Origin of the sequence: Streptomyces sp. NPDC058157, from assembly GCF_042884105.1 — a bacterium.
Lineage (GTDB): Bacteria > Actinomycetota > Actinomycetes > Streptomycetales > Streptomycetaceae > Streptomyces.
The window spans coordinates 1-53,559 of the sequence record NZ_JBHVUQ010000035.1; the positions used below are offsets into that span (position 1 = coordinate 1).

52 protein-coding genes are annotated in these 53,559 nt (G+C 73.1%); 28 read left to right on the top strand and 24 right to left on the bottom strand.

What is annotated here, in order from left to right; translation table 11 throughout:
- Nucleotides 1-43: 43 nt before the first annotated feature.
- A complete protein-coding gene (locus ACFVXK_RS11700) occupies nucleotides 44-1,063 on the bottom strand; it encodes a hemolysin family protein (RefSeq protein WP_389611335.1) in 1,020 nt (339 codons plus the stop codon).
- Entirely contained in the window at nucleotides 1,060-2,400 is a 1,341-nt protein-coding gene (locus ACFVXK_RS11705) for a hemolysin family protein (RefSeq protein WP_389611336.1), read from the bottom strand. The genes ACFVXK_RS11700 and ACFVXK_RS11705 overlap by 4 nt, the downstream gene beginning before the upstream one ends.
- Nucleotides 2,401-2,641: 241 nt before the next feature.
- Between ACFVXK_RS11705 and ACFVXK_RS11710 the strand changes: the two genes are divergently transcribed.
- On the top strand, nucleotides 2,642-3,073 hold the full coding sequence (locus ACFVXK_RS11710) for a GNAT family N-acetyltransferase (protein ID WP_389611337.1): 432 nt from the start codon (nucleotides 2,642-2,644) through the stop codon (nucleotides 3,071-3,073).
- Nucleotides 3,074-3,399: 326 nt separating this feature from the next.
- A complete protein-coding gene (locus ACFVXK_RS11715; RefSeq protein WP_389611338.1) occupies nucleotides 3,400-3,867 on the top strand; it encodes a ricin-type beta-trefoil lectin domain protein in 468 nt (155 codons plus the stop codon).
- On the opposite strand, the gene ACFVXK_RS11720 is transcribed toward ACFVXK_RS11715, so the two are convergent.
- The 4 genes from ACFVXK_RS11720 to bioB all read right to left on the bottom strand — a co-directional run bounded on the left by ACFVXK_RS11720 (nucleotide 3,848) and on the right by bioB (nucleotide 8,036).
- Nucleotides 3,848-4,558 carry a class I SAM-dependent methyltransferase gene (locus ACFVXK_RS11720; protein ID WP_389611339.1) on the bottom strand — a complete coding sequence of 237 codons (711 nt, stop codon included), beginning with the start codon at nucleotides 4,556-4,558 and terminating at the stop codon, nucleotides 3,848-3,850. The two genes, ACFVXK_RS11715 and ACFVXK_RS11720, sit on opposite strands and share 20 nt — an antisense overlap.
- Before the next feature lie 170 nt (nucleotides 4,559-4,728).
- Nucleotides 4,729-5,448 (bottom strand): dethiobiotin synthase, encoded by a 720-nt coding sequence (bioD, locus tag ACFVXK_RS11725; RefSeq protein WP_389611341.1) that lies wholly within the window; start codon nucleotides 5,446-5,448, stop codon nucleotides 4,729-4,731.
- Nucleotide 5,449: 1 nt separating this feature from the next.
- Nucleotides 5,450-6,784: an adenosylmethionine--8-amino-7-oxononanoate transaminase gene (locus ACFVXK_RS11730; RefSeq protein WP_389611342.1), complete on the bottom strand. Its 1,335-nt coding sequence runs from the start codon at nucleotides 6,782-6,784 to the stop codon at nucleotides 5,450-5,452.
- Entirely contained in the window at nucleotides 6,777-8,036 is a 1,260-nt protein-coding gene (gene bioB / locus ACFVXK_RS11735; protein ID WP_389611343.1) for a biotin synthase BioB, read from the bottom strand. The genes ACFVXK_RS11730 and bioB overlap by 8 nt, the downstream gene beginning before the upstream one ends.
- A gap of 180 nt (nucleotides 8,037-8,216) precedes the next feature.
- Between bioB and ACFVXK_RS11740 the strand changes: the two genes are divergently transcribed.
- Nucleotides 8,217-9,398: an 8-amino-7-oxononanoate synthase gene (locus ACFVXK_RS11740; RefSeq protein ID WP_389611344.1), complete on the top strand. Its 1,182-nt coding sequence runs from the start codon at nucleotides 8,217-8,219 to the stop codon at nucleotides 9,396-9,398.
- Between the two features lie 4 nt (nucleotides 9,399-9,402).
- Here the strand turns inward: ACFVXK_RS11740 and ACFVXK_RS11745 are convergent, their stop codons facing one another.
- Both ACFVXK_RS11745 and ACFVXK_RS11750 read right to left on the bottom strand, forming a co-directional pair.
- On the bottom strand, nucleotides 9,403-9,624 hold the full coding sequence (locus ACFVXK_RS11745; RefSeq protein ID WP_389611345.1) for a DUF397 domain-containing protein: 222 nt from the start codon (nucleotides 9,622-9,624) through the stop codon (nucleotides 9,403-9,405).
- A gap of 14 nt (nucleotides 9,625-9,638) precedes the next feature.
- Nucleotides 9,639-10,523: a helix-turn-helix domain-containing protein gene (locus ACFVXK_RS11750; RefSeq protein WP_389611346.1), complete on the bottom strand. Its 885-nt coding sequence runs from the start codon at nucleotides 10,521-10,523 to the stop codon at nucleotides 9,639-9,641.
- 197 nt (nucleotides 10,524-10,720) lie between these two features.
- Between ACFVXK_RS11750 and ACFVXK_RS11755 the strand changes: the two genes are divergently transcribed.
- From ACFVXK_RS11755 to ACFVXK_RS11790, 8 genes are all read left to right on the top strand, one after another.
- Nucleotides 10,721-11,173 (top strand): ATP-binding protein, encoded by a 453-nt coding sequence (locus tag ACFVXK_RS11755; protein WP_389611347.1) that lies wholly within the window; start codon nucleotides 10,721-10,723, stop codon nucleotides 11,171-11,173.
- 302 nt (nucleotides 11,174-11,475) lie between these two features.
- A complete protein-coding gene (locus tag ACFVXK_RS11760; protein ID WP_389611348.1) occupies nucleotides 11,476-11,778 on the top strand; it encodes an urease subunit gamma in 303 nt (100 codons plus the stop codon).
- A gap of 14 nt (nucleotides 11,779-11,792) precedes the next feature.
- Nucleotides 11,793-12,104, top strand: coding sequence for an urease subunit beta (locus ACFVXK_RS11765; protein WP_389611349.1), 312 nt, complete (start codon nucleotides 11,793-11,795; stop codon nucleotides 12,102-12,104).
- A complete protein-coding gene (locus tag ACFVXK_RS11770) occupies nucleotides 12,097-13,818 on the top strand; it encodes an urease subunit alpha (RefSeq protein ID WP_389611350.1) in 1,722 nt (573 codons plus the stop codon). Before ACFVXK_RS11765 ends, ACFVXK_RS11770 begins: the two co-directional genes overlap by 8 nt.
- 16 nt (nucleotides 13,819-13,834) lie before the next feature.
- Nucleotides 13,835-14,509 carry an urease accessory protein UreF gene (locus tag ACFVXK_RS11775; RefSeq protein ID WP_389611351.1) on the top strand — a complete coding sequence of 225 codons (675 nt, stop codon included), beginning with the start codon at nucleotides 13,835-13,837 and terminating at the stop codon, nucleotides 14,507-14,509.
- Nucleotides 14,510-14,551: 42 nt separating this feature from the next.
- Entirely contained in the window at nucleotides 14,552-15,238 is a 687-nt protein-coding gene (ureG, locus tag ACFVXK_RS11780; protein ID WP_389611352.1) for an urease accessory protein UreG, read from the top strand.
- Nucleotides 15,235-16,029 (top strand): urease accessory protein UreD, encoded by a 795-nt coding sequence (locus tag ACFVXK_RS11785; protein WP_389611353.1) that lies wholly within the window; start codon nucleotides 15,235-15,237, stop codon nucleotides 16,027-16,029. Before ureG ends, ACFVXK_RS11785 begins: the two co-directional genes overlap by 4 nt.
- 194 nt (nucleotides 16,030-16,223) lie before the next feature.
- Nucleotides 16,224-17,885: an alpha/beta hydrolase gene (locus tag ACFVXK_RS11790; protein WP_389611354.1), complete on the top strand. Its 1,662-nt coding sequence runs from the start codon at nucleotides 16,224-16,226 to the stop codon at nucleotides 17,883-17,885.
- A gap of 32 nt (nucleotides 17,886-17,917) precedes the next feature.
- On the opposite strand, the gene ACFVXK_RS11795 is transcribed toward ACFVXK_RS11790, so the two are convergent.
- From ACFVXK_RS11795 to ACFVXK_RS11820, 6 genes are all read right to left on the bottom strand, one after another.
- Nucleotides 17,918-18,628, bottom strand: a complete 711-nt coding sequence (locus tag ACFVXK_RS11795) for a lysophospholipid acyltransferase family protein (protein WP_389611355.1) — start codon at nucleotides 18,626-18,628, stop codon at nucleotides 17,918-17,920.
- Nucleotides 18,629-18,716: 88 nt separating this feature from the next.
- The gene (locus tag ACFVXK_RS11800; protein WP_167747570.1) at nucleotides 18,717-18,875 is read right to left on the bottom strand and encodes a hypothetical protein; all 159 of its coding nucleotides are present in this window, start codon (nucleotides 18,873-18,875) and stop codon (nucleotides 18,717-18,719) included.
- 32 nt (nucleotides 18,876-18,907) lie between these two features.
- Nucleotides 18,908-19,882 (bottom strand): cytochrome c oxidase assembly protein, encoded by a 975-nt coding sequence (locus ACFVXK_RS11805; RefSeq protein ID WP_389611356.1) that lies wholly within the window; start codon nucleotides 19,880-19,882, stop codon nucleotides 18,908-18,910.
- Nucleotides 19,883-19,980: 98 nt separating this feature from the next.
- Nucleotides 19,981-21,006: a 6-phosphofructokinase gene (locus ACFVXK_RS11810; protein ID WP_389611357.1), complete on the bottom strand. Its 1,026-nt coding sequence runs from the start codon at nucleotides 21,004-21,006 to the stop codon at nucleotides 19,981-19,983.
- Nucleotides 21,007-21,208: 202 nt separating this feature from the next.
- Complete coding sequence (locus ACFVXK_RS11815) at nucleotides 21,209-21,937, bottom strand: type 1 glutamine amidotransferase (protein WP_389611358.1); 729 nt, start codon at nucleotides 21,935-21,937, stop codon at nucleotides 21,209-21,211.
- Nucleotides 21,938-21,958: 21 nt separating this feature from the next.
- A complete protein-coding gene (locus tag ACFVXK_RS11820; protein WP_358896689.1) occupies nucleotides 21,959-23,197 on the bottom strand; it encodes a MurT ligase domain-containing protein in 1,239 nt (412 codons plus the stop codon).
- 122 nt (nucleotides 23,198-23,319) lie between these two features.
- Between ACFVXK_RS11820 and def the strand changes: the two genes are divergently transcribed.
- Nucleotides 23,320-23,874, top strand: coding sequence for a peptide deformylase (gene def, locus ACFVXK_RS11825; RefSeq protein WP_389611359.1), 555 nt, complete (start codon nucleotides 23,320-23,322; stop codon nucleotides 23,872-23,874).
- Nucleotides 23,875-23,899: 25 nt separating this feature from the next.
- Here def and ACFVXK_RS11830 read toward each other — a convergent pair whose 3' ends face one another.
- The gene (locus ACFVXK_RS11830) at nucleotides 23,900-24,550 is read right to left on the bottom strand and encodes a TetR family transcriptional regulator (protein WP_389611360.1); all 651 of its coding nucleotides are present in this window, start codon (nucleotides 24,548-24,550) and stop codon (nucleotides 23,900-23,902) included.
- Between the two features lie 209 nt (nucleotides 24,551-24,759).
- Here ACFVXK_RS11830 and ACFVXK_RS11835 point away from each other — a divergent pair, with 209 nt between their 5' ends.
- A complete protein-coding gene (locus ACFVXK_RS11835) occupies nucleotides 24,760-25,989 on the top strand; it encodes an acyl-CoA dehydrogenase family protein (protein WP_389611361.1) in 1,230 nt (409 codons plus the stop codon).
- Nucleotides 25,990-26,312: 323 nt separating this feature from the next.
- Entirely contained in the window at nucleotides 26,313-26,498 is a 186-nt protein-coding gene (locus tag ACFVXK_RS11840) for a DUF5999 family protein (RefSeq protein ID WP_042809879.1), read from the top strand.
- A 143-nt stretch (nucleotides 26,499-26,641) separates the two neighbouring features.
- On the opposite strand, the gene ACFVXK_RS11845 is transcribed toward ACFVXK_RS11840, so the two are convergent.
- Nucleotides 26,642-28,678 carry an ATP-binding protein gene (locus tag ACFVXK_RS11845; RefSeq protein WP_389611362.1) on the bottom strand — a complete coding sequence of 679 codons (2,037 nt, stop codon included), beginning with the start codon at nucleotides 28,676-28,678 and terminating at the stop codon, nucleotides 26,642-26,644.
- A 160-nt stretch (nucleotides 28,679-28,838) separates the two neighbouring features.
- Nucleotides 28,839-29,816: a fibronectin type III domain-containing protein gene (locus tag ACFVXK_RS11850; RefSeq protein WP_389611363.1), complete on the bottom strand. Its 978-nt coding sequence runs from the start codon at nucleotides 29,814-29,816 to the stop codon at nucleotides 28,839-28,841.
- A 189-nt stretch (nucleotides 29,817-30,005) separates the two neighbouring features.
- Here ACFVXK_RS11850 and ACFVXK_RS11855 point away from each other — a divergent pair, with 189 nt between their 5' ends.
- The 6 genes from ACFVXK_RS11855 to ACFVXK_RS11880 all read left to right on the top strand — a co-directional run bounded on the left by ACFVXK_RS11855 (nucleotide 30,006) and on the right by ACFVXK_RS11880 (nucleotide 37,118).
- On the top strand, nucleotides 30,006-31,592 hold the full coding sequence (locus ACFVXK_RS11855) for an ABC transporter substrate-binding protein (protein ID WP_389611364.1): 1,587 nt from the start codon (nucleotides 30,006-30,008) through the stop codon (nucleotides 31,590-31,592).
- Nucleotides 31,593-31,624: 32 nt separating this feature from the next.
- Complete coding sequence (locus ACFVXK_RS11860; RefSeq protein ID WP_389611381.1) at nucleotides 31,625-32,590, top strand: ABC transporter permease; 966 nt, start codon at nucleotides 31,625-31,627, stop codon at nucleotides 32,588-32,590.
- Entirely contained in the window at nucleotides 32,583-33,452 is an 870-nt protein-coding gene (locus ACFVXK_RS11865; protein ID WP_389611365.1) for an ABC transporter permease, read from the top strand. The genes ACFVXK_RS11860 and ACFVXK_RS11865 overlap by 8 nt, the downstream gene beginning before the upstream one ends.
- Nucleotides 33,453-33,880: 428 nt before the next feature.
- Nucleotides 33,881-34,765 carry an ABC transporter ATP-binding protein gene (locus ACFVXK_RS11870; RefSeq protein ID WP_389611382.1) on the top strand — a complete coding sequence of 295 codons (885 nt, stop codon included), beginning with the start codon at nucleotides 33,881-33,883 and terminating at the stop codon, nucleotides 34,763-34,765.
- The gene (locus ACFVXK_RS11875) at nucleotides 34,758-35,417 is read left to right on the top strand and encodes an ABC transporter ATP-binding protein (RefSeq protein WP_389611367.1); all 660 of its coding nucleotides are present in this window, start codon (nucleotides 34,758-34,760) and stop codon (nucleotides 35,415-35,417) included. Before ACFVXK_RS11870 ends, ACFVXK_RS11875 begins: the two co-directional genes overlap by 8 nt.
- Before the next feature lie 129 nt (nucleotides 35,418-35,546).
- Nucleotides 35,547-37,118 (top strand): hypothetical protein, encoded by a 1,572-nt coding sequence (locus tag ACFVXK_RS11880; RefSeq protein WP_389611383.1) that lies wholly within the window; start codon nucleotides 35,547-35,549, stop codon nucleotides 37,116-37,118.
- Nucleotides 37,119-37,174: 56 nt separating this feature from the next.
- On the opposite strand, the gene ACFVXK_RS11885 is transcribed toward ACFVXK_RS11880, so the two are convergent.
- A complete protein-coding gene (locus tag ACFVXK_RS11885; RefSeq protein WP_389611368.1) occupies nucleotides 37,175-38,110 on the bottom strand; it encodes an ion transporter in 936 nt (311 codons plus the stop codon).
- Nucleotides 38,111-38,284: 174 nt separating this feature from the next.
- On the opposite strand from ACFVXK_RS11885, the gene ACFVXK_RS11890 reads away from it, so the two are divergent.
- Both ACFVXK_RS11890 and ACFVXK_RS11895 read left to right on the top strand, forming a co-directional pair.
- Complete coding sequence (locus ACFVXK_RS11890; RefSeq protein WP_389611369.1) at nucleotides 38,285-39,487, top strand: sensor histidine kinase; 1,203 nt, start codon at nucleotides 38,285-38,287, stop codon at nucleotides 39,485-39,487.
- A 20-nt stretch (nucleotides 39,488-39,507) separates the two neighbouring features.
- Nucleotides 39,508-40,152 carry a response regulator gene (locus ACFVXK_RS11895; protein WP_389611384.1) on the top strand — a complete coding sequence of 215 codons (645 nt, stop codon included), beginning with the start codon at nucleotides 39,508-39,510 and terminating at the stop codon, nucleotides 40,150-40,152.
- Here the strand turns inward: ACFVXK_RS11895 and ACFVXK_RS11900 are convergent.
- On the bottom strand, nucleotides 40,149-40,748 hold the full coding sequence (locus tag ACFVXK_RS11900) for a DinB family protein (protein ID WP_389611370.1): 600 nt from the start codon (nucleotides 40,746-40,748) through the stop codon (nucleotides 40,149-40,151). The two genes, ACFVXK_RS11895 and ACFVXK_RS11900, sit on opposite strands and share 4 nt — an antisense overlap.
- 180 nt (nucleotides 40,749-40,928) lie before the next feature.
- Between ACFVXK_RS11900 and ACFVXK_RS11905 the strand changes: the two genes are divergently transcribed.
- The gene (locus tag ACFVXK_RS11905) at nucleotides 40,929-42,860 is read left to right on the top strand and encodes an amino acid transporter (RefSeq protein WP_389611371.1); all 1,932 of its coding nucleotides are present in this window, start codon (nucleotides 40,929-40,931) and stop codon (nucleotides 42,858-42,860) included.
- A gap of 83 nt (nucleotides 42,861-42,943) precedes the next feature.
- Here ACFVXK_RS11905 and ACFVXK_RS11910 read toward each other — a convergent pair whose 3' ends face one another.
- Nucleotides 42,944-43,348 (bottom strand): DUF5997 family protein, encoded by a 405-nt coding sequence (locus ACFVXK_RS11910; RefSeq protein WP_389611372.1) that lies wholly within the window; start codon nucleotides 43,346-43,348, stop codon nucleotides 42,944-42,946.
- A 57-nt stretch (nucleotides 43,349-43,405) separates the two neighbouring features.
- Between ACFVXK_RS11910 and ACFVXK_RS11915 the strand changes: the two genes are divergently transcribed.
- Nucleotides 43,406-44,182: a LysR substrate-binding domain-containing protein gene (locus ACFVXK_RS11915; protein ID WP_389611373.1), complete on the top strand. Its 777-nt coding sequence runs from the start codon at nucleotides 43,406-43,408 to the stop codon at nucleotides 44,180-44,182.
- A 29-nt stretch (nucleotides 44,183-44,211) separates the two neighbouring features.
- Here ACFVXK_RS11915 and ACFVXK_RS11920 read toward each other — a convergent pair whose 3' ends face one another.
- The gene (locus tag ACFVXK_RS11920; RefSeq protein WP_389611374.1) at nucleotides 44,212-44,808 is read right to left on the bottom strand and encodes a hypothetical protein; all 597 of its coding nucleotides are present in this window, start codon (nucleotides 44,806-44,808) and stop codon (nucleotides 44,212-44,214) included.
- A 233-nt stretch (nucleotides 44,809-45,041) separates the two neighbouring features.
- Here ACFVXK_RS11920 and ACFVXK_RS11925 point away from each other — a divergent pair, with 233 nt between their 5' ends.
- On the top strand, nucleotides 45,042-46,442 hold the full coding sequence (locus ACFVXK_RS11925; RefSeq protein WP_389611375.1) for an NADP-dependent succinic semialdehyde dehydrogenase: 1,401 nt from the start codon (nucleotides 45,042-45,044) through the stop codon (nucleotides 46,440-46,442).
- Nucleotides 46,443-46,469: 27 nt separating this feature from the next.
- Here the strand turns inward: ACFVXK_RS11925 and ACFVXK_RS11930 are convergent, their stop codons facing one another.
- The 3 genes from ACFVXK_RS11930 to ACFVXK_RS11940 form a co-directional block, all read right to left on the bottom strand.
- Entirely contained in the window at nucleotides 46,470-47,063 is a 594-nt protein-coding gene (locus ACFVXK_RS11930) for a TetR/AcrR family transcriptional regulator (RefSeq protein WP_389611376.1), read from the bottom strand.
- 73 nt (nucleotides 47,064-47,136) lie between these two features.
- Nucleotides 47,137-49,140, bottom strand: coding sequence for a discoidin domain-containing protein (locus ACFVXK_RS11935; protein WP_389611385.1), 2,004 nt, complete (start codon nucleotides 49,138-49,140; stop codon nucleotides 47,137-47,139).
- Between the two features lie 234 nt (nucleotides 49,141-49,374).
- A complete protein-coding gene (locus ACFVXK_RS11940) occupies nucleotides 49,375-49,575 on the bottom strand; it encodes a hypothetical protein (RefSeq protein WP_389611377.1) in 201 nt (66 codons plus the stop codon).
- Nucleotides 49,576-49,693: 118 nt separating this feature from the next.
- Between ACFVXK_RS11940 and ACFVXK_RS11945 the strand changes: the two genes are divergently transcribed.
- From ACFVXK_RS11945 to ACFVXK_RS11955, 3 genes are all read left to right on the top strand, one after another.
- A complete protein-coding gene (locus ACFVXK_RS11945; protein WP_389611378.1) occupies nucleotides 49,694-51,115 on the top strand; it encodes a hypothetical protein in 1,422 nt (473 codons plus the stop codon).
- Nucleotides 51,116-51,341: 226 nt separating this feature from the next.
- Nucleotides 51,342-52,190, top strand: coding sequence for an alpha/beta fold hydrolase (locus ACFVXK_RS11950; protein WP_389611379.1), 849 nt, complete (start codon nucleotides 51,342-51,344; stop codon nucleotides 52,188-52,190).
- A gap of 65 nt (nucleotides 52,191-52,255) precedes the next feature.
- Nucleotides 52,256-53,485 carry an MFS transporter gene (locus ACFVXK_RS11955; protein WP_389611380.1) on the top strand — a complete coding sequence of 410 codons (1,230 nt, stop codon included), beginning with the start codon at nucleotides 52,256-52,258 and terminating at the stop codon, nucleotides 53,483-53,485.
- Nucleotides 53,486-53,559 lie beyond the last annotated feature (74 nt).

The following is a 53,559-nucleotide window of genomic DNA, read 5'->3' on the forward strand; positions in this document are numbered from 1 at the left end:
ACGAGAACAAGGGCGAGAGCCCCAAGGAGAAGAAGCGGCTCAGCTACGCCGAGGCCGGCTTGCCGAACAGCTCGCGCAGTACGTCCTCCATCGTCACCAGCCCCGTCATGGCGCCGTCCGCCCCCAGGACCGCCGCCAGGTGGGTCCGGCTGGCCCGCATGGCGGTCAGCACGTCGTCCAGCGGCGTCTCGGCCCGCACCTGGGCGATCGGCCGCAGCGCGGACACCGGGAAGGGCTCGGCCCGCTCCACCACGTCCAGGGTGTCCTTGACGTGCAGGTAGCCGAGGATCCGCCGCTGCCCGTCGACCACCGGGAAGCGGGAGTAGCCCGACTCGGCCGACAGCCGTTCCAGCCCGGCGGCGGTGATGCCCTGCCGGGCCGTGACCACCCGGTCCACGGGCAGCACCACGTCGGCGACGGGGCGGCGCCCCAGTTCCAGGGCGTCGTGCAGCCGCTCGCTCGCCCGGCCGTCGATCAGCCCGGCGTCGCTGGAGTCCTTGACCATCCGGGCCAGTTCGTCGTCCGAGAAGGTGGCCGCGACCTCGTCCTTGGCGTCCACCCGCAGCAGCCGCAGCAGGGTGTTGGCGAAGGCGTTGATCGCGAAGATCACGGGCTTGAGCGCATGGGTCATCGCCACCAGGGGCGGGCCCAGCAGCAGGGCGGTGCGCACCGGCTCGGCCAGCGCCACGTTCTTGGGCACCATCTCGCCGAACAGCATGTGCAGGTAGGTGGCCAGGGCCAGCGCGATCACGAAGGAGATCGCGTGCGTCACCCCGGAAGGCACCCCGGCGGCGTCGAGCAGCGGGCTCAGCAGATGCGCGATGGCCGGCTCGGCCACCACGCCCAGCACCAGGGTGCACAGGGTGATGCCCAGCTGGGCCGCCGCCATCAGCGCCGACACGTGCTCCAGGCCCCAGACGACCGCGCGGGCCCGCCGGTCGCCCTGTTCGGCGTACGGCTCGATCTGGCTGCGCCGGACCGAGATCAGCGCGAACTCCGCGCCGACGAAGAAGGCGTTGACGACCAGGGTCGCCAGGCCGATCAGCAGCTGGATCGCGGTCATCGGTCCCCCTCCGGGCCCTCGTCGCCGGGCACCTCGGCCGGCGTGTGCAGCAGCACGCGCGCGGCGCGCCGGCCGCTCGCGTCGACCACGTCCAGCCGCCAGCCGTCCAGCTCCAGCCGGTCCCCGACGGCCGGGATCCGGCCCAGTTCGGCGGCTATCAGCCCGGCCAGGGTCTCGTACGGGCCCTCCGGGACGTGCAGCCCGATCCGCCGGAGCTGGTCGGTGCGCGCGGCGCCGTCGGCGGAGTACAGCGCCCGGCCGGCCTCGTCCGTGCCGGCCGGGGCCAGGTCGGAGGTCTCGTGCGGGTCGTGCTCGTCGCGGACCTCGCCGACGACCTCCTCGACGATGTCCTCCAGGGTGGCCACGCCCGCCGTGCCGCCGTACTCGTCGATCACGACGGCCATCGTCTGCCTGCCGGACAGCCGGTCCAGCAGCCGGTCGACGGTCAGCGACTCCGGTACCAGGAGGGGTTCGCGCAGCAGCTGCGAGACCGGGTGGCGGTGGCGCTCCTCGGCGGGCAGCGCCAGGACGTCCTTGATGTGGACCGTGCCGACGACGGTGTCGAGGCTGCCCCGGTAGACGGGGAAGCGCGACAGACCGGTCGCCATGGTCGCGTTGGCCACGTCCTCGGCGGTGGTCTGCACGTCGAGGGCCGTGACCTGCACGCGCGGGGTCATGACGTTCTCGGCGGTGAGGTCGGCCAGGTTCAGGGTCCGCACGAACAGCTCGGCCGTGTCCTTCTCCAGCGCGCCCGCCTTGGCGGAGTGCCGGGCCAGGGCCACCAGCTCCTCGGGGCTGCGCGCGGAGGCGAGCTCCTCGGCGGGCTCCATGCCCAGCCGCCGGACCAGGTGGTTGGCGGTGGTGTTGAGGTGGCTGATCAGCGGCTTGAACGCACGGCTGAACATCCGCTGCATGGTCGCCACCCGCTTGGCGACGGCCAGGGGGGAGGAGATCGCCCAGTTCTTGGGGACCAGCTCGCCGACGACCATCAGCACCACCGTCGACACGGCGGTGCCGAGCACCAGGGCGGTGGAGGAGGCGGCCGCGGCGGACAGGCCCATGGCCTTGAACGGGCCCGTGAGCAGGGCGGCGATCGACGGCTTGGAGATCATGCCGATGACCAGGCCGGTCACGGTGATGCCGAGCTGGGCGCCGGAGAGCTGGAAGGTCAGGCTGCGGACGGCGGCCAGGGCGCTGTCCGCGCCGCGCTCGCCGCGCTCGACGGCCCGTTCGAGCTCGCTGCGCTCGACGGTGGTCAGCGAGAACTCGGCGGCGACGAAGACTCCACAGGCAAGGCAGAGCAGCAGCGCCACGACGAGCAGGAGCACTTCGGTCATCGGTCGATCACCTCCGTCCCATGATCGGCCAGGGGGAGGGGTACCGCGCGATGTCGCGTGCGGGGGTGGCGGGTACTGGGAGGCTCGCCCATGGGCGGACGCTCACACCTTTCGGTCGGGAGGGCCCGGACGGGTGATCCGGGGCCAGGGCCGGGGAGGGGCCCTGAGCACATGGTAAAGGAAAGGCAAAGGGGTTGGCTCCTCCTTTTGGCCCGGCGTGGGCGGATGGTGGGATCGCCGTATGGATGATCTTCGTATCGGACCGGCGTCCGCCGCCGACCTGACCGCCGTACTGGACTTCTGGAAGACCGCCGCCAAGGGCGCGAGCATCAGCGACGACCTGGCCGGGATCGAACGGCTGCACGCCCGCGACCCCCGGGCCCTGCTGCTCGCCCGCAGCGGCGGGGAGCTCGTCGGCACCGTGATCGCGGGTTTCGACGGCTGGCGCTGCCACCTGTACCGCCTCGCGGTCCACCCGGCCCACCGTCGGCGGGGGATCGGCTCGGCGCTGCTGGCGGCCGCCGAGGCGCGGTTCGTGGAGCTGGGCGGGCGGCGGGCCGACGCGATGGTGCTCGACGGGAACGCGCAGGCGCACGGCGCGTGGGATTCCGCCGGCTACCACCCCGAAGAGATCTGGACCCGCTGGGTGAAGCCGTTGGTCGGCGGCGCATAAGGGTTTTTCGGCCAGGTATCGCAATGGCTAACCGTTTATTCCGTGAATATTGGCTCGATGTCGCTCATTTTCGTGCGTCCTTTTTATGGCGGCGGCCTGATGCCCGGACGGGGCGTGTTCGGGCAACTGGCCAGGTGAAGGCCATGGTCAGTGATCATCGGATCATCCGTGAACTCGGTGTTTCGAGTGATGGAAGCGGGGGATTTCGTCAACCGCCCGGTGGTCGCTGATATCAATTTCCCTGCGCTCGGATCCGCGCCGAACAACCCCTCATTCAGGTCGTGTGCCTGCCGCTCCGGCCTGCCTTCGAGAATGGAATCCGCGTCATGGGAATCTCCTTCCGCAAGACCGTCGCCCTCGCCGCCCTGGCCCTGACGGCCTCCCTGCTGCCGGTCGGCCAGGCGGGCGCGGCCCCGCAGGCCGCCGTCCCCGGCCGGTACTGCCTCGCCAACGCCTGGGGTACCCCGAACATCTCCTCCAAGCCCTGCGACTCCGCCGACCAGGGCCAGCACTGGGTCGTCTCCGGCAACCAGATCTCCCTCGCCGGCGCCCGTGCGTACTGTCTGGCCAACAGCTGGGGCACCGATCAGGTGAGCACGAAGCCCTGCGACCCGAAGGACCAGGGGCAGTACTGGAACGTCTCGGACCAGCGGATCGCCCTCGACTTCGCCCCGGCCTACTGCTTCGCCAACGCGTGGGGGACCCCCAACGTCTCCACGAAGCCGTGCGACCAAGCGGACAAGGGCCAGCACTGGGTGGTCTTCAACGACCAGATCAGCCTCGCCCAGGGCTGACCCGGGGGCGGTTCGCGCCCGCCGCACCGCGCCGGTCGTGGGAGCGGCGGGCCGAGCCGATGACGCAGTACGAGGTCGGGAGGGCCGGGCCGCGCTCCGGTAGCCGGAAGGAGCGGTGCGCGGTGATCCGGAACCCGGCCGCCTCGATCGCGGCGAGCGGGTCGCGGGCGGTGTGGCAGCCACCGAACAGGCGGGGCCACACCGTCCGGTCCAGCGCCCGCTGCACCGAGGCCATCCCGGGCCCGGGGGCGATGCCGTGCTCCAGGAACCGCAGCTCGGCGCCCGGGCGCAGGACCCGGTGCAGTTCGCTGAGGGCGCGCGGCAGGTTCCGTACGGTGCACAGCACCAGCGAGGAGACGGCCGCGTCGAAGGCCTCGCTCTTGACCGGGAGCGCCTCGGCCACGCCCGGCACCAGGTCCACCGGCACCTCGGCGCGCAGCGCGGCCGCCGCCGCGAGCCGGCGCAGGGTGCGTTCCGGTTCCACCGCGACGACCTCGGAGACCGCGCGCGGGTAGTGCGCGAAGTTCAGGCCGTTGCCGGCCCCGATCTCGATGACGCGGCCGGACACCCCCCGCAGGAGCTCCTCGCGCAGCGCCCCGATCCCGGCGCGGTTCTCCGCGGCGGTGCTGGCGCGGGCGTAGAACCGGGCGAAGCAGGGGTGATGGACCGGATCGGGCGGCTGGGCGGGCATGGGAGGCCTCCGGGCACGGGTCGGCGGCTGGCGGGGAACACGGGCGCACGCGTACCCCCCGCCTGTTCCCCGCCCCGCCGGGCCGTGAAACCGCCCCGCAAACGCCGGAAGGCCGGCGCCGGAGGTCCGCGGCGGGGCTCCGCCGCGAACCTCCGGCGCCGGGTCAGCCGTCAGGCCGGCCAGGCGGCCAGGAAGGACTCCGCCGACCACGTCCCGTGCAGGTCGGGGGCCAGCCAGCCGGGAGCGGCCGCGCGGAAGGCCGCCGGGTCCAGCGTGCCCGAGCCCTGCGGGACGGCGCCCAGCAGGGGCAGGCCGGAGACCTTCGGCAGGTCGGCCAGGTTGCACCGGGAAGCCAGGTCGGGGGAGTCGGGCCAGCTGCCCACCACCACCCCGAGCCCGTGCAGCCCCCGTGCGGTCAGCGCCTCCGCGGTCAGCGCCGTGTTGTTGAGGGTGCCCAGCCCCGCCGGGGCCACCACCAGCACCGGTGCCTCCAGCAGCCGTGCCACGTCGGCCAGGGTGTGGCCCTCCTCGTCGAAGCGGACCAGCAGCCCGCCCGCGCCCTCGACCAGCACCAGCTCGTGCGAACGGGCCAGCTCGGCGGCCGCCTCGGCGATCCGCGACGGGGCCAGCGTCGCCAGCCCGGAGCGCCGCGCGGCGGTGTCCGGGGCCAGCGGCTCGGGGTAGCGGGCCAGTTCCCGCGCGGTCACGGCCGGCCCGGCGAGGCGCACGGCCTCGGCCGCGTCCCCCGGCTCGTCCGGACCCACCCCGGTCTGCGCGGGCTTGAGCACCGCCACCGAGAGCCCGGCGGCCAGGGCGGCCGCCGCGACGGCGGAGGTGACCACGGTCTTGCCGATTTCCGTGCCCGTACCGGACACGACGATCACGGACATCTCAGCCCTCCCGGGCCGCGGCGACGGCCGCGCGGCAGATACGGGCGACGTCGGCGTCGCCGGTGACGAACGGGGGCATCGTGTAGATCAGGTCGCGGAACGGGCGCAGCCACACGCCCTCCCGCACCGAGGCCCGGGTGGCCGCCCAGACGTCGACCGGGTGGTCGAGCTGGATCACGCCGATCGCGCCCAGCACCCGTACGTCCTTCACCCCCGGCAGCCCCGAGGCCTCCGCCAGGCCCTCGCGCAGGCCCGCCTCGATCCGCTTGACCTCGCCCGCCCAGTCCTGGCCGAGCAGCAGGTCGACGGAGGCCAGGGCCACGGCGGTGGCGAGGGGGTTGCCCATGAAGGTCGGCCCGTGGGCGAGGACGGGGACCTCGCCCTGCGAGATGCCGTCGGCGACCCGCTCCGTGCACAGGGTGGCGGCGAGGGTGAGGTAGCCGCCGGTCAGGGACTTGCCCAGGCACATGACGTCCGGGGTGATGCCGGCGTGGTCGGCGGCGAACAGCGCGCCCGTGCGGCCGAAGCCCGTCGCGATCTCGTCCAGGACCAGCAGGACCCCGTACTCGTCGCACAGCTCGCGCAGCACCCGAAGGTAGCCCGGGTGGTGGAAGCGCATGCCGCCGGCGCCTTGGACCACCGGCTCCACGATCACCGCGGCCAGCTCGTCGGCGTGCGCGGCGACGAGCGAGCGCAGGTGGTCCGCGTACGCGGGGTCCACGGGGGAGTCGAAGTCCCCGGGCGGGGCGTCCGCGAAGACCTGCCGCGGCAGGTGGCCCTGCCACAGCTCGTGCATGCCGCCCTCGGGATCGCAGACGGCCATCGGCTGCCAGGTGTCCCCGTGGTAGCCGCCGCGCCAGGTCAGCAGCCGGGTCTTGCCGGTGCGGCCCAGCGAACGCCAGTACTGCAGGCACATCTTGACGGCGACCTCGACGGACACCGAGCCGGAGTCGGAGAGGAAGACGTGCTCCAGGCCGGGCGGGGTGATCTCCACCAGCCGGGCGGCCAGCCGGACGGCGGGCTCGTGGGTGAGCCCGCCGAACATCACGTGCGACATCCGGCCCAGCTGCGAGGTCGCGGCCTCGTTCAGCACGGGGTGGTTGTAGCCGTGGATCGCCGACCACCAGGAGGACATCCCGTCGACCAGCTCCTCCCGCCCCTGCGCGGGGGCGGCGAGCCGCAGCCGGACCCCCGAGGCGGAGGAGACCACGAGGTTCTCCTGCCGCCCGGGCATCGGGCCGTACGGGTGCCAGACGTGCTGGCGGTCCAGGGCGACCAGGTCCGCCGTGTCCGACGCGGGGTCGAGCGGGTCGTGCAGGGGGAACGGGTCACGCATTGGGGGCGATGTCCGTCCCCGCGCCGCGGCGGCGCACCGCCACCAGGTCCGGACGCACCTCGCCCGGCTCGGCCTGGGCCGGGGCCTCGGCCGGAACCGGGGCCCCGGCGTGCGCGTGTCCGGAGCAGCCGCCGCAGGCCGAACCACAGCCGGGGGCCTCCGCGTCCGCGGCCGAGCCGCAGCCCGAGCCCGCGGCCGAGCCGCACACACCGCCCGCACGGGCGGCGGCCGCCGCCTCGGCGGCGTCCGCGCGGTGCGCGGGCAGGGTGGTGGTGCCCGCGCCCTCCACCTCGAAGCCGGCGTCCGCGATCATGTCGAGGTCGGCCTGGCCCGCCTGGCCCTCACTGGTGAGGTAGTCGCCGAGGAAGATCGAGTTGGCGATGTTCAGCGCGAGCGGCTGCATCGAGCGCAGGTGCACCTCGCGGCCGCCGGCGATCCGGACCTCCACGTCGGGGCAGACGAAGCGGACCATCGCCAGGATCCGCAGGCAGCGCTGCGGGGTGAGGTTCCACTCCTTGGCCAGCGGGGTGCCCTCGAAGGGGATCAGGAAGTTGACCGGGACGGAGTCCGAGTCCAGCTCGCGCAGCGAGTAGACGACGTCGACCAGGTCCTCGTCGCTCTCGCCCATGCCGGCGATCAGGCCCGAGCACGCCGACAGGCCCGCCGCGTGCGCCTTCTGCACGGTGTCGACGCGGTCCGCGTAGGTGTGGGTCTTGGTGATCTGCCCGTACGTGGCCTCGGAGGTGTTGAGGTTGTGGTTGTAGGCATCCGCACCCGCGTCGCGCAGCTTCTCGGCCTGGCCGTCGGAGAGCAGACCCAGACAGGCGCACACCTCCACGCCCTCGTTCTGCTCCTTGATGGCGGCGATCGTCTCGCCGACGCGGGCCACGTCGCGGTCGGTCGGACCGCGCCCGCTCGCCACGAGGCAGACCCGCTTGGCGCCGCCGGCGACGCCCGCCGCGGCCGCCTGGGAGGCCTCGTCCGGCTTCAGCCACGTGTACTTGAGGATCTCGGCCTTCGATCCCAGGCGCTGGGAGCAGTACGAGCAGTCCTCGGGGCAGAGCCCCGACTTCAGGTTGACCAGGTAGTTCAGCTTGACGCGACGCCCGAACCACTGGCGGCGCACCTTGCCGGCAGCGGCCACCACGTCGAGCAGTTCGTCGTCGGAGGTCGCCAGTACGGCGAGCGCCTCTTCGCGGGTCGGCAGCTCGCGCCGCAGCCCCTTGTCCACCAGGGTGTTCAGCAGGTCCATGCGCCCGATCCTGTCCCACGCGACCACTCCCGGCCAAGGAGAGATCGGACAACATGGCCGGAAGGGAGTGTGTGGATCGCCACACCGGCCCCTCGGGTCACGTCCGGATAGGGTCGAGCAGATCTGTCGACTGCCGACAAAACGCGAGACACATCGCGAGACGCGACACGAGGACCGCCGATGACCCAGCCCAGCCCGCAGCCCGAGGACGTCTTCGCCTGGATCGACGGCGCGGAGCGGCGGCGCGAGGAGGCGGGACTGGTGCGGACCCTGCGCCCGCGCCCGTCCGACTCGCCCCTCCTGGACCTCGCGAGCAACGACTACCTCGGTCTCTCCCGCCATCCCGAGACCGTCCGCGGCGCCTGCGCGGCGGCCGAGCGCTGGGGCGCGGGGGCCACCGGATCGCGGCTGGTCACGGGGACGACCGAGCTGCACACCGAGCTGGAGCGGGAGTTGGCCGCTTTCGCCGGGTTCGAGGCGGCCCTGGTGCTTTCGTCCGGTTATGCCGCGAACCTCGCGGCGGTGACCGCGCTGAGCGGCCGGGGCACCCTGGTCGTCTCCGACTCCGGGAACCACGCCTCGATCGTCGACGGCTGCCGGCTCTCGCGGGCCGAGGTCGAGGTGACCCCGCACGGTGACGTGGAACAGGTGCGCAAGACCCTCGCCGGGCATCCGGGCCGCGCCCTGCTGGTGACCGACTCGGTGTTCTCCGTCGACGGGGACGCCGCCCCGCTCGCCGCCTACGCCGCCGTCTGCCGGGAGGCCGGCGCGGCCCTGGTGGTGGACGACGCGCACGGGCTCGGGGTGTTGGGCGAGGGGGGCCGGGGCGCCCTGCACGCCGCCGGGCTCGCGGGTGCGCCGGGGGTGGTCGCGACGATGACCCTCTCGAAGTCGCTGGGCAGCCAGGGCGGAGCGGTCCTGGGGCCGGCCAAGGTGATCCGGCACCTGGTCAACACCGCCCGCGCGTTCATCTTCGACACCGGGCTCGCCCCGGCCGCCGCCGGAGCGGCGCTGGCGAGCCTGCGGCTGCTGGAGCGGGAGCCGCAGCGCGCGGCCCGGGTCCGGGAGGTGGCCGCCGAACTGCACGGACGGCTCACCGCGTCCGGCCTGACCGCGGCCAGGCCGGACGCGGCCGTGGTGTCGGTACGGGCCCCGTCGGCCGCGGCGGCACTGCGCTGGGCCGCCGACTGCCGCGAGGCGGGACTGTCCGTGGGGTGCTTCCGTCCGCCGTCGGTGCCGGACGGCATCTCCCGGCTGCGGCTGACGGCTCGGGCCGACCTCACGGGGGACGAGATCGGACGGGCCGTCGCCACGGTCCTGCGGACCGCTCCGGCCGGGGCCACGGAACCGGTTCAGCGGTAGGACGTCACACGGGCACGTCCGTCCGTACGGAGGCGAGGAAGCCGTCCCAGGCCGGCCCGGTGAAGAGCACGGCCGGGCCCTCCGTCCGCTTGGAGTCGCGGACGGCCAGCAGGCCGCCGTCGAGGGCGGCCGCTTCCACGCAGTTGTTCATTCCGGTGCTGCGGCTGCTCCGCCGCCAGCGCGCGCTGTTCAGAAGTCCGCCGGTGGATAAGGGGGTTGCGGACATGTGAGGGTTCCTCCTTACGCGTCCTCAGCGAGTGAGCTGATGAGGTCCGACGAGTCACGGGGCGGGAGGGCGTGCGCCTGGATGGTGCGGAACGCGGCGCTGTACGCCTCGAGGTCTTCCTTCCGCTCCAGATAGAGGCTACTCGTCAAATGGTCGAGCACCACCACATCCAGATCGGCGATGTTCGGAAATGAGAAAATGACGAACGGTCCGGTCAGGCCGAGATGGCCCCCCACGGTGAACGGCAGCACCTGGAGCTGCACTTGGGGCAGCCGTGCCACCTCCGCCAGGTGCCGCAGCTGCTCCCGCATCACCCCCGGCCCGCCGATCTGCCGCCGCAGCACCGCCTCGTCCAGCACGGCGCTCAGCTCCAGCGGGGGATCCGCCCGCAGCACCGCCTGCCGGGCCAGCCGTACGTCGACCAGCGCGTCCACCTTCGGCTCCGGCAGCCCGCCCAGCGCGGCCCGGGTCACGGCCCGGGCGTACTCCGCCGTCTGCAACAGGCCGGGCACCACCGAGAGTTCCACCGTCCGGGCCGATCGGGCCCCCGCCTCCAGGCTGATGAAGTCCCGGTACTCCTGCGGCAGCAGCCCCCGGTAGTCGTGCCACCACTGCCGCCCGCGCGCCTCCTCGCCGCCCGCCGCGGGACCGGCCGCCGACGCGCCCAGGGCCTCCAGCAGGGCGCGTTGCTGCGGACTCACCACGTCACCGTACGCGTCCAGCAGCAGCCGGATGTCCTGCGACTTCACGCCACTGCGGCCCGTCTCGATCCGGCTGACCTTCGACTGGTGCCAGCCCACGATGCGGGCCACCTCACCGCTCGTGAGCCCGGTCCGGTCGCGCAGCGCGCGCAGTTCCTCGCCGAGCTTGCGCCGGCGCACCGCGGGACCGTGCTGCATACCCGCTCTCCTTCCACCGGCATGGACCGCACCAGTCTGCCGTCCAAATACGCTTTTCCGTAGCAGAGTTCACCGCATTGAGCGACAGATATATGCATATCTTGGGGGAACGGCGGAAACGGCGGCAGGATGGGTGGCACTCTGGCGCTCAGCGCAGATCCGGGGCGGCTCCGCCCCGGTGGGAAAGGGACGTCGCCATGGCAGATCAGCTGGAAGCATCCGTCACCCTGCCGAGCGACCCGGTCTCGGTGGCCGCCGCCCGCCGCTACGCCGCGCAGGTGCTGAGCGACTGGGGACTTCCCGAGGACGCCGACACCGCCGACACCGTACGGCTGGTCGTCTCGGAGCTCGCGACCAACTCCGTGCAGCACACCTTCGGGCAGTCGCCCACCTTCACCGTCGACCTGCGCCTGGAGCGCGAGGAGTGGCTGCGCGTCGGTGTGACCGACAGCCACCCGCGCTGGCCCAAGCGACTGCCCGCCGCCGTCCAGCAGGACAACGGCCGGGGCATGGTCATCATCCGCTGGCTGGCGGTGGAGGCCGGCGGCCGGCTGTCGGTCAGCCCGACCGAGGACGGGGGCAAGACCGTGTGGCTCGCCCTGCCCTGGCCGGCCGGCGCCGCCGCCGCGGAGACCGTGCGCGGCCGCTGAACCGGAGGAACCGGCGATCGTATGACGAACCCGGCGCCGCGTCCCCCGACGGGATGAACCGGGTGCCTCCCGGAAACGTGGGTTAACCAGGCGGAAAAGTGCCGCCCCTAGGGTGCCCCGTGCGGCCCTTCGCCAATGGCCGCCCATGGGCCGGTAAAGCGTCGGTGATCGGGACGGAAAGCCTCGCTCTGCGTTGGGCAAGACATGCTTGGCATGGATATACGCAGGTCAACAAAGTGTTGACGACCGGTACGGTTCGCCACGGCGCGATGAGATCTTGTCCCGGAAGCTTGGTGATACAGGTGCAGTTGACACCACACGAACAAGAGAGACTGCTGATCCACGTCGCCGCCGACGTGGCCGAGAAGCGCAGGGCGCGCGGGGTCCTCCTCAACCACCCCGAGGCCATCGCCCTGATCACCGTCCACCTCCTCGAAGGCGCCCGGGACGGCCGGACCGTCGCCGAGCTCATGAAGTCCGGCCGGGAGGTGCTCAGCCGCGCCGAGGTGATGGAGGGGATCCCCGAGATGATCCACGACGTGCAGGTCGAGGCGACCTTCCCCGACGGCACCAAGCTCGTCACCGTCCACGACCCGATCGTCTGAAGAGGACCATCCCGATGATCCCCGGCGAAATCGCCTTCGGGGACGGTCCGGTGCGCCTCAACGAGGGCCGCCCCGTCACCCGCCTCACCGTGCTCAACGCCGCCGACCGGCCCGTCCAGGTCGGCTCCCACTACCACTTCGCCGAAGCCAACCCCGGCCTCGACTTCGACCGGCAGGCCGCCCGCGGCCTGCGCCTGAACATCGCCGCCGGCACCGCCGTCCGCTTCGAGCCGGGCATCCCGGTCTCCGTGGAACTCGTGCCGCTCGGCGGACTGCGCACCGTGCCCGGGCTGCGCGGGGAGACCGGAGGACCCCTCGATGGCTGAGATCTCGCGCCAGGCCTACGCCGACCTGTTCGGCCCCACCGCGGGCGACCGGATCCGGCTCGCCGACACCGACCTCTTCGTCGAGATCGAGCAGGACCTCAGCGGAGGCCCCGGCCACTCCGGGGACGAGGCCGTCTTCGGCGGCGGCAAGGTCATCCGCGAGTCCATGGGACAGGCCCGCACCACCCGCGCCGAAGGCGCCCCCGACACGGTGATCACCGGTGTGGTCGTCCTCGACCACTGGGGCATCGTCAAGGCCGACGTCGGCATCCGCGACGGCCGCATCTGCGGCATCGGCAAGGCCGGCAACCCCGACACCATGGACGGCGTGGACCCCGCCCTCGTCATCGGGCCCGAGACCGAGATCATCGCCGGCAACGGCAAGATCGTCACCGCCGGCGCCATCGACACCCACATCCACTTCATCTCGCCGACCGTCGTCGACGAGGCCCTCGCCTCCGGCATCACCACCCTCGTCGGCGGCGGCACCGGCCCCGCCGAGGGCTCCAAGGCCACCACCGTCACCCCCGGCCCCTGGCACCTGGCCCGGATGTTCGCCGCCCTGGAGCACTACCCCGTCAACATCGGCCTGCTCGGCAAGGGCAACACCATGTCCCGCGAGGGCATGTACTCCCAGCTGCGCGGCGGCGCCCTCGGATTCAAGATCCACGAGGACTGGGGGGCCACCCCCGCCGTCATCGACGCCTGCCTGACCGTCGCCGACGAGACCGGCACCCAGGTCGCCATCCACACCGACACCCTCAACGAGGCCGGCTTCGTGGGCGACACCCTCGCGGCCATCGCCGGGCGGACCATCCACTCGTACCACACCGAAGGCGCGGGCGGCGGGCACGCCCCCGACATCATCACCGTGGTCTCCGAGCCCAACATCCTGCCCAGCTCCACCAACCCCACGCGGCCGCACACCGTCAACACCGTCGAGGAACACCTCGACATGCTGATGGTCTGCCACCACCTCAACCCGGCCGTCCCCGAGGACCTCGCCTTCGCCGAGTCCCGGATCCGCCCCTCCACCATCGCCGCCGAGGACGTCCTGCACGACCTCGGGGCCATCTCCATCATCTCCTCCGACTCCCAGGCCATGGGCCGGGTCGGCGAGGTCGTGCTGCGCACCTGGCAGACCGCCCACGTGATGAAGAAGCGGCGCGGCTTCCTGCCCGGCGACGGCCCGGCCGACAACCACCGCGCCCGCCGCTACGTCGCCAAGTACACGATCAACCCGGCCGTGGCCCAGGGCCTCGCCCGCGAGATCGGCTCCGTCGAGGTGGGCAAGCTCGCCGACCTGGTCCTGTGGAACCCAGCCTTCTTCGGCGTCAAGCCCGAGGTCGTCGTCAAGGGCGGCCAGATCGCGTACGCGCAGATGGGCGACGCCAACGCCTCCATCCCCACCCCGCAGCCGGTCCTGCCCCGGCCCATGTACGGCGCCATCGGCCGCGCCCCCGGCCTGAACTCGCTCAACTTCACCTCGCAGGCCGCCCTCGACGACCACCTGCCCGAGCGGCTCGGCCTCACCAAGCGGTTCACGGCCATCGAGAGCACCCGCAAGACGAGCAAGACGGACATGCGCAACAACGACGCCATGCCGAGGGTCGAGGTCGACGCCGACACCTTCACCGTCAGCATCGACGGCGAGGTCGTGGAACCGGCCCCCGCCGCGGAGCTGCCCATGGCCCAGCGCTACTTCCTCTTCTGATGGAGGACCGCTCCCGATGAGCCTCGCCGCCCTGCTCGTCCTCGCGGACGGCCGCTTCCCCGCCGGAGGGCACGCCCACTCCGGCGGGGCGGAGGCCGCCTGCAAGGCGGGCCGGATCCACGACGCCGCCAGCCTCGCCCAGTTCTGCCGGGGCCGGCTGCACACCGCAGGGCTCACCGCCGCCGCCCTCGCCGCGGCCGCCGCCCTCGGCCTCGACCCGGCGGAGCTCGACGCCGCCGCCGACGCCCGCACCCCCTCGCCCGCGCTGCGCGCCGCGGCCCGCCGGCTCGGCCGGCAGCTGATGCGCGCCGCCCGCGCCACCTGGCCCGCCGCCGAACTCGACGCGCTGGCCGCCGCCTTCCCGCGCGGGGCGCACCAGCCCGTGGTGCTCGGCGTGACCGCCCGGGCCGCCGGGCTCGGCGCCCTGGACGCCGCGCACGTGGCGGCGTACGAGAGCGTCAGCGGTCCGGCCACCGCCACCGTACGGCTGCTGGGCCTCGACCCCTTCGAGGCGAGCGCCGTCCTGGCCGGCCTGGCCCCCGAGCTCGACGCCGTCTGCGCCCGCGCCGCCGAGGCCGCGCTGCTCGCGCGCGAACAGGGCACGGAGGCGCTGCCCGCGGCCTCGTCCCCGCTGCTGGAGATCGCGGCGGAGGCCCATGCCGACTGGGCGGTACGCCTCTTCGCCTCCTGAGCGCGGGCGCCCCCCACCCGACCATCCCCAAGGAGAACCGCCGTGCACCTCGACCACGATGTGACGTATCCCCACCGGCACACCCACAGCGCCGCCCCCCTGCGCGCCGACGGCACCCGCCGCGCCCTGCGCGTCGGCCTCGGCGGCCCCGTCGGCTCCGGCAAGACCGCCACCGTCGCCGCCCTCTGCCGGGCCCTGCGCGCCGACCTGTCCATGGCCGTCGTCACCAACGACATCTACACCCGCGAGGACGCCGAGTTCCTGCTCCGCGAAGCGGTCCTGCCCCCCGAGCGGATCAGCGCGGTGGAGACCGGCGCCTGCCCGCACACCGCCATCCGCGACGACATCTCCGCCAACCTGGAGGCGGTGGAGGAACTGGAGGAGACGGTCGGCCCCCTCGACCTGATCCTCGTGGAGTCCGGCGGCGACAACCTGACCGCCACCTTCTCCCGCGGCCTGGTCGACGCCCAGATCTTCGTCATCGACGTGGCCGGCGGCGACGACATCCCGCGCAAGGGCGGCCCCGGCGTCACCACCGCCGACCTGCTCGTCGTCAACAAGACCGACCTCGCCCCGTACGTCGGCTCCGACCTGGAGCGGATGGCCCGCGACGCCGCCGAGCAGCGCGGCGACCTGCCCGTCGCCTTCCAGTCCCTGCGCGGCGCCGAGGGCGTGGCCCCGGTGGCCGCCTGGGTCCGCGAGCGCCTCGCCGCCTGGGCCGTACGGTGACCAGCGCACCCCCCGCCGAAGCCCCGGCCGCCTCCCCGGCCGGGCTGCGGGCCACCGCCCGCATCGCCGCCACCGCCGACGGGCGCGGCGGCACCGCCCTGCCCGTGCTGGCCGGCGAGGGGCCGCTCGCCCTGCGCCGGGTCCGCAGCGAGGGCCCCGAGGCCGGCGTGATGCTGATCGGCGCGATGAGCGCCCCCCTCGGCGGCGACCACCTCGCGGTGGAGGCCGACGCGGGCCCGGGCGCCCGGCTCGACCTGCGCTCGGCGGCCGCCACCCTGGCCCTGCCCGGCCGGCGCGGGGAGAGCGCGCACTACGACGTACGGCTGGCGCTGGCCGAGGAGTCGGCGGTGCGCTGGCTGCCGGAGCCGCTGGTCTCGGTGCGCGGCAGCGACCTGCGGGTCTCCACCCGCGCGGAACTGGCCCCCTCGGCCCGCCTGATGCTGCGCGAGGAGCAGGTGCTCGGACGCACCGGCGAGGCCCCCGGCCTGCTGCGCAGCCGCCTCACCGTCACCCGGGGCGGCCGCCCGCTGCTGGACCAGGAGCTCTCGTGCGGACCCGGCGCCCCGGGCGGCTGGGACGGCCCGGCGGGCCTCGCCGGACACCGGACGCTGGGCCAGCTCCTGGTCGTGGACCCGCGGTTCGAGCAGGATCCGCCGCGGGCGGCGGTGCTCGGGGAGTTCGCGGCGGTCACCCCGCTCGCCGGTCCGGCCGTGCTGGTGACGGCCCTGGCCCCGGACGCGCTGCGGCTGCGCGAGCTGCTGGAGGAGGCGGCCCGGACGTTCGGCTGGTGAGACGGGGAGGCCCTCCGACCGACGGGCGGGCGACTGCGGGCGAAAGGGACACCGCTCAGCGGTACACCCCTTCCCGGTTATCGGGTTGGCAAAGAACTCGACCTCGGTCTGTTGCCAGGTACCCGTCAGGCGAAAGGATCCCCCTGACCCAACCCGGCCGCCTCACGCGGCACATGACCAGGGGGATCAACCACGTGATTCGCAACGCGACGCTGGGGAGCGCCGCCACTCTCATCACCGGCGCGCTGGCGGCGGGCCTGCTGCTGGCGCCGTCCGCCTCGGCGGCTCCGACCAACAGGGACAACGGGGCCGCGGAGGCCGTCGGCGCCCAGATCGCCGCCGCCCGCGCCGCGCGCACCGGCATCGACTGGAAGGACTGCCCGGCCGACTGGGGCTTCGAGAAGCCGATCCAGTGCGGCTGGGTGAAGGTCCCGCTCGACTACTCCAAGCCCTTCGGTAAGACCATCGACATCGCCGTCGACCGCGCCGTCAGCACGGGCACCAAGGACGAGCGCCAGGGCGCCCTCATCTACAACCCGGGCGGCCCGGGCGGTTCCGGCATGCGCTTCCCGCGCCGGGTCACCACCAAGAGCCCGCTGTGGGTCAACACCTCGAAGGCGTACGACTTCGTGGGCTTCGACCCCCGCGGCGTCGGCCACTCCGCGCCCATCTCCTGCATCGACCCGCAGGAGTTCGTGAAGGCCCCCAAGGCCGACCCGGTCCCGTCGAGCGAGGCCGACAAGCTCGCCCAGCGCAAGCTCGCCGCCGAGTACGCGGACGGCTGCAAGGAGCGCAGCGGCGAGATGCTGCCGCACATGACCACCCCCAACACCGCGCGCGACCTGGACGTCATCCGGGCCGCCCTCGGCGAGAAGAAGATCAACTACCTCGGCGTCTCCTACGGCACCTACCTGGGCGGGGTCTACGCGACCCTCTTCCCGGGCCACGTGCGCCGCATGATCGTCGACTCGGTGGTCAACCCGGACACCGACAACATCTGGTACCAGGCCAACCTGGAGCAGGACGTCGCCTTCCAGACCCGCTGGAACGACTGGCAGGACTGGGTCGCCAAGTACGACTCCACCTTCCACCTCGGCGACACCCGCGCCAAGGTCGAGGCCAAGTACCAGCAGCTGCGCGCCCAGGCCAAGGCCAACCCGCTCGGCGGCGTGGTCGGCCCGAACGAGCTCATCGGCTTCTTCCAGAAGGCCCCGTACTACGACTCCTCGTGGGTCCCGGTCGCGCAGGCCTTCAGCGCCTGGGCCGCCGGTGACGAGAAGCCGCTGATCGAGGCCAACGCCCCGGACATGTCGGACCTCAAGGGCAACGCCGCCTCCGAGAACAGCAACGCCGTCTACACCGCGGTGGAGTGCGCCGACGCCAAGTGGCCCACCAGCTGGGCCAAGTGGGACCGGGACAACACCGAGCTCAACAAGAAGTACCCGTTCCTGACCTGGTCGAACGCCTGGATGAACCTGCCCTGCGCGACCTGGAAGTCCAAGCAGAGCACCCCGATCACGGTCGGCGCGAAGAACATCGCCCCGGTCCTGATCGTCCAGTCCGAGCGTGACGCGGCCACCCCGTACAAGGGCGGCGTCGAGCTGCACCGCCGCCTGGCGGGCTCGCGCCTGATCACCGAGCAGAACGCCGGTTCGCACGGCGTCACCAGCCTGGTGAACCCCTGCATCAACACGCGGGTGGACGCCTACCTGCTGACCGGCAAGGTCGACGCCACGGACGTGAAGTGCGGCCCGCACGCCACCCCGGTGCCGCCGGCCCCGGCCGCCGCGAAGTCCCTCGCCCAGGCCCCGGCCTCGGAGCAGGTCAAGCGGGAGGAGCTCCCGGCCGTCCGCTAGGACCCCGGGAACCCCGACGAGCGGGAGGAGGCTCAGCGCTTCGTGCGCCGGGCCTTCTTCCGCTCCTCCTCTTCCTCGGCCTTGACCTCGGCCGCGTACCGGTCGACGTACTCCTGGCCGGAGAGGTTCAGGATCGCGTACATGATCTCGTCGGTCACGGCGCGCAGCACCGCCCGCTCGCCCTCCATCCCCGCGTACCGGGAGAACTCCAGCGGGGCGCCGAAGCGGATCGTCACCCGCCGGATCTTCGGGAGGGTCTGCCCGGGCGGCTGGATCTCGAAGGTGCCCAGCATCGCGCACGGGACGACCGGCACCCCGGCCCCCAGCGCCATCGCCGCGACCCCGACCTTGCCCTTGTAGAGCCGCCCGTCGTGCGAGCGCGTCCCCTCCGGGTAGATGCCGAGCAGCTCGCCCTCGGCCAGCACCCCGAGCCCCTCGCGCAGCGCCGCCTGCCCGGCGTCCTTGCCGGAGCGGTCCACCGGGATCTGCCCGGCGCTGCGGAAGAAGGCGGCGGTCAGCCGGCCCTTGAGCCCGGGCCCGGTGAAGTACTCGGCCTTCGCCAGGAAGGTGATCCGGCGCCGCAGGATCGCGGGCATCAGGAAGTGGTCGGAGAAGGACAGGTGGTTGCCCGCGACGATCGCGGCCCCCTCGTCGGGGATGTTCTCCAGGCCCTCGATCCGCGGCCGGAACAGCAGTCGCAGCAGCGGACCGAGCAGCACGTGCTTGAGCAGGTGGTAGAACACCCGGTGCTTCCCTTCACCCGACGGTCGGACCACGAACGGATCAGCCATGCGGTGGCGAGGAGCGGGCCGCGCGGGCCCGGGCGGGTGGTCAGGAGCCGCGGGAGGCGGCCAGGCCCAGGGTCAGCAGCCCCAGCACCACCCAGCCGAACCACAGCCAGCCGTTGCTGCCGAGGGCCACGGAGTACGTGGAGACGGCCACCAGGGCGGCGAAGGTCGTGACGGCCATCGCCTTAACGGATCCGGTCATGCCCCATGGTGGCCCGCCGAGCGGGTCCGGCGCTACTGGCCGCGCCCTTGCAGCGAGGCGAGATAGGCGTTGTACGCCTCCAGCTCCTTGTCGCCGTCCCGGTCCGCGGCCCGGTCCGAGCGCTTCGCCGCCCGCTGCTCGGAGTGGTACCACTGGTAGACCAGGGCGATCAGCACGAGCACCGAGGGGATCTCGCTGAAGGCCCAGGCGATGCCGCCGCCCCAGTGCTGGTCGTCCAGGGCGTCGATGCCCAGGGAAGCCGCGGGGTTCGCGTACGTCTTGATCATCGGCTCGCTCGCCATCATCAGGGCGATGCCGAAGAAGGCGTGGAAGGGCATGCCCGCGAACAGCTCCAGCATCCGCATCACGTAGCCGGGGCGGTGCGGGCCCGGGTCCACGCCCATGATCGGCCAGAAGAAGATCAGGCCGACGGCGAGGAAGTGGACCATCATGCCGATGTGCCCGGCCTTGCTCTGCATCAGGAAGTCGAAGAGCGGGGTGAAGTACAGGGCGTAGAGGCTGGCGATGAACATGGGGATGGTGAAGGCCGGATGCGTGACGATCCGCATGTACCGGCTGTGCAGCAGCATCAGGAGCAGCTCACGCGGGCCCTTGCTGCCCCGGGGGGCCGGCGGGAGCGCGCGCAGGGCGAGGGTCACCGGCGCGCCGAGCAGCACCAGGATGGGGGTGACCATGCTGATCACCATGTGCTGGACCATGTGCACGCTGAACATGACCATGCCGTAGTCGTTCAGCTTGGTGCACATCACCAGCATCACCGTCAGCACGCCGACGACGAAGGCGACGGTCCGGCCCAGCGGCCACTCGTCCCCGCGCCGGCGCAGCCGCACCACGCCCCAGCCGTACAGGGCGAGCGCGATCAGGGAGCCGAAGAGGAAGAACGCGTCGAAGGAGAACTCCAGGCCGCGTCCGAGCGTGAACGGCGGCAGGTCCATGTTCATGTCCATATCCATGTTCATGTCCATGCCGTGACCGCTGTGGTCCATCTGTTCACTCCCTTGACTGTGGCGCCCCACCACAGTAGTGCCGCCCCCGGACGCACTCGCGTCCGGGGGCGGCCGAAGGGGTCAGAACGGGTTGAACGTCACAGGACGGTCTGGGCCTCCTCGTAGCGGGCGCCCGGGACCGTCTTGAGGTGCGAGGTCGCTTCGGCCAGCGGGACCATCACGATGTCCGTGCCGCGCAGGGCCGTCAGCATGCCGAACTCGCCCCGGTGCGCCGCCTCCACCGCGTGCCAGCCGAAGCGGGTGGCCAGGACCCGGTCGTAGGCGGTGGGCGTGCCGCCGCGCTGGACGTGGCCCAGGATGACCGGACGGGCCTCCTTGCCCAGGCGCCGCTCCAGCTCGACGGCGAGGATGTTGCCGATGCCGGCGAACCGCTCGTGGCCGTACTGGTCCGTGCCGCCCTGCGCGTAGTCCATCGAGCCGGGGCGCGGCTTGGCGCCCTCGGCGACCACGACGATCGCGAACCGCTTGCCGGCCGAGAAGCGCTCGCCGACGATCGCCGTCAGCTCCTCGATGTCGAACGGACGCTCCGGGACCACGATGGCGTGCGCGCCGGCCGCCATGCCCGAGTGCAGGGCGATCCAGCCGGTGTGCCGGCCCATGACCTCGACGACCATCACGCGCTGGTGCGACTCGGCGGTGGTCTTCAGCCGGTCGAGGGCCTCCGTGGCCACGCCGACGGCGGTGTCGAAGCCGAAGGTGACGTCGGTGGAGGAGATGTCGTTGTCGATGGTCTTCGGCACGCCGACGATCGGCAGGCCGCCCTGCGCGAGCAGGTTGGCGGCCTTGAGCGTGCCCTCGCCGCCGATCGGGATGATCGCGTCCAGGCCCAGGTCGGCGACGTGGCCGCGGGCCCGCTCCACGCCGTCGCGCAGGTGCGCGGGCTGGACGCGGGAGGAGCCGAGGATCGTGCCGCCGCGGGCCAGGATGCCGGCCACGGAGTCCAGGTCGAGCTTGCGGTAGTCGCACTCCAGCAGGCCGCGCCAGCCGTCGTGGAAGCCGATGACCTCGTCCCCGTGGTCGACGACGGCGCGGTGCACGACGGAGCGGATGACGGCATTGAGGCCGGGGCAGTCGCCACCGGAAGTGAGCACACCAATGCGCATGGCAGAGAGAACCTTTGCAACGTGGGCCGACGACCGGACCACGTCGTCCGGTTGGAACTAACCGTCACCCTACAAGCGGATTCCCAGTGGACTGAACCATCCTCCACAGGAAGGACATACCAAACGGAAGATCGTACGAACGCACGTCGGCCCGGACCCCCCCCGAGGGGGGTCCGGGCCGGACGGCGTGTGCCGCGGGGTGCTACGCGGGCTGCGTGGCCGCCGCGATGCGCTCGTTGCGCAGCGCCTCGTACCAGCGGTCGTCTATGGCCGGCAGCGCGTTCACGTCGAGGGCCAGCTTCAGCAGCAGGTCCGCGATCAGCGGGTTGCGGGCCATCACGGGTCCGTGCATGTACGTACCGAAGACGGTGTCGTTGTACGCGCCCTCGGTGCCGTCACCGGTGCCGTTGCCCCGGCCGAGGCGTGTGCGGGCGAACGGCTTGGCCGTCGGACCCAGGTGCGTGACGCCCTGGTGGTTCTCGAAGCCCGTCAGCGGGGGCAGGTTCAGCCGCGGGTCGATGTCCGCGAGCACGTCACCGACGCACCGCTCGCCCTCGCCGCGCACGGTCACGACGTCCAGCAGGCCCAGGCCCTGCTGGCGCTCGCCCATGTCGTTGACGAACTCGTTGCCGAGGATCTGGTACCCCGCGCAGACGGAGAAGACGATCGCCCCGTTCGAGACGGCGCGCTCCAGGCCGCCGTCGCGCAGCAGCCGCTCGGCGGCCAGCCGCTGCGGCCGGTCCTCGCCGCCGCCGATCAGGTAGATGTCGCCCGAGGTGGGGATGGGCTGGTCGCTGCGCACGTCCACGCGCTGCACGTCCAGGCCGCGCTGGCGCGCCCGGCGCTCCACCACGAGGGCGTTGCCCTGGTCTCCGTACGTGCTGAGCAGGTCGGGGTAGACCCACACCAGACGCAGGCTGTTGTCGCTCATGCTCTTGTCCTCTATGGGTGACTAGTTGCCGACGCGGCGGCGCACGTCCTGGAAGGCGGTGTAGTTGGCGATCAGCTCGATCTGCCCGGGCGGCGCCAGCTGCACGGCCTCGTCGAGGGTCTCGCAGACCCGGAAGTCCAGGCCGGCGACCTCCAGGCGGACGGCCAGGTCCAGCTTGCGGTCGCCGATCACGAAGATCGGGTGGCCGGCGAGCCGCGGGTAGTCCACGTCCCACAGCCAGGAGGTGTCGGTGCCGTCCGCGCCGCGGGCGTTCACCGAGAGGATCACCGGCGCCGGGGGCCCGTCGATCAGCGAAAACGTTTCGAGCCAGCCGGCCGGGTTCTTCGCGAGCAGCAGGCGCAGGTCGCGGCCCTGGAAGGAGACCACGTCGTAGCGGCCGGCGACGGCCTGGACCTGGTACATGCGCTCCAGCGCGACCTGCGGGGGCACGCCGAAGACGGCGGCCACGGCGGCCGAGGTGGCGGCGTTCGCCTTGTTCGCGCGGCCGGGCAGCTGGAGGTGGATCGGCCAGGCCGAGCCGTGCGGGTCCAGCACGTGGTCGCCGGAGAGCACCCAGGTCGGGGTCGGGCGGCGGAAACCGCACTCGCCGCAGAACCAGTCGTCGCCCGGGCGCTGCATCACACCGCCGCAGGAGGGGCACGACCAGGCGTCGTCCTTCCACTCCTGGCCGGCCGCGACCCACACCACGCTCTGCGAGGAGGAGGCCGACCACACGATCAGGGGGTCGTCGCAGTTCGCCACGATGACCGCCTTGGAGCCCTGGAGCCCCTCGCGCCACTTCTCGGCGAGCATGCGGGTCTCGGCCGCGCGGTCCAGCTGGTCGCGGGAGAGGTTCAGCAGGGCGATCACCTTCGGGGTGACGTCCCGGGCCACCCCGGCCAGGTACTTCTCGTCGACCTCGATGACGCCGTACTTGGCGTCCGAGCCGCCGGCCAGGGCGGAGGTGATGCCCGCCGGCATGTTCGCGCCCAGCGCGTTCGAGACGACCGGACCGCTGGCCCGCAGGGCCTCGGCGATCAGACGGGTCGTCGTGGTCTTGCCGTTCGTCGCGGAGACGAGGACGACATCGAGATGCTGCGCCAGCGCGCCGAGGAGATCGGGGTCCAGCCTGAGTGCGACCTTGCCACCGATCACCGATCCGCTTCCGCGTCCCGCGGCCCGCGACACCGCCGCCGCGGCCTTGCCCGCCGTCACGGCCAGCTTGGCCCGCGGCGAAAGCGGCTCCGTGTTGCCTGCCATCGTCCTTTGTCCTCCTAGCGTCGGTCGCCCCAGCCTATCCAGTACCGGCCGGAGCCTTGACCGCGGCGCCCCCGGTCCGCCGCGGATCTCCTCATATATTCGCCCGTCGTACCCTTACGGCCATGCGACAGCGCCCCATCCCCGGTACCACCGGACTCGTCCGCACCATGAGCCTGCTGGGTGATCCGGTGCTCCATTCCGCCTGCGCCGAGGTCACCGACTTCGGCCCCGAACTCGACCGCCTCATCGAGGACATGTTCGCCACGATGTACGCCGCCCAGGGCGTCGGCCTCGCCGCGAACCAGGTCGGAACCGGGCAGCGGGTCTTCGTCTACGACTGCCCCGACGACGAGGACGTCCGCCATGTGGGCCACGTCGTCAACCCGCGTCTGGTCGAGGCCGACGGGGACGAGTTCCTCGGCCCCGAGGGCTGTCTGTCGCTGCCCGGCCTGGAGGCGGGCACCGCCCGCTTCGACCGCGCGGTCGTCGAGGGGGTCACCTCCGACGGGAAGCCGGTGCGGATCGAGGGCACCGGGTTCTTCGCCCGCTGCCTCCAGCACGAGTGCGACCACCTCGACGGCACCGTCTACGCGGACCGGGTGACCGGTCTGCGCGCCCGGCTGCTGCGCCGGGCCATCCGCAAGACCTCCTGGGGCAAGGCGGCCGGGCCGCGCTAGTCCTCCGGTCGCGGCCCCGGGCGGTTCAGAAGCCCGGGCCGTCCGCGCGGTTGCCGGCGGTGGCCAGGCGGCCCCAGAGCAGGTCGGTGAGGCCGGCCACCAGGTCGGCCCGGGAACACGGGCGCTCGCCGAGCCACCAGTCCCCGGCGGCGTGCATCATGCCGACGATGCCGTGCCCCCAGATCCGGGCGAGCTGTTCGCCGCCCGGGCCGAGGTCGACGCGCTCGCCCACCACCTGCGCCAGTTCCTCGCCGAGCCGGCGCAGCAGCGGGGCGGAGTGCAGGCCGACGTCGAAGCCGCGCTCGGAGCTCTGCGAGTCCTCGGCGGGGTGCATCAGGAACCGGTACACCTGCGGGCGGGCCTCGATGGCGGCGAGATAGGTGTCGAGGGTGGACTCCACCCGGCTGCGGCGCTCGGCCGGGGCGTCGAGCGCGGCCCGCAGCGAGTCGAGCAGGGCGTCGGTGTGCCGGACGGCCAGGGCCTGGTAGAGCCCCGCCTTGTCGCCGAAGTGGCGGTAGAGGATGGGCTTGGTGATGCCCGCCTCCGCCGCGATGGCGTTCATGGAGGCCTTGGGGCCGTCCCTGAGGACGACGCGGTCCGCCGCCTCGAGGAGCTCGCGCCGGCGGCGCTCGCCGGCTCCCGGCTCGCCGGCTCCGGCCTCCTGGGTGGTCTGCATGACGTGTTTCTCTCCCCGCCCTTGCGATGTGCGTGACGCCCACGCAACGTAACACCCCGCACACCCTGACGTTCGATCCGGCGGTGCTTGACAGTGCTTACCGGCCGGTAACAGACTGTGTTCCTTGTCAAGGTTACCGGCAGTAACTCGCTCGTGGGGCGGGTCTGCCGGGTGTGGCCGCACGGCCGTGTGAAGCAGCTGGAGGGGACATGGCGGAGTTCACCATGGAGCTCAACGACGACCAGAAGCAGGTCCGCGACTGGATCCACGGCTTCGCCGCCGACGTGATCCGGCCCGCGGCGGCGGAGTGGGACGAGCGCGAGGAGACCCCCTGGCCGGTGATCCAGGAGGCGGCCAAGGTCGGCATCTACTCCCTGGACTTCTACGCCCAGCAGTTCTTCGACCCCACCGGCCTGGGCATCCCGATGGCCATGGAGGAGCTGTTCTGGGGCGACGCGGGCATCGCCCTGTCGATCGTGGGCACCGGCCTCGCGGCCATCGGCGTCCTCTCCAACGGCACCGAGGAGCAGATCGGCACCTGGATCCCGCAGATGTACGGCACCCCGGACGACGTGAAGGTCGCCGCCTTCTGCTCCTCCGAGCCGGACGCCGGCTCCGACGTCGGCGCGATGCGCACCCGGGCCGTCTACGACCAGGCCGCGGACGAGTGGGTGCTGAACGGCACCAAGACCTGGGCCACCAACGGCGGCATCGCGGGCGTCCACATCGTCGTCGCCGTGGTCGACCCCGAGCTCGGCACCAAGGGCCACGCCTCCTTCATCGTCCCGCCGGGCACTCCGGGCCTCTCGCAGGGCCAGAAGTTCAAGAAGCACGGCATCCGGGCCTCGCACACCGCCGAGGTGGTCCTGGAGGACGTGCGCATCCCCGGCTCCTGCCTGCTCGGCGGCAAGGAGAAGCTCGACGAGCGGCTCGCGCGGGCCCGCGAGAAGGCGAAGGCGGGGGGTGGCGAGCGGGTGAAGAACGCCGCCATGGCCACCTTCGAGGCCTCCCGGCCGGCCGTCGGCGCCATGGCGGTCGGCACCGCCCGCGCCGCCTACGAGGTCGCCCTCGACTACGCGAAGACCCGCACCCAGTTCGGCCGCCCGATCATCGACAACCAGGGGGTGGCCTTCCAGCTCGCGGACATGCGCACGCAGATCGACGCGGCCCGGCTGCTGGTGTGGCGGGCGTCGTGGATGGCGATCGCGGGCAAGCCCTTCACCGCGGCGGAGGGCTCCATGTCGAAGCTCTACGCGAGCGAGGTGGCCAAGAAGGTCACCGCCCAGGCGGTCCAGATCCTCGGCGGCAACGGCTTCACCCGGGAGTACCCGGTGGAGCGGATGCACCGGGACGCGGCCATCTACACGATCTTCGAGGGCACGAGCGAGATCCAGCGCCTGGTCATCGCCCGCACCCTGTCGGGCATGTCGATCCGCTAGATCCGCCAGCCGCGGATCGGGCGGGTGGGTCCTGTGTGATCCCTGCCACTCGGGGGAGGGGTGGGGGTGGTCGGGTTGGGGTGATCGTCCGGGTTTGAGGGGGCGTTCGGCCCGGGATTGCGGGGCGGTGCGGCCCCGGTGCGCGGAGAAGATCCGGATGGCGGGCATGAGCGCATGGTGAGCGGGCATACACACCCTGAACTCGACCTCGAATATGGGTTCCGTCCGGGTGCGGCGATCGGCAATACTCGCCGCCACCGTGGATCGCGGAATCGACCGGGTGACCACCGGCCCTCCCGCCCCACTCTGCGAGGAGGTGCGCCATGTGCTCTCACCAGCCCCCCTGCCCGCCCGCCGACAGCGCCGATCGTGACGCTGCCCGCACCGTGGCCTTCCATCCCGAACAGGGCTGGAGCCTGCTCTGCAACGGCGTGGTGGTCTTCGACGACACCGGGGAACTGCTCCCCGAAGGCCGGACGGTGGAACCCCGTCGCCCGGCCCTGGTCTGAGCGAGGAGGCAGCATGCGCCAGCAGCTGATCCGCAAGCCCGTCCCCAAGCCCGCCCCCCGAGACCTGGACCTGCGCACACCGTCGGGCAGACCCCTCCCGTACTGACGGGAGCCCTCGGATTACGCCGTCCACCGGCTGGGACTCAGCCGGTGGACGTCGCCGCGCCACCCCGGAACGCGCTCTCGTACGCCGCGTCCCCGATCGCCGCCCTGGCCTGCCGCTCGCCCTGGTCCCGCAGGGCCGTCAGCGAGGGCGAGCCCATCTGCGGCCGGCCCACCGTGCGCCACCAGGCGTGCCCGGTGCCCAGCAGCCGCGCCGCCAGCTCCCCGTCGCCCAGTCCGGCCACCGCCGCGGCCAGCATGTCCAGGCCGATCGCGATGCCGAAGCGGTCGTTCAGCAGCCGCTTGCCGGACAGCATCGCCCGTACGTGCCGGGCGGCCTCCGCGTGCCGCCCCAGCCCGAGCGCCGAGACGGCCAGGACGTAGTCCGCGTAGGCCCGCATCCAGCGCTCGCCCAGCTCCACGCACGCCGTGCGCAGCCCCTCCGCCTCTTCGGCGGCCTCCTCGAAGCGCCCGAGGTCGCACAGGGCGTACGCGCTCACCAGCTGGCACAGCAGCCGGCCCGCCCCGCTGCCCTCGCCGCCGTGGCCCGCCCGCGCCGGGGGCCCCGCCAGCGCGAGCGCCCGTACCGGGTCGCCCGGCATCAGCAGCGACACCGACCGCAGGTAGGCGGCGCGCAGCCGGCCCTCGGGGTCGTCGAGCGCGTCGGCGGCCCGCACGGACGCCAGCCCCGTCAGCCGGGCCGCCCCCAGGTCGCCCTGGAGCAGCATCGTCAGCCCGAGCGCCCACAGCGCCTGGGCGTGCTCGGCGCCCGTCGGCGGGACCTGGGCGAGGGCCCGCTCCAGGAAGCCCCGGCCCTCCTGGAGGTGGCCGCAGGAGAACCAGAAGAACCAGAGGGCACCGGCCATCTCCAGGGCCGCGGCCGGGTCCGTCCCGAGCAGGTGCTCCAGGGCGGTGCGCAGCTGTGCGTGCTCGGTGCTCATCCTGCGGTACCAGTCCACCTGCCCCGGCCCCATCCAGTCCCGCTCGGCGGCCCGGGCGAGGGAGGCGTACCAGTGGGCGTGGCGGTCCGCGACGGTCCGCACCTCGTCCAGCTCCGCCAGCCAGTCGTGGCCGAACTCGCGGATGGTGTCCAGCATCCGGTAGCGGGTCCCCGTGCCCCGCTCCCGCGACCGGCGCACCACGGACTTGGCGACCAGCCCCTCCAGCAGCCGCTCCACCCGGGCCGCGGGCAGGGGCCCGCCGGCGCAGACCGTCCGGGCGGCGGCCGCGTCGAAGTCCCCGGCGAAGACCGACAGCCGGGCCCACAGCAGCCGCTCCAGCGGCTCGCACAGTTCGTGGCTCCACCCGATGGCGGTCCGCAGGGTCCGGTGCCGGGCCGGGAGTGCGGCCCGGCCGCTGTCGGCGAGCACCTCGAAGCGGGCGCCCAGCAGTTGTGCCATCCGCTCCAGGGTCCACAGCCGCAGCCGGGCGCCGGCCAGCTCCAGGGCCAGCGGGATGCCGTCCAGCCGGCGGCAGACCTCGGCGGCGAGGGCGGCCCGGTCGGGGTCGGCGAGGGTGGCGGCGGCCTGGGGTGAGGCGGCCAGCGCGCGGGCCCGGAAGAGGGTGAGGGCGTCGGAGTCGGGTCCCTCGCAGGGCAGCGGCCGGACCTCCAGCACGGCCTCGCCGGGGGAGCCGAGCCGTTCGCGGGAGGTGACCAGCACCGTCAGGCCGGGTGCGGACTGCAGGAGTTCGCCCACCAGGTGCCGGACGGGGGCGACCAGGTGCTCGCAGGTGTCGAGGACCAGCAGCAGGTTCTTGTCGGCCATCCACGCGCACAGCTCCTCGTCGAGGGACTGCCCGCTCTGGCCGGCGACGCCGATGGTCAGGCCGAGGGTGTGGGCGAGGGTGGTGGTGAGGAGCCCGGGGTCGCGCAGCGGGGAGAGCTCCACCCACCAGACCCCGTCGGGCCGGCCCCGGCCGGGGCGGGCGGCGGCCCGCAGGGCGAGCCGGGACTTGCCGACCCCGCCGACCCCGGTCAGGGTGATCAGTCTTCGCTGGTCCAGCAGGCCGTCGAGGCGGTCGAGTTCGGCCTCGCGGCCGACGAAGCTCGCCGTTTCCGGCGGTAGGTTTCCCGGCACGGCGCCAGATTCTGACGCACTGCCGCCACTGCTGGCACCTGCCTGACCGTGGTTGACCGAGTACTCACCGAACACGGTTGTATTGTGCGCGATCTTCTTGCGCGGCAGTGCCGTTCGGCCGGATCGGTGGGGGTGGTCCGGTCCACCGGGTCCACCGGTGTCACCCGGGGAGGGTGATGCGGCGCTCCTCGGAGAAGGCGCCCCAGTTGCCGTCGGGCAGGCGGGCGCGGAGTTTCAGGGTCCAGGCGGTGCCGGCGGGTTCGGTGGTGGTGAGGCGGTAGGAGGCGCGGCCCTTCGGAACGGCTCCGGCCCCGAACCGGATGACGGTGACGGGCCGGTCGTTGACGTAGAGCTGGTACTCGTCCGTCCCGCGGCCGGCGTCCGGGGCGGTCCAGCCGAGCTCGACCGCGCCGGGGGAGGCGGCGGCCGTGAACGCGCCGGGGGCGGTGCCGGGGCCCTGGGCGGGGTCACCGGGGGTGGTCACGGCGACCGGGGGGCCGTCGGGGGAGCTGTTGTCGGAGCCGTCGCGGGCCCGGACGGTGAAGGAGTAGGCGGTGCCGGGCTGGAGGTCCGTGAGGGTGGTGGAGTCCTCGGCGGCGCCTGCGGTGTGGATCCGGATCCCGCCCTGGTAGACGTCGTACGCCGTCACGCCCGTGTCGTCCGTGGCCGGGGTCCAGCTGAGGCGGACCGTGCGGGGGCCTTCGGTGCGGCCGGTGGTGGTGGACGGGGCGGTGGGCGGGGCGTGGTCCTCGGGCTTGGCGGCGGGGGTGGTGGCCCGTGCGGCGGGGGCTTCGGCGGAGCGGTTCCCGGCGGCGTCGCGGGCCCGGACGGTGAAGGCGTAGGCGGTCTGCGGGGTGAGCCCGGTGACGTCCGTCATGGTCTTCTCGGCGGGGAGTTCCCGCACCAGCCGGCCGTCCTGGAAGACCTGGTAGCCGGTGACCCCGTCGCCGGGGGCGGCCGACTCCCACATCACGTGGACCGAAGTGGCGCTGCCCGCCTGGGCGCTGAGCCCGGCGGGGGCGTGCGGGGGCGTGGTGTCGCCGTCCGCGCCGCAGGCGCTCAGCGCGGGGGCGGCCAGGCAGAGGGCGAGGGCCGCGAGGACCGCCCCGGCGCGGCGCGGGGCCGTGATGGGTCGCACGGGGTGCCTTCCTCGTACGTGCTCTCGTAAAGGTCTAGACATATATGGCACGGGCGGGGGCGGCCGGACAAGACCCCGGTGACCGGGAACCGGCGTCCGTATGGCCGGGTTCGTCGTCTTCTGATCCCGTCTGGCATTATTGCGATCTCTTTGCAATAACAGATGATCTTTAACAGGGATGTGCACAGCATGACGGCCCGGAACGTACGGGGAGCCGCCGGCGCGGCGCTCGCCACCGCACTCATCACGGGCGTCACGGCCTGCTCCACCCCCTCGGCCCCCGCCTCGGCCGACACCGCCGTCGTCGGCATCGCCACCGAACCCGAGACCCTCAGCCCCCTCCTCGGCTACGGCAAGGACGGCAACTCCAAGATCTTCGACGGGCTGCTCACCCACGACGCGGACATGAAGCTCAAGCCCGCGCTCGCCGAGGCCCTCCCCGAGGTCTCCGCCGACGGCCGCACCTACACCTTCCGGCTGCGCCAGGGAGTGAAGTTCAGCGACGGACAGCCCTTCTCCGCCAAGGACGTCGAGTTCACCTACCGCACCATCCTCGACCCGAAGACCGACAACGCCTCCAGGACCGAGCTCGACGCGATCGAGGACGTCACGGCCCAGGGCGCCGACCGGGTCGTCTTCACCCTCAAGTACCCCTACGCGCCGTTCGCCGAGCGCACCGTGCTGCCCATCGCCCCCGAGCACGTCGCGGGACGCCAGGACGTCAACAGCGGTGAGTTCACCACCAAGCCCGTCGGCACCGGCCCCTACGTCCTCGCCGGCTGGTCCAAGGGCGAGAAGCTCAGCTTCAAGGCCAACCCCGGCTACTGGGGCGGCGAGCCCGCCGTCAAGAACTTCACCATGGCCGTCGTCAAGGACGACGACGTCCGCGCCACCCGGCTGCGCTCCGGCGAGCTCGACGCCGCGATCCTGCCCCCCAACCTGGCCCGCGGCTTCGAGAAGGACGGGAACAGGAAGACGTACGCGGCCAAGACCTTCGACTATCGCAACGTCACCCTCCCGACCCACCACCCCGTCACCGGTGACGTGGCGGTCCGCCGGGCGCTCGACCTCGCCGTCGACCGCAAGGCCATGGTCGACAAGCTCCTCGACGGCGCGGGCAAGCCCGCCTACGGCCCCGTCCCCACCGACAGCCCCTGGTTCACCCCCGGCACCGAGCGCCCCCACGACCTCGACCGCGCCCGGCGGATCCTCGACGAGGCCGGCTGGAAGACCGGCGAGGACGGCATCCGCGTCAAGGACGGGGTCCGCGCCTCCTTCCCGCTCTGGTACACCTCCGGCGACAAGATCCGCCAGGACCACGCCCTGGCCTTCGCCTCCGACGCCAAGAAGGCGGGCGTCGAGGTGAAGACCGAGGCCGGGACCTGGGAGGTCATCGAACCCCGGATGAAGACCGACGCGGTCCTCGCCGGCGGCGGCTCCCCGGCCGACCCCGACTTCGACCAGTACCAGCTGCTGACCTCCTCCCTCGGCGGCGACGGCTTCAACAACATGGCCCGGTACGACAACCCGGCCGTCGACCGCGCCGTCTCCGACGGCCGCACCAGCGGCGACCCGGCCGCCCGCAAGGCCGCCTACGACACCGTGCAGCGCGAGCTCGCCCAGAACCCCGGCTACGTCTTCCTCACCCACATCGACCACCTCTACGTCGTGGGCGACAAGTGGCAGGGCCTGAGCACCCAGGTCGAACCGCACGACCACGGCCTCGGCTCCGGCCCCTGGTGGAACGTGGAGACCTGGAAGCCGAAGCAGAAGTGACCGCCCGCGCCCCGAGCCCGCCCTGGGGGCCGATGGCCCGCATGGCCGGGCGGCGGATCCTGTCCGCCGCCCCGGTCCTGCTCGTCGTCACCCTCGGCGTCTTCACCGTCGCCGACCTCTCCCCCTTCGACCCCGTCAAGGCCTACGCCGGCACCGCCGGACTCACCGCCTCCGGAGCCGAACTCGACCGGCTGCGCGCCAACCTCGGCGTGGACCGGCCGCTCCTCGACCGCTGGTGGGACTGGCTCACCTCCGCCCTCACCGGCGACCTCGGCGACTCCACCGCCCTGCGGCAACCCGTCGCCGACGCCATCGCCGGACGGCTCGGCTGGTCCGCGCTGCTCGCCGGCTGCGCCTTCGCCGTCGCGGTCCTCCTCGGCACCGGCCTCGGCGTGCTCGCGGCGCGCCGCCGGGGCGGGGTCCTGGACCGCACGGTGAGCTCCCTCGCCTACACCCTGGAGGCGGCCCCCGCCTACTGGCTCGGGCTGCTGGCCGTCTGGCTGTTCTCCGTCCGGCTGGGCGTCCTGCCCTCCGGCGGGCTCACCGACGCCGCCTCCACCGAGGTCACCCCCGGCCAGGTCGCGACCCATCTGGTACTGCCCGCGCTGGTCCTCGGGATCTCCCAGCTGCCCTGGTTCTTCCTCTACGTGCGCCAGGGCGTCGCCGACGCCCTGGACGAGGACCCTGTGCGCGGGGCCCGCGCCCGGGGCCTGTCGCAGCGCCGGGTCCTGCTCGGGCACGCCCTGCGCTCCGGGATGCTGCCGATGCTGACGCTCGTCGGGTCCCGGGTGCCCGAGCTGATCACCGGAGCCCTGCTGGTGGAGACCGTCTTCAGCTGGCCCGGGATCGCCGCCGCCACCGTGCAGGCCGCCACCTCGGTGGACTTCCCGCTGCTGGCCGCGCTGACCGTGCTGGCCACCGCCGCGGTCCTGGCCGGCAACCTGCTGTCCGACCTGCTGTACGGGCTCGCCGACCCGAGGGTGGGCTTCGATGGCTGAAGCCGCGCTCTGGCGCAGCCGTGGCCAGGGCCGCCGCTCCACCCGCACCCTGCGGGTGCGGGCCTCGGCCGCCGTGGCGGCGCTGCTGGTCCTGGCCGTGCTGGTGGTGCCGCCCCTGGTCCAGCTCGACCAGCAGGCCGTCGACCTCTCCGCGAAACTCCTCCCGCCCTCCTGGGCACGCCCCTTCGGCACCGACGACCTCGGCCGGGACCTGCTGCTGCGCTGCGTCTACGGGCTGCGGGTGTCCCTGCTGGTCGGCCTGGTCGCGGCGCTCGTCGCCACCGTCGTCGGCACGGCCGTCGGCGCGGCCGCCGGTGCGCTGGGCGGCTGGACCGACCGGCTGCTGATGCGGGCCGTCGACACCCTGTCGTCCGTGCCGCACCTGCTGCTGGGCGTGTTCGTCGTCGCCCTCTTCCGGCCCGGCGTCTGGCCGGTGGTGGCGTCGGTGGCGGTGACCCACTGGCTGTCCACCGCCCGGATCGTGCGCGCCGAGGTGCTCTCGCTGCGCGGCCGGCCGTACGTGGACGCGGCCGTCTCCGGCGGGGCCTCGCGGTGGCGGGTCACCGTCCGGCACCTGCTGCCCGGGGTGCTGCCGCAGGCCGGGCTCGCGGCGGTCCTGATGGTCCCGCACGCCATGTGGCACGAGTCCGCCCTGTCCTTCCTCGGCCTCGGCCTGCCCGCCCACCAGGCCAGCCTGGGCACGCTCGTGCAGGGCGGCCGCGGCTCGCTGCTCGCCGGTGACTGGTGGCCCACCCTCTTCCCCGGCCTGCTGCTGATCCTCCCGACCCTGGCCATCGCCGGCCTCGCGGGCGCCTGGCGCGACCGCCTGAACCCCCGCCGACGCTCGGAGCTGAACCTGTGACCCGCCCCGATCCCACCACCCAGCGACCCGGCCCCGCCGGGGTCCGGCCCGAGGAAGCGGACGCCGCGGAGGGCCGCGCGGAGGGGCCCGGCCCCGTACGGGCCGCCGACGGCTGCGGCTGCGGCTCCGGTTCCGGGCCTGCGTCCGGCTGTGGCCCTGCGCCCGCCCCCGCGCCGGCGTCCGTCCGGCGGGGCGTGCCGGGCCCGACGGGCGCCTCCGGCGCCGGGCGGCGGGACGCGATCACGTCCGGCCCCGCCCCCGTCTCGGCACGGGAGGCGCGGTGCGAGCGCGGGCCGGGTCCGGCACCGCTGCCCGGTCGGTCGGCCGCAACGGGCTGCGACCCGGTGGATGCGACCGGCACGGGCGCCGCGGGTGTGACACCCGGAGGGGACGTCCTGCGCGTCGACGGGCTCTCCGTACGGTTCCTGATGCCGGGCGGGACGTACGTCGAGGCCGTCACCGACGCCGGGTTCCGGCTGGCGGCGGGGGAGTGCCTGGTGCTCGTCGGGGAGAGCGGCTGCGGGAAGTCCGTCCTGGCCTCCGCGCTGCTCGGGCTGCTCCCCGGCAACGCCGAGACCGCGGGATCCGCCCTCCTGCCCGACGGGCTCGACCTGCTCGCCGCCGACGAGGACACCCTGGCCCGCACGGTCCGCGGCCGCCGCGTCGCCCTGGTCCCGCAGAGCCCCGCCGCCCACCTCACCCCGGTCCGCACCGTCCGCTCCCACCTGGAGGAGACCGTCCGGGAACTCACCGGGTCCCGCGGCCCGCGCGCGGCCGCCGAGGCCGCCGCCGCCCGGGCCGCCTTCCCCGCGAGCCACCTCGACCACCACCCCCACCAGCTCTCCGGCGGCCTCGCCCAGCGCGCCGCCACCGCCCTCGCGCTCATCGGCGACGCCCCCCTGCTGCTCGCCGACGAGCCGACCACCGGTCTCGACCGCGACCTCGTCGAGCGGACCGCCGACGAACTGCGCGCCCACACCCGGGAATCGGGCCGCGCCCTGCTGATGATCACCCACGACCTGGCCGCCGCCCGGCGCATCGCCGACACCGTCGCCGTCATGTACGCGGGCCGGATCGTGGAACTCGCCCCCGCCGAAGCCTTCTTCGACGGCCCGGGCCCGCGCCACCCCTACGCCCGCGGCCTGCTCGACGCCCTGCCCGAGCGGGCCTTCACCCCGATCCCGGGCAGCCCGCCCGAGCTCGGCGACCTGCCGCCCGGCTGCGCCTTCGCGCCCCGCTGCGCCCTCGCCGACGCCACCTGCCGGACCATCCGGCCGGCGCTGACCGAAGGGGTGGCCTGCCACCGTGCTTGAGCTCCAGGGCATCACCGCCGGCTACGACCGCCGCAGCCCCGTCGTCCGCGACGCCCACCTGACCCTGCGCCCCGGCGAGGCCCTCGGCCTGCTCGGGCCCAGCGGCTGCGGCAAGTCCACCCTGGCCCGGGTCGCCGCCCTGCTGCACCGGCCCGACCGGGGGACGGTGCTCCTCGACGGCCGCGCGGTGACCGGCTTCCGGCACCGGGCCCCGCGCTCCCTGCGCACCAGCGTGGGTGTGGTCTTCCAGCAGCCCCGGCTCTCGGCGGACCCCCGCCTCAGGCTGCGCGACCTCGTCGCGGAACCACTCCGCGCAACGGGCCGTCGTCACGGGGCAGACGCGGCCGTGGACGCCCTGGCCGACCGGGTCGGGCTCGGGGCGGACCTCCTCGCCCGGCGCCCCCACGAGGTCAGCGACGGCCAGCTGCAGCGCGCCTGCCTGGCCCGGGCCCTGGTGCTGCGGCCGCGCTGGCTGGTCTGCGACGAGATGACGGCCATGCTCGACGCCTCCACCACGGCTGCCCTCGTCGGCGTGGTGGAGGCGTACCGCAGGGAGACCGGAGCCGGCCTGCTGGCCGTCGGACACGATCCCGTGCTGCTCGGCCGCTGGTGCGGGCGCACGGTGAACTGGAGCGACATCGCGGGCGGTTGACCGACTGTTGCGCGTTCATGAATCATCCTCCCCGTCCATGGACTCCTCGGGCGGTGCGATCTAGCGTCTGGCGGCGGCGCGATGTCAGACGTGATGTCAACAGCACTGCACCAGAAGGAGGACGACCGGATGTTCCGAAGATCACTGAACTGCGCCGCGGTACCCGCCCTCGCCGCCCTGACGATCCTGGCGGGCACCAGCTCCCCGGCCCAGGCCGAGGAGATCCCCCAGGCCCCCGGCCACCGCCTGGTCGCCCACTACGACGGCGCCCCCGCGACCGCCGCACCGCTGCCGGGCGGGCCCCCGCCGCAGCACCCCTTCCTCGCGCCCAACGGCCGCAGCGGCATGCACTCCGACGCCGGCGGCAGCGCCACCTCCCCGTGGTCCGGGCCGCTCGGCAGGAACCCGCGGGTCACCAGCGAGAAGATCGCCGCGCTCGGCGGGGAATGCGCCACCGCCACCTTCGACGCGGGCGGCCGCATCGTCACCGTCTGCGGCACCTTCTCCGGTTTCAAGGTCAAGCTCCTGGAGCCCCGTACGCTCGCCACGCTCGCGGAGTACCAGCTCCCGCAGCGCTCCTCGACGGTCGAGGCGATCACCTCGCTCGACTTCTCGAAGATCTTCAAGGACACCTCGGGCGGCGCCTACTTCTACCTCGACAACGAGGACCGCGCGGTGCTGGCCGACTCCCGCCAGCACGTCCTGCGCCTGGCCCACTCCCAGAACCCCGACGGGAGCTGGAAGTTCACCGCCGAGAACGACTGGGACCTCACCGGACAGGTCCCGCACGACTGCGTCGGCTGGACCAACCTGTGGCCCAGCGGCACCTGCGACCCCGTCACCTCGGTCATGCCCGACTGGAACGGCCTGATCTGGTGGGTCACCCGCCAGGGGCGCGTCGGTACCGTGGACCCGCGGACCTCGCGGATCCGCTCGGTCCGGCTGGAGGGCGAGGAGATCCAGAACTCCTTCTCGGTCGCCGAGGACGGCGTCTCCATCGTCAGCGACCACGCCCTCTACAGCTTCCGCGCCACCGCCGACGGCACCCCCGAGGCCCAGTGGCGCCAGACCTACGACCGCGGGACCGGAACCAAGCCCGGCTCCGTGAACCAGGGTTCGGGCACCACCCCGGACCTGTTCGGCGACGGCTACGTCGCCATCACCGACAACGCCGACGACCGGATGAACGTCCTGGTCTACCGGCGCGGCACCGACGTCCCCGCCGACCGGCGGCTGGTCTGCAAGGTGCCCGTCTTCGGCTCCGGCGCCTCCACCACCGACAACTCCCTCATCACCTGGGGCAACAGCCTCGTCGTCGAGAACAACTACGGCTACGAGAACGTGACCTCGCTGCTGCTGGGCAAGTCCGTCGTCGGCGGCGTCAGCCGCATCGACGTCCGCCCCGACGGCAGCGGCTGCGACACGGTCTGGGAGAGCGCGATCCGCTCCCCGTCCGTGGTCCCCAAGCTCTCCACCGGCAACGGGCTGCTCTACTTCTACGAGAAGGAGCCCAACGCCTGGGGCATCGACGCCTGGTACCTCACGGCGGTCGACTTCCGCACCGGTGAGCGCCGCTGGCGGCAGCTGACGGGCACCGGCCCGCTGTACGACAACAACTGGGCGCCGATCACCCTCGGCCCCGACGGCACAGCCTACGTCGGCGTGTTCAACGGCATCGTCGCCGTACGCGACGGCGGCTGACCCGGCCGATGGCCGGTCCCCCGCCCGCGGGACGGGCGGGGGGCACGGCCGGGGGACTACACGGCGGTCTCCAGCCGCCGCTCCGGCTCGCGCTCCTCCGGGCCCCGGGGGCCGGGGGCGGCCGGGGGCGCGGACCTCGCGAGGTCGAGGCTCGCCTCCAGGTCGTCCAGGGCGACGCGGGCCGCGGCGATCCGCTCCCGGACCTCGTCGGCCGCGTCCGCGTCCCGGCCCGCCCGCTCCCGGGCCCGGGCATCGGCCTCCTCCATCTCCCGGGCCTCGTCCAGGGAGTTGAGGACCACCCCGATCAGGACGTTGACCAGCACGAACGAGGCGAGGAGCGCATACGAGGCGTAGTACAGGATGCTGAACCGGGAGATCTCCAGCCCCGCCCGGACGGCGTCGGTCAGCCCGTCGAGGGTGGTCAGCAGGAACAGGGTCAGCGCGGCCCGGCCGATCGAGCCGTAGTGCTGCGGGTCGGAGTGCGCGAAGCAGACCCAGCCGACCATCGCGTACACGTACACCACCAGCGCCCCGACGAACAGGAAGCTCGCCGTGCCCGGCAGGCTGCGCCCGACCGCGAGCAGCAGGATGCGCAGGTGGGGCAGGAAGCGGGCGGTGCGCAGCACACGGGCCAGGCGAAGCAGCCGCAGCACGGTGGTGTTCGACCGCAGGAACGGCAGGAAGGCCGAGGCCACGATCAGCAGGTCGAAGATGTTCCAGGGGTCCCGGAAGAATGCTTTCGGCCGGTCCGCGTAGGAGCCGATGCGCAGCACCATCTCCAGGGTGAACAGGACCAGGCAGGCGTCCTCCGCCAGTTGCAGGGCCCGGCCCTGGGACGCGGCCAGGCCGCTGTACGTCTCCGCCCCCATCAGGCCCGCGTTGATCAGGATCACGATGAAGACGCCCATGCCGAACGAGGGGTCCTCGGTGATCCGCCGGCAGTGGGCCGCAAGTCTCCCGCGGCCGGATCCGGCCCGCACGGTGTCCGTCATCTGTCTCCTCGTACTCGTACGGCTGGTCGTGAGCGCGGGCGCACGCGCCGGCCCGTCCTTCTAACGCCCCACCGCCGAACGGGTTTCAGCGGGGCCGCCTGCCGCTGGACCCCGCCCGGGGGCGTAAGCCCGCGGGCCGATGTCCGTGCCCGGTGCGGTGATTACTGTCGCGGCATGGACACAACAGCGGCGCCACGGGCGCCCTTCGCGACGGACACCGGAACGGGGGTGCGGCCGGCCCTCCTTGACGGGGGCGCGGGCCTCCTCCACCTCCTCACCGCCGGCCTGCTCCTCGGCTCCGGCCCGCAGGGCTCCGGACCGCTGGTGGCGGCGGCCGTGCTGCTGCTGGCGCTGAGCCTGCTCGCCGGGATGCTCCGGCGCCGGCCGCTGGCGGCCCTGGCCCTGACCCTGATCGCCGCCACGCTGGTCGCCTTCGGGACGATGGGTCCGCACGGCCCGGAGCGGCTGCTCGGCTACCTCCCGGCGGACCTGGTCCTCGGTCTGGTCGTGGCCGTGCGCCCCCGCCGGCAGGCGATCGCCGCCGGGGTCGCCGTCGCGGGGGTGGAACTGCTCGCCGTCGGCCTGCTCGCACCCGGTGCCGTCCTCATCCCGGCGCTGCTGATCTCGGTCCTCGCCCTGGGCACCTGCTGCATGGCCGGTCTGCTGGTGCGCCAGCGGCGCGTCCACGCCGGGGAACTGCGCGCCCGGGCCGTCTCCGAGGCGGTGACCGCGGAACGGCTGCGCATCGCGCGGGAGCTGCACGACATGGTGGCCCACAGCATCGGGGTCGTCGCCATCCAGGCGGGGGTCGGCAGGCGGGTCATCGCCACCCGGCCCGAGGAGGCGCGCAACGCGCTCGAAGCCATCGAGAGCACCAGCCGGGAGACCCTCGCGGGCCTGCGCCGGACCCTGGTCGCCCTGCGCCGGGCCCAACCGGACGGGGACGCCGGACCCGCCCCGACGGGGCCCGCACCGGGACTCGCCGACCTCGACGCGCTGGCCGCCTCGTTCACGGGTTCGGGCGTCGCGGTGGACGTCCGGACGACCGGCGAGCCGCGTCCGCTGCCCCCGGAGATCGACCTGTCCGTCTACCGGATCGTGCAGGAGGCCCTCACCAACGTCGTGCGGCACGCGGGGAGCTCCGCCCGGGCCCGGGTGACCGTGGACTTCCGCGAGGAGGAGCTGCGGGTGGAGGTGGCCGACGACGGCAGGGGCGCGGCGGTGCGCCGGGGGCGGACCGGCTTCGGCATCACCGGCATGTACGAGCGGGTCGGCCTGCTCGGGGGCCGCTTCAGCGCCGGACCGCGCCCCGAGGGCGGGTTCCTGGTGGCGGCGGAGATCCCGCTGCCCGCCGGGGTGACGGGGGAGGGGTGGTGACCGGGGGCCGCGTCCGGGTGATGCTCGTCGACGACCAGCCGCTGATCCGCTCCGGGCTGCGGGTGCTCATCGGGGAGACGGCCGACCTGGAGGTGGTGGCCGAGGCGGGCACGGGTGCCGAAGCCGTCGAGCTGGCCGCCGCGCACGGGCCCGACGTGGTGGTGATGGACATCCGCATGCCGGGGATGGACGGCATCGAGGCCACCCGCCGGATCACCGGCGGCCCGGGCGCGCCCCGGGTGCTGGTCCTGACCACCTTCGACGAGGACGAGCACGTCTACGGGGCGCTGCGCGCGGGCGCGAGCGGGTTCGCGGTCAAGGACATGGCCCTGGAGGACATCCTCGCGGCCGTCCGCGTGGTCGCCGCCGGGGACGGCCTGATCGCCCCGGGCGTCACCCGCCGCCTGATCGCGGAGTTCGCCCGGGGCCCGCGCCCGGAGCCCGCCCGGGCCGCGCGGCCGGTGGAGGGGATCACCGACCGGGAGCGCGAGGTCCTGACCCTGGTCGGGCGGGGCCGCTCGAACGGGGAGATAGCCGAGGAGCTGTTCATCTCCGTCGCCACGGCCAAGGCCCACGTGGCACGTCTGTTCACCAAGCTGGGCGCCCGCGACCGGGTCCAGCTGGTGATCACGGCGTACGAGTGGGGCCTGGTCTCCCCGGGCTAGGCGGGGGAGACATCGGCGCGGGCGGCCTCGCGGGCCGCCCGCTCCACCCGGTCGTGGTGCTCCCGCCACCACCCCGGGTCGCCGTCGGGTACGCACTCGCCGTCGGCCCGCAGGCCGGTGGTGGCGTCGACGAGTTCGCGGACGATGTCGGCGTGCCCGGCGTGCCGGTCGGTCTCGGCGATCATGTGCACCAGGCTCCGGTGCAGGGTGGTCTCGTTCCGGGCGCCCCAGGCCACCCGGCCGACGGCGTCGAGGTCGAGCGAGGCGATCGTCTCGTCCGAGTGGGCCCACACGGCCCGGTACAGGCCCGTGATCCGCTCGCGGGACTCGTCCGGGGTGGCCCACAGGTCGGCGTTGGGCTCGGCGTCGCCCGTGATCCACAGGCCCGGCGCCTCGAAGGGGCGGCCGAAGGTGGCGCCGAAGTACAGGGCCTCGGCGCCGGTCAGGTGCTTGACCAGGCCCAGCAGGTTGGTGCCGGAGGGGGTCAGGGGGCGGCGCACGTCGTACTCGCCGAGCCCCTCCAGCTTCCAGAGGAGGGCGTCGCGGGCGTCCTGCAGGTAGACGCGCAGGTCTTCTTTGGGATCGGGTCGGGTCATACGGTGAGTCTGTCGGCCGGAAGATCGTTGTCCATCGGATTTCCGGATCATCGGCCGGACGTGCGTTAAGGAAGTGTCAGGATCGGTCGCCTGACGTGCAAAAACGGTCTCGCTGCGTACGCTGGCTCAGCCATCGGTCTCCGGTGGCCGATTCTTGCCCCACGACAGGAGCCCCCCACGATGGCCACCCCGGCCCGCACCTCACGCCTGCGCGCGTGGATGCTGGAAGGCTTGACCGACCGGTCCAGACAGCAGGCGCACGCCGACACCGCGCACGAAGGACGCCCCTGGTGGCGCGTCATGTGCCTGACCGGTCTCGACTACTTCTCCACCCTCGGCTACCAGCCCGGCATCGCCGCACTGGCCGCCGGACTGCTGTCGCCGGTCGCCACGATCGTGCTGGTGCTCCTCACCCTCTTCGGCGCCCTGCCCGTCTACCGGCGCGTGGCCGAGGAGAGCCCGCACGGCGAGGGCTCGATCGCCATGCTGGAGCGGCTGCTGTCCTTCTGGAAGGGCAAGCTGTTCGTCCTCACCCTGCTCGGGTTCGCGGCCACCGACTTCCTGATCACCATCACCCTGTCGGCCGCCGACGCCACGGCCCACATGGTGGAGAACCCGCACCTGACGGGCACCCTGCACGGGCACGAGGTGCTGATCACCCTGATCCTGATCGCCCTGCTCGGGGCGGTCTTCCTCAAGGGCTTCAGCGAGGCCATCGGCGTCGCCGTGGTCCTCGTGGCCACCTATCTCGCGCTCAACGCGGTCGTGGTCGCCGTCGGCCTCTGGCAGGTGATCACCCGGCCGCACGTCGTCGCCGACTGGTCCGACGCCCTGACCACCCAGCACGGCAACCCCTTCATGATGATCGCCATCGCGCTCGTCGTCTTCCCCAAGCTGGCCCTCGGCCTCTCCGGCTTCGAGACCGGCGTCGCCGTCATGCCGCACGTCCAGGGCGCCCCCGACGACACCCCCGAGAACCCGGCCGGCCGGATCAAGGGCACCAAGAAGCTGCTGACCACGGCCGCCGTGATCATGAGCGTCTTCCTGATCTGCTCCAGCTTCGTCACCACGCTGCTGATCCCCGCCGACCAGTTCAAGTCCGGCGGCGAGGCCAACGGCCGCGCCCTCGCCTACCTGGCCCACCAGCACCTCGGCTCCGCCTTCGGCACCGTCTACGACGTCTCGACCATCTGCATCCTGTGGTTCGCGGGCTCCTCCGCCATGGCGGGCCTGCTCAACCTGATGCCGCGCTACCTGCCCCGCTACGGCATGGCCCCGCACTGGGCGCGCGCCCTGCGCCCGATGGTGATCGTCTTCACGCTGATCGCCTTCCTGGTGACCTGGCTGTTCAACGCGGACGTCGACGCCCAGGGCGGCGCCTACGCCACCGGCGTCCTCGTCCTGATCACCTCGGCGGCCGTCGCCGTGACCATCGCCGCCCGCAAGGCCGGCGAACGCGGCTGGACCATCGGCTTCGGGATCATCTCCGCCGTCTTCATCTACACCACCGCCGTGAACGTGGTCGAGCGGCCCGACGGCGTGAAGATCGGTGCCTGCTTCATCGGCGGGATCATGGCCCTCTCCCTGCTCTCCCGGCTCGCCCGCGTCTTCGAGCTGCGCGTGACGCACGTGGAGCTCGACGACATGGCCGAGCGGTTCGTCCGTGACACCGCGAACCGGACGATACGTTTCATCGCCAACGAGCCCGACCACCGGGACAAGGCCGAGTACCGCGACAAGGTCGCGCAGATCCGCGCCGACAACGACATCCCGGACGCCGACGACGTCATGTTCGTCGAGGTCACCGTCCTCGACCCGTCCGAGTTCGAATCCGGCCTCAAGGTCCGGGGCGAGGTGCTCCACGGCCGCTACCGGGTCCTGACCCTGGAGAGTTCCACCATCCCCAACGCCCTCGCCGCGCTGCTCCTGCACGTCCGCGACCAGACGGGGCAGCGCCCGCACATCTACTTCGAGTGGACCGAGGGCAACCCCATGACCAACTTCCTGAGGTTCTTCCTCTTCGGCCAGGGAGAGGTCGCCCCGGTCACCCGCGAGGTCATCCGCGAGGCCGAACCCGACCGCTCCCGCCGCCCGCACGTACACGCCGGCTGACGCCCCCCTACGAGAACGGCCGGGCCGGGCCCCCTGGGGGGACCCGGCCCGGCCGTCGTGCGTGCGGGGGAGGAAGGGGAGGCTCAGGAACGCTTCTCCGCGGCCTTCTGCGCCTTCTCCGCCTGCTTCTCCTTGATGCGGACGGCCTCCTTGCGGACCTCCGCCTGGGTGGCGCGCTCCTTCTGCAGCCACTCCGGGTTGTCCTGCTTGAGGGCCTCGATCTGCTCCGTGGTGAGGGCCTCGGTGACCCCGCCGCGCGCGAGACCGGCGATGGACACGCCCAGCTTCGAGGCGACCACCGGGCGCGGGTGCGGGCCGTTGCGCCGCAGCTCCACCAGCCAGGCGGGCGGCTCGGCCTGGAGTGCGTTCAGCTCGGTGCGCGAGACCACGCCCTCCTGGAACTCTGCGGGGGTGGCCTCGAGGTACACACCCAGCTTCTTCGCCGCGGTCGCGGGCTTCATCGTCTGGGTGCTCTGGTGCGACGTCATGCCCCAAGGGTATCGAGCATGTGCACGGGCTCCGACCACGACCGGTAGCCTTGCGGGGTGACAGGCTCGGATGCAACCCCTTCGTTCCGGCTCGCCTATGTCCCGGGAGTGACGCCCACCAAGTGGGTGCGGATCTGGAACGAGCGGCTGCCCGACATCCCGCTGACGCTGGTCGGCGTGACCGCCGGCGAGGCGTTCGCCGCCCTGCGCGCCGGCGAGGCCGACGCCGGGTTCGTCCGGCTGCCGGTGGACGGCGCGGACCTCAGCGCGATCCCGCTCTACACCGAGACCACCGTGGTCGTGGTCCCCAAGGACCACGTCGTGGCCGCGGTGGAGGAGGTCACGGCCGAGGACCTGGCCGACGAGATCGTGCTGCACCCCCTGGACGACGTGCTGGGCTGGGAGACCCCGCCCGGGAAGCCCGCGTTCGAACGGCCCGCCACCACGGCGGACGCCGTCGAGCTGGTCGCGGCCGGCATCGGCGTGCTCGTGGTCCCGCAGTCCCTCGCCCGGCTGCACCACCGTAAGGACCTCACCTACCGGACGGTGACGGACGCCCCCGCCTCGCGGGTCGCGCTGTCCTGGCCGGAGGAGAAGACCACCGACATGGTCGAGGACTTCATCGGGATCGTCCGCGGCCGCACGGTCAACAGCTCGCGCGGCCGCCAGGGCGCACAGCCGCAGCCCAAGCAGGACCGCAAGGCCGCGCCGGCGAAGAAGACCGCAGGCAAGCCGCGCACGCCCGGCAAGCCGGCGGCGAAGTCCGGGGGCAAGCCGAACGCCCGCGGCGGCGCCCCCACCCCCAAGCGCGGCAAGCCCCGCCGCGGCCGCTAGGCCGGGCAGGCCGGGCCGGTCAGGGCCGGTCAGGGCCGGTCGGGTTCGTCCTGGTGCGGCGGGGTCCGGTCGCGGAGGGTGACCAGGCGGTAGGCGGGGGTCCGCTTCGGCCGGCGTTCGCCGGCGCGCAGCCCCCGGGCCTGCTGGACGGCCGCGTCCACCAGCGCGGCCACCAGGGGGTTCGCCCGGCGCAACCGCAGCAGCTGGTCGGAGCGCAGGCCGACGATCGCCGCGGCCGTGCCCGCGTGCGCACCCCGGGCCACCGACTGCAGGAACAGCCGCAGGCTCAGCCCGCTGGTCCGCCCCCGGCCCGGAACCCGGTGCGCCGCCGCCAGGGCGGTCGCCGCGGCCAGCGCGGCCTCGAAGGCGGGGTCCTGGGCCCGCCACCCGGCGAGCAGGGCCTCCGGGATCCCGGCCGCGGCCGCGCAGCCCGCCGGGCCCAGGCCCATGGCGGCCGCGTGGACGGCGCGGGCGCGCCGGACGCCGTTCTCCGCCTGCAGATCGGGGTCCGGGTCGAGTACGGCGGCCAGGGCCCGGTCGAGGTCCTCGGCGGCGGCCAGGCCGGCCACCAGCTCCCGGGCCCACGCCCGGCGGCGCTCCGGTTCGTCCTGTGCCCGCTCGTCCACGGTCCGTGTGCCTCCCGCCCGCATCCTCCGGGTCCTCCGGGGTCTTCCGATCCCATTGTGCGACCGCCGCGGACCCCCCGCGGAAACGTCTCAGCAGGTGGCCGCGCCACCGCCCGCGGCCCGCGGCTCCCGCGGCCGCCGGCGCGGGGCGCTGACGGCCGGTCCTCGCGTTGCGCCCGCGGGAGCGGACGGGCAGGGTCGGTGGGGCGGCTCCCTCCCAGGAAGGTCGGACCATGCCCATCGCCACCGTCAACCCCACGACAGGCCGGACCCTGCGCACCTTCGACGCGCTCGACGCCGACGGCATCGAGCGCTGCCTGGACGAGGCGGCGCGCACGGCCGCCGACTACCGGCGCACCACCTTCGCCGAGCGCTCCGCGCTGCTGAACCGCGCGGCCGACCTCCTCGAAGCCGAGGGCGAGGACATCGCCCGCACCATGACCATCGAGATGGGCAAGCCGCTGGCCGCCGCCCGCGCGGAGGCGGCCAAGTGCGTCAAGGCCATGCGCTGGTACGCCGCCCACGCCGAAGGCCTCCTCGCCGACGAGTACCCGGCCGACTCCGACGTCCGCGACGCGGGCGCCTCGGCCGTGCGGGTGCGCTACCGGCCCCTCGGGGTGGTCCTCGCCGTCATGCCGTGGAACTTCCCGCTCTGGCAGGTCGTGCGGTTCGCGGCGCCCGCGCTCATGGCCGGGAACGTGGGCCTGCTGAAGCACTCGTCCAACGTCCCCCAGACGGCCCTCTACCTGGGCGACCTCTTCGCGCGGGCCGGCTTCCCGCAGGGCTGCTTCCAGACCCTGCTGATCGGCTCGGGCCCCGTCGAGGGCATCTTGCGCGACCCCAGGGTGGCCGCCGCCACCCTGACCGGGAGCGAGCCGGCCGGGCGGGCGGTGGCCTCGGTCGCCGGGGACGAGGTCAAGAAGACCGTCCTGGAGCTCGGCGGCAGCGACCCGTTCATCGTGATGCCCTCCGCCGACGTCGCCCGCGCCGCCAGGACCGCCGTGACCGCGCGCGTGCAGAACAACGGCCAGTCCTGCATCGCCGCCAAGCGGTTCATCGTCCACACCGACGTCTACGAGGAGTTCGCCCGCCTCTTCACGGAGGGCATGGCGGCCCTGACCGTCGGCGACCCGATGCGGGAGTCCACCGACGTCGGCCCGCTGGCCACCGAGAGCGGCCGGGCCGACGTGGAGGAACTGGTCGACGACGCCGTCCGGCACGGGGCCACGGTCCTGTGCGGCGGCCGGCGCCCGCCGGAGCACCCGGACGGCTGGTTCTACGAGCCCACCGTGCTGGCCGACGTCACCCCGGCGATGCGGATCGACCTGGAGGAGACCTTCGGGCCGGTCGCCACCCTGTACCGGGTGGGCAGCCTCGACGAGGCCGTGGAGCGGGCCAACCACACGCCGTTCGGACTGAGTTCGAACGTCTGGACCCGGGACGACGCCGACCTGGACCGGTTCGTCCGCGAGCTGGAGGCGGGCGGGATCTTCGTGAACGGCATGACCGCCTCCCACCCCGCCCTGCCCTTCGGCGGCGTCAAGCGCTCGGGCTACGGGCGGGAGCTGTCCGGGCACGGCATCCGGGAGTTCTGCAACATCACCACCGTCTGGCAGGCGGCGGACCCGGCCTGAGGGCTATCGCTTCACGCCGTCACGGCGTCACGGCCCCATCATGCCCTCGACCTGGGCGGTGACCAGGTCCAGCAGCTCCGCGGCCGCCCCCTCGTCGCCGAGCGCCAGCAGGCCGAGGGTCAGCCCGTCCGTCATGGCGGCCAGGTAGCCGGCCAGGACGGCCACGGGCACCCGGGGCCGCAGGCCGGTGTCCCGCACCAGCTCGCGGACGAGCTCCTCGTAGGTGTCGCGGTATATCGCGTACTGGCGGCGCGCCAGGTGCTCGAACCCCGGCCGGCGCAGGGCGTACTGGGTGAGCTCGTACGTCAGCATGTGCTCGCCGGGCTGGGCGCACACGTGGTCCCAGTACGCCTGGAAGCCCGCCCGGACCGTCTCGCGCAGGGTGGCCTTCGGGCGGATCGCCTCCCGGACCACCGTGACGTAGTGGGCGGTGATCGCCTCGATGACCGCTTCGAGCAGGGCCTGTTTGGAGTCGAAGCAGTAGTGGACGACGCTGAGCGAGACCCCGGCCTCGGCGGCGATCGACCGGGTGGTGGTGCGGGCGACGCCGTCGCGGGTCATCGCGCGGATCGCCGCCTCGGTCAGCTGCGTCCGGCGCTCCGCCGACGGCATCCGGGCCATGGGACCCCTCTCGTCCGGGTGGGGCGGGAGCGGGGGCCGGCCGGTCCGGCCGGCCCCCGCCGCCCCGGCTGCCTCAGCTGCTGAAGACGCCGACCTCGTGCAGGGAGTAGCCCCACTGGGTGGCGCGCTGGACCCCCTGGATCCTGAGGTAGCGGGCCGTCACCCCGTCGAACCGGGCGGTGTCCAGGCCGCCGTCGCCGTCGGTCGTCGACCAGACCGTCTGCCAGTTCGAGCCGTCCGTGGACGTCTCGATCCGGTACGCCTTCCCGTACGCCCGCTCCCAGTCGAGGGTGACCCGGCCGACGCGGTGCGCGGAGCCGAGGTCGACGCGCAGCCACTGGTCGTCGTTCCACTCGCTGGCCCAGCGGGTGCCGGAGTCGCCGTCCACGGCCCGGGCGGGGGAGTAGTCCACGAAGGGGTTCCACCACTCCGAGGTGGACGCCGAGGCGGACGCCCCGGTGGCGAGGTTGACGCTGCCCTGGTGCTTCTCGGAGGCGCCCCAGGTGGTGAGGTAGGACTCGGCGCCCTTGAACAGGTCGTCCACCACGTCCTGGCCGCCGACCAGCCGGATGTCCTCGATCCAGTCGGGGACCAGCCCGTAGTGGGCGGCGCCGTCGGTGTTGAGGTCCCAGGTGCGCTGCCCGGCGGTCTGCCGGTCGATGACCGAGCCGCCGTCGGTGCTGCGGAAGGGGTACTTCACCGGGTTCGGGGTGTTCGCCCCGCGCGGGCCGGGCCAGCCGCCGACGCCGTTCATGTCGGTGCCGTAGCCGTAGCCGACGTGGTACTTCTCGCGGAGCGCGTCCGTGCGCTTGGCCTCCGCGCTGAAGGCCTCCGAGCCGCTCATGTACTGGGCGGCGAAACCGCCGAGCTTGTAGAGGCGTTCGGTCCAGCCGAGGTCCATCCAGCTGTGCGAGGAGATCACGCCGGGGTAGGACTCGGACTCCAGGATGTCGAAGGCCCGGCCCGCGGCCTTGACGCTCATGTGGTCGACCTCCAGCATCATCTTCCGCTTCATCATGCCGCGTACGGCGTACTCGCCGAGCGCGGTGAGCCCGCGGGTGTTGCACTGGGCGCCGGCGGCGTACGAGGGCACCGCCACGCCCGCCGGGAGCTCCTTCTGCGCGGCGGGAGCGGGTGCGAGACCGATCGGGTTGTCCTTCTGCGGGCCCGTGCACTGCTCGGTCTGCCAGAAGGTTCCGGTCGAGAGGAACTGGCCGACGTTGATCGCCGTGCCGAGGGCGCCCTCGTCGAAGCGCACCCCGCACAGGGCGTTGTCGAACTTGTGGCACAGGAACATGCTGCGCACGCCCAGCTTGTACAGCTCGTCGAGGCCGCGGTCGATGTCCTCCTTGGAGCACTGCGCGACGTCGAGGATCTGCTTGCAGCCGAAGGGCTCGGAGGTCTCCACGCCCATCACGACGGCCAGCTTGCCCTGCTTGATCACCTCGCGCGCCTGGTCGGAGCTGGTGACGATCCGGAACCAGCCCTTTCCGGGGCCGCCGTACATCTTGTCGACGAACGCCTGCATGTCGTACGTCTTCTGGGCCTCGAGGCGGATGGCGGTCATCTCGTCGCAGCCGCGGTCCTTGAAGAAGTAGACCGAGCAGATCACCCCGTTGGTGACGAGGTCGTTGACGAGGACCCGCTGGCCGCCGCGCCAGGCCCGCTCGACCCAGGCGTAGTAGTTCTGCTGGTGGGTCAGCGAGTCGTGGGCGGGCCAGTCCTTGAAGGTGGGCCAGCCGACCGGGTCGTGTTTGCCGTCGCCGCCCTTGGTGATGAAGTCGAAGACGGCGAGGGTGCCGTCGGGGTAGTGCTCGGGGCAGTCCTTGAGGGCGTCGGCGACGCCCAGTTCGGAGAACGGCTTGCCGCAGATGAGGCGGCCGCCGAAGCCCTCGTTGGACATCAGGTGGTCGTGGGCGTCGACGAAGCCGCGGACCTTGCCCTGGGCGTCGGTGCCCTTGAAGGGTTCACCGGTCACGTCGATGCCGGAGTCCGGCTGCGGCCGGGCGGTGGGGTTCCACCAGCCCGGGTCGGCCGGGGAGTCGGCGAGGGACGCGGGCGCGGGCCCGAGCACCATGGCGCACGCGGCGAGCAGGAGCGAGAGCAGGGCGAAGGGACGCCCGCGGCGGCGGCGCGGGCGCGGTGGAGGGTGAGGGGTCACGGTGATCACTCATGCCTTCGGTCGGCGGAGAGCGCGGTCGGACCGAGGCATGAGTTGTCATGCCCGGCACAATGGTGGGCATGAGAATCGCTACTGGCGCGTAAGGAGTCAAGACTCCGGGACGCTTGACCTGATGGGTCGTCGGGTGCGTCAGTTGATGGGTTCGTCGGCGTACGTGCCGCCGACGCAGGTCCATTGGCCGGCCACCGAGTCGTACTCCACCGTGCCTTTGCCGGCCGTGCACTGGTCCCCGCTGATGCGGGGGACGGGGGCCGCCTGCGCGACCGGGCCCATGACGCCGAGCACGGCCACCAGTGCGGCGGTGGCGAGACCGAAGAGACGTGTACGCATGGGAAGCTCCTCCTGGGACGAGCTGGGGGTCACGACCAGCATCCCGCGTCCACCCCCGGGCCGCATGCCCTGCCGCCGTTTCGTGGCGCGCGCTCCGAAACGGCGGCAGACTGGTGTTATGACGAACGCACCTGCGGTCGTCGTGGGGCGACCGGAAGCTTTTGGCCTGCGGAAAGTAACGGTTGACGGTAAAACCATCGGCAAGGCGTGCTCCGTGGGGGACTTGCAGAGGATTTTGCGTCATGCCGGGCTGGCCTTCGAGAGTGACATCCAGTGGATGGGCGGGGACTCCACCGTCTGGCCGGGGGGTGCGTGGAAACGGAGGGCCACGGCCCTGTTGATGGCGGCCGGTCTCCTCGCCACCGTCTTCCAGCTCGTCCGGGTCGGCAGCGTGGACACCTTCGACGCCCTGGACTACCTCGGACGGATCACCGGTTTCGTCTTCCTCGCGGCGGCCGTCGTGGTGGCGGCCGCCGTGCTGGCCACGTTCGACTACTGGCGTAAACGGACGAGAAGTTACTCCGGAGTGGTCGTCTTCATCGGGGTCCTGTTCTCCTTCGCCGTCAATGCGTTGCTGCTCTGCATGCACGTCGACGCCTGGGTGTTCACCCCGTACCTGCCGTTTCGTGTGGTGGTGTTCGTCTGGGCCGTGTGGGCCTTGTGGGTTCTCTTCCGGGAGCGGGCATGGAGGGGGATCCGCAACCCCAAACGGGTCGTCCTCGGCGCCGTCGTCCCCGTGTTCCTGGCCGCCGCCAATATGGCGTACACGCAGGTGTACCTTCCCTCGGTCACCTACCCGCTGGTGTACACGTCGGCCGATCTCGGGGATGCGACCTGGGACAAAGGCCGGAAGGTCATGGCCCTGACGGTGCACCTCAGGGTGAAGAACGAGGGGCAGGTGCCCGTCTACATTCTCGGCAGCATCTACTGGATCAACGGCCAGGCCCTGCCCAACACGCCACCCCGGCAGGATCACGGAAAATACAAGCTGATCGACAACGGCGAGTTCATCAAGCCGCCGGGAATGTCCCTGAATCCGGGTGAGGAGCATTCGGAGGACGAATACGTCGAGATCCCGATGCCGGAGCGGTTCAAGTCGGTGATGGCCTCGACCGAGCTGTACATGGTCCGCAAGGACAGGGCGATCATCAGCCCGACGTACGAGAACTCGGGATTGGGGCGCTGGAACCTCACGAAGCAGGGGAAGGCCCAGGATCCTCCGGGCCCTGCGGTGGACTACACCCGTTATCAGGCCGACCTCGCGAACGGCAACGAACTCCTCGACGAAGTCCGCGGCCGGCCCCGGGTGACCCTGTGGTGGGTGCGCCAGAACAAATTCCCGTACATGGCGGTGTCCATGGTGGATCACGGAGAGAAGAAGCCCTTCACCGTCAATTTCCTCTTCGCGAACGACAAGGTAATCGAGCGCTATGGACTTCAGAGAGTGCGTGGATCGATGACGCAGAAGCCCTATGCGGAGCTCGTGGAGGAAGCGACGGGGAAACATCCTTCGGCCAAAGACGTGCCGGCCGCCGAATGATTCGGGCCGTTCCGGCTGGCGCCGCGCGGCCGTGGTGTGGCCGAAATGCGGTCGGGATTCTCGGAGGCGCTCCTAGAGTCGCCGCATGAGCGAATCGAATGACAGCAGGGAATCCGCAGCGCGTTCCCGGCGCGGGGTGTTGCGGGCGGCCGCCGTGGTGGGGGCCGGGGTGGCTGTTGCCGGGGGTGGGGGTGTGGGGGGTGCCCGGGCGGAGGGGCGGCGGTGTGTGGCGCCCGTGTTCGTGCTCGTGCACGGGGCCGGGGGCAATTCCTACGGGTGGGCGCCGGTGCTGGCCGAGCTCGCGCTGCGCGGGCACAAGGCCGTCGCCGTGGACCTCCCCGGGCACGGGCCCGGCGCCCACTACCCGCTCGCCTACCAGGCCCCCCAGGACCCGGCGGCCCTGCGCACCGAGCCCTCACCCCTGGGGAAGGTGACGCTGGACGACTTCGCCGGGCACGTCGTGGGCGTCGTCCGGCGCGCGGCCCGGCTCGGCGCCGTGGTGCTGGTCGGCCGGAGCATGGGCGGGGTGACCCTGAACGCGGTCGCCAACCGGGTCCCCGAGCTGCTCTCCCACCTGGTGTACGCCTCCGCGTTCTGTCCCACCGGGCACGCCTCCGCCGCGCGGCTGATGGCCACCCCCGAGGCCTCCACCAGCGCCCTGGCACGGCTGGAGGAGGTCCGGACCCCGCCCGGACTCGGCGTCCACCGGTTCAACTGGCGCTCAGCCGACCCCGCCTTCTTCGCGGCGGCCAAGGAGGCGTTCGCCGCCGACCGGTCCGACGACGCCGTACGGGCGCTGCTCGCCACCCTGGAGCCCGACGAGTCGGCGGCCATCGCGACCGCCGACTCCCGGGGGCTCCCGGAGGCCTGGGGGAGGGTGCCGCGCACGTTCCTGCGGTTCACCGAGGACCGTGCGCTCCCGCTCCCGCTCCAGGACCTGATGATCCGCGAGGCGGACGCGGCGACCCCGGGCAACCGCTTCCGCGTCCGCTCCCTGGCCGCCCCGCACGCCGGCCCCCGCGAGGCGGCCGTGTGGGCGGACGAGCTGGAGCTGGTGGCCGGGGCCTGCCGCTGACCGGTCGGCGTCTCGCGATGCGAAACGATCTGTCTCGGATTGCGGTACGGATCTAGGGTGGCCGCATGAACGAGGAGCGAATACCGCGCAGTTGGCTGATGCTGGCCCTGGGTACCGGTGGTCAGACCGCGAGCACCACCGCGCTCTACGGGCTGCCGTACCTGATCCCGGCGCTCCGTGGCGAGCTCGGGCTGTCGCTGGCCTCCGCCGGGCTCCTCGTCTCCTGCCCCATCGCCGGGATCCTGCTCGGCCTGATCGGCTGGGGCGCGGTCGCCGACCGGTACGGGGAGCGGAAGGCCCTGGCCGCCGGACTGCCGGCCGCCGCCGCGGCGCTGGCCGGCGCGGCGGCCGTCCGCGGAGCGGTGGCGCTGGGCGTGCTGCTGGTCCTGGCCGGGGCGGCCGGCTCCTCCGTCAACTCGGCCTCGGGGAGGCTGGTCATCGGCTGGTTCCCGCCCGACCGGCGCGGGGTCGCCATGGGCGTGCGGCAGGCCTCGCAGCCGCTGGGTACCGGGTTGGCCGCCGCGGCCTTCCCGCCGCTCGCCCACCACGCCGGCGTGGCCGCGGCCTTCGGGTTCTGCGCCGTGCTGTGCGGGGTCTCCGGTGTGGCCATCGCCGTGTTCGCCGTGGACCCGCCCCGCCCCGCGCGGGCGGAGGGCGTCCGCACGCCGAACCCCTACCGGGGCGGCCACCTGTGGCGGCTGCACGCGGCCGCCGCCCTGCTGTGCGTACCGCAGTTCGTGGTGACCGGCTTCTCCCTGCTGTTCCTGACGGAGGCGCGCGGCTGGTCCGCCACCGCCGCCGGCACCGTGCTGGCCCTGGCCAACCTGGCCGGCGCCGGGGTGCGGCTGCTGGCCGGTTGGTGGTCGGACCGGGTGGGCAGCCGGATCGCCCCCATGCGCGTGCTGGCCGTGGCCACCGTGGCCGACCTGGTCCTGCTCACGGCCGGAGCCGCCTGGGACTCCCGGGCCGGTACGGCCGCGCTGCTGCTGGCCTCCGGTCTGACGGTCAGCACCAACGGGCTGCACAACACGGCGGTCGCCGAGTACGCCGGCCCCGGCTGGGCGGGGCGCGCCCTGGGAGTCCACGGGACGGGCCAGCACGCGGCGGTGGTCCTGGTCCCGCCGCTGGCCGGAGCACTGATCGCCGGGCAGGGCTACGCGTCGGCCTTCGCCGTGGCGGCGGCCTTCCCGGCCCTGGCGGCGGTACTGCTGCCGGCCGCCGACCGCGCGGGGTCGCACTGGTCCCCGCCCGAGGGGGCCGAGCTGCCGTCCGGGGCGGTGGCCCGGGCCGGCTGAGGGGCATGGGCTGACCCGGGCGGGCTGACGGGGACGGGCCGGCCGGGGCAGCCCGCGCCGGCTGGGGCAGCCCG

Excerpts from the sequence above, each read along its gene's own strand:
- ACFVXK_RS11940 (WP_389611377.1), bottom strand. The coding sequence starts at position 49,575 with ATGCGTACACGTCTCTTCGGTCTCGCCACCGCCGCACTGGTGGCCGTG.
- ACFVXK_RS11720 (WP_389611339.1), bottom strand. The coding sequence starts at position 4,558 with ATGCCCGCCCAGCCGCCCGATCCGGTCCATCACCCCTGCTTCGCCCGG.
- ACFVXK_RS11935 (WP_389611385.1), bottom strand. The coding sequence starts at position 49,140 with ATGGTGCTCGGGCCCGCGCCCGCGTCCCTCGCCGACTCCCCGGCCGAC.
- ACFVXK_RS11700 (WP_389611335.1), bottom strand. The coding sequence starts at position 1,063 with ATGACCGCGATCCAGCTGCTGATCGGCCTGGCGACCCTGGTCGTCAAC.
- bioB (WP_389611343.1), bottom strand. The coding sequence starts at position 8,036 with ATGGACCTGCTGAACACCCTGGTGGACAAGGGGCTGCGGCGCGAGCTG.
- ACFVXK_RS11870 (WP_389611382.1), top strand. The coding sequence starts at position 33,881 with ATGCCGGGCGGGACGTACGTCGAGGCCGTCACCGACGCCGGGTTCCGG.
- ACFVXK_RS11715 (WP_389611338.1), top strand. The coding sequence starts at position 3,400 with ATGGGAATCTCCTTCCGCAAGACCGTCGCCCTCGCCGCCCTGGCCCTG.
- ACFVXK_RS11765 (WP_389611349.1), top strand. The coding sequence starts at position 11,793 with ATGATCCCCGGCGAAATCGCCTTCGGGGACGGTCCGGTGCGCCTCAAC.
- ACFVXK_RS11880 (WP_389611383.1), top strand. The coding sequence starts at position 35,547 with ATGTTCCGAAGATCACTGAACTGCGCCGCGGTACCCGCCCTCGCCGCC.
- ACFVXK_RS11800 (WP_167747570.1), bottom strand. The coding sequence starts at position 18,875 with ATGACCGGATCCGTTAAGGCGATGGCCGTCACGACCTTCGCCGCCCTG.
- ACFVXK_RS11855 (WP_389611364.1), top strand. The coding sequence starts at position 30,006 with ATGACGGCCCGGAACGTACGGGGAGCCGCCGGCGCGGCGCTCGCCACC.
- bioD (WP_389611341.1), bottom strand. The coding sequence starts at position 5,448 with ATGTCCGTGATCGTCGTGTCCGGTACGGGCACGGAAATCGGCAAGACC.
- ACFVXK_RS11740 (WP_389611344.1), top strand. The coding sequence starts at position 8,217 with ATGACCCAGCCCAGCCCGCAGCCCGAGGACGTCTTCGCCTGGATCGAC.
- ACFVXK_RS11705 (WP_389611336.1), bottom strand. The coding sequence starts at position 2,400 with ATGACCGAAGTGCTCCTGCTCGTCGTGGCGCTGCTGCTCTGCCTTGCC.
- ACFVXK_RS11860 (WP_389611381.1), top strand. The coding sequence starts at position 31,625 with ATGGCCCGCATGGCCGGGCGGCGGATCCTGTCCGCCGCCCCGGTCCTG.
- ACFVXK_RS11835 (WP_389611361.1), top strand. The coding sequence starts at position 24,760 with ATGGCGGAGTTCACCATGGAGCTCAACGACGACCAGAAGCAGGTCCGC.
- ACFVXK_RS11745 (WP_389611345.1), bottom strand. The coding sequence starts at position 9,624 with ATGTCCGCAACCCCCTTATCCACCGGCGGACTTCTGAACAGCGCGCGC.
- ACFVXK_RS11900 (WP_389611370.1), bottom strand. The coding sequence starts at position 40,748 with ATGACCCGACCCGATCCCAAAGAAGACCTGCGCGTCTACCTGCAGGAC.
- ACFVXK_RS11930 (WP_389611376.1), bottom strand. The coding sequence starts at position 47,063 with ATGGCCCGGATGCCGTCGGCGGAGCGCCGGACGCAGCTGACCGAGGCG.
- ACFVXK_RS11775 (WP_389611351.1), top strand. The coding sequence starts at position 13,835 with ATGAGCCTCGCCGCCCTGCTCGTCCTCGCGGACGGCCGCTTCCCCGCC.
- ACFVXK_RS11840 (WP_042809879.1), top strand. The coding sequence starts at position 26,313 with ATGTGCTCTCACCAGCCCCCCTGCCCGCCCGCCGACAGCGCCGATCGT.
- ACFVXK_RS11710 (WP_389611337.1), top strand. The coding sequence starts at position 2,642 with ATGGATGATCTTCGTATCGGACCGGCGTCCGCCGCCGACCTGACCGCC.
- def (WP_389611359.1), top strand. The coding sequence starts at position 23,320 with ATGCGACAGCGCCCCATCCCCGGTACCACCGGACTCGTCCGCACCATG.
- ACFVXK_RS11945 (WP_389611378.1), top strand. The coding sequence starts at position 49,694 with ATGACGAACGCACCTGCGGTCGTCGTGGGGCGACCGGAAGCTTTTGGC.
- ACFVXK_RS11830 (WP_389611360.1), bottom strand. The coding sequence starts at position 24,550 with ATGCAGACCACCCAGGAGGCCGGAGCCGGCGAGCCGGGAGCCGGCGAG.
- ACFVXK_RS11910 (WP_389611372.1), bottom strand. The coding sequence starts at position 43,348 with ATGACGTCGCACCAGAGCACCCAGACGATGAAGCCCGCGACCGCGGCG.
- ACFVXK_RS11805 (WP_389611356.1), bottom strand. The coding sequence starts at position 19,882 with ATGGACCACAGCGGTCACGGCATGGACATGAACATGGATATGGACATG.
- ACFVXK_RS11905 (WP_389611371.1), top strand. The coding sequence starts at position 40,929 with ATGGCCACCCCGGCCCGCACCTCACGCCTGCGCGCGTGGATGCTGGAA.
- ACFVXK_RS11885 (WP_389611368.1), bottom strand. The coding sequence starts at position 38,110 with ATGACGGACACCGTGCGGGCCGGATCCGGCCGCGGGAGACTTGCGGCC.
- ACFVXK_RS11955 (WP_389611380.1), top strand. The coding sequence starts at position 52,256 with ATGAACGAGGAGCGAATACCGCGCAGTTGGCTGATGCTGGCCCTGGGT.
- ACFVXK_RS11820 (WP_358896689.1), bottom strand. The coding sequence starts at position 23,197 with ATGGCAGGCAACACGGAGCCGCTTTCGCCGCGGGCCAAGCTGGCCGTG.
- ACFVXK_RS11865 (WP_389611365.1), top strand. The coding sequence starts at position 32,583 with ATGGCTGAAGCCGCGCTCTGGCGCAGCCGTGGCCAGGGCCGCCGCTCC.
- ACFVXK_RS11770 (WP_389611350.1), top strand. The coding sequence starts at position 12,097 with ATGGCTGAGATCTCGCGCCAGGCCTACGCCGACCTGTTCGGCCCCACC.
- ACFVXK_RS11925 (WP_389611375.1), top strand. The coding sequence starts at position 45,042 with ATGCCCATCGCCACCGTCAACCCCACGACAGGCCGGACCCTGCGCACC.
- ACFVXK_RS11750 (WP_389611346.1), bottom strand. The coding sequence starts at position 10,523 with ATGCAGCACGGTCCCGCGGTGCGCCGGCGCAAGCTCGGCGAGGAACTG.
- ACFVXK_RS11890 (WP_389611369.1), top strand. The coding sequence starts at position 38,285 with ATGGACACAACAGCGGCGCCACGGGCGCCCTTCGCGACGGACACCGGA.
- ACFVXK_RS11815 (WP_389611358.1), bottom strand. The coding sequence starts at position 21,937 with ATGAGCGACAACAGCCTGCGTCTGGTGTGGGTCTACCCCGACCTGCTC.
- ACFVXK_RS11730 (WP_389611342.1), bottom strand. The coding sequence starts at position 6,784 with ATGCGTGACCCGTTCCCCCTGCACGACCCGCTCGACCCCGCGTCGGAC.
- ACFVXK_RS11755 (WP_389611347.1), top strand. The coding sequence starts at position 10,721 with ATGGCAGATCAGCTGGAAGCATCCGTCACCCTGCCGAGCGACCCGGTC.
- ACFVXK_RS11895 (WP_389611384.1), top strand. The coding sequence starts at position 39,508 with ATGCTCGTCGACGACCAGCCGCTGATCCGCTCCGGGCTGCGGGTGCTC.
- ACFVXK_RS11810 (WP_389611357.1), bottom strand. The coding sequence starts at position 21,006 with ATGCGCATTGGTGTGCTCACTTCCGGTGGCGACTGCCCCGGCCTCAAT.